Source organism: Lactimicrobium sp., from assembly GCF_036453465.1.
Taxonomy (GTDB): domain Bacteria; phylum Bacillota_I; class Bacilli_A; order Erysipelotrichales; family Erysipelotrichaceae; genus Bulleidia.
Map to the genome: position 1 here is coordinate 1 of NZ_JAZHUW010000014.1, position 50,393 is coordinate 50,393.

A 50,393-nucleotide genomic window follows, 5' to 3' on the forward strand; every position below is an offset into this window, starting at 1 on the left:
CCATATACATAAATATTATATCACAATTAGCGCTAATCTGCATAAAAACAAAAGAAAATCTCATCACAATTTCTCATGATGAGATTCTCATTTTGAGGGGTTACTCGTTACAGCCCCTTTTATGTGCCTGTGGTTTGACGTGCTGGTTTTACACGTGTAGACTATGCAGTATGGATGAAAAAATGAGTGAGGCAGAGACACGGATTGCCGAGTGGATCTGGGCAAATCCGTGGATCGGATCGATGAAGCTGGTGAAGATGTGTGAAGCCAATTATGGCTGGAAACAGTCGACGGTGTATACGATGCTTGCCAGGATGAGAAAAAAGGGCGTTTTGATCAATGATCATGCGGCTTTGACGATGGCCATTGACCGGCAGGCATATTATGAGCAGTATGCAAAGATTCTGCTGGATCAATACTGGCAGGGATCGTTGTATGCGTTTGTGTCCTGCTGTGTGCAGGATGGTATTGATGTTGAGGATGCGGGCAGGCTGATTCATCTGATCCGCATGAAGACAAAGCAGGGAGGTTCGCGATGAAGAATCAGAAAGCGGCGTATCAGGGACTGGCACTGGCACTGGTGATTTCCGGTGTGCTGATGCTGGTGATCTCAGGCATAGAGAGTCTCTGGTCGTTTGTATATGTATTATGCATTGTGTGCGGCTGGTATGTCTTTAAAGAAGGGCGTGACATGGTTCAGGTCGGTATAGGACAGCGCAGTGTGGCATCCTATACCAATGGCCGCAATTTCCGTTCTCTTGTTATGGCTGCGGTGCTGTTTGTGTATGCCAATATGAGAAGTATGATTCTGGCTGGCAACAGTTTCGTGTATGCAGCGAATCAATTGCTGTGGCCGGTTGTGGGTATCATTGCGGCCTGCGGTATTTATGCGGTGATGGATGAAGAGGGCCATCAGAAGAAGGCAAAGATACCGGATACGGTCTATTACAATAAGGAGAAGCGGCGCTATACGCTGCTGGTGGAACAGTCCAGCCTGCATGAGACAGCATCGGTGATGGGTACTGTGCATGGCATGATCCGGGCTGGAGATGAAGTGGATGTGCTGCTGGCAGGGCGCTCACCGGTGCATGTACGTGTGATTGGCCTGAAGATGAATGGTGCTTCTGTGCAGCAGGCAAAAGACTGCCACGTGGAGGTGAAGCTGGATGCGGCAATTGTGGTGGAGCAGTTCAGTGTGCTGAGTTCTCTGCAGGCGGAAAATCGGCCTTTGTTCAAGCTGGAAAATCCTTTGTTAAGAGGGATGTGCTATGAGTATGGCCGCTATATCAAGGATCATCAGTTCATGAGTCTGTTTCTCAATGCGCTTGTGCATTCCAGCTTTGTGGTGCCGGTGATGATGGATCATCTGCCGCAGCTTGTCAATGGCCGGATGCAGTTTGTGGAGAATACCCGGCTTGGCTTTATGGGGGTCAGCCGCAAGGACAGCGGCGGCATGGATTCGTTTGCGATCTTTACGGATGAGGATGCCTTGTCCCGCTGGAAACAGTTGTATCTTGCCGGCAATCGGCCAAAGACGCTGCGGGTGACCTTTCAGGATGCTGTGAGCATCATGTGGAAGGGCCATCAGAGTATGGTCATCAACCCCTTTGGACCGGTATATGTGTATCTGACTGGTGAACTGGTGGATGCCATTACCAGACAGGATTCGTATATCAAGGAGTTTGGGGCTCCGGGTGAGCACGGTCTCAGTTTTGTTAATCAGGAGGATGAACATGAACACAAATGATGTGAATCAACAACTGCTGTCATTTCTTGCAAAGGGCGTAACGGCATTTCATGCCATTGCGGCTGTGAGAGAAAAGCTTGATCATGCCGGTTTTCAGGAACTCAAAGAGAGTGAGACATGGCAGCTGAAAGATGGCGGAAAGTACTATGTGGTGCGCAACCAGTCTGCTTTGATTGCTTTCCGTTATCATCATGATTATCAGGGATACATGATGGGGGCTGCCCATTGTGATTCCCCTTCCTTCAAGATCAAGGTCAATCCGGAGATGAAGGAAAACGGCTATGTGAAGCTGAATGTGGAGATGTATGGCGGTGCTTTGATCTATCCATGGCTTGATCGGCCGCTGTCTGTGGCTGGCAGGATTGTGGTGAAAGATGGTCAGTCGCTTGTGACAAAGCTTGTGAAGGTGGACAGGGATCTGTTGATGATTCCATCCCTTGCCATCCATATGGACAGAAGTGCCAATGATGGCCATACCTGGAATGTGCAGACTGAAATCTGTCCGCTGCTGGGCCAGGAGGGCTGCGGTTCTTTGCTGGATGTCATTGCTAAGGAGGCCGGTGTAAAGACAGAGGATATTCTGGGCCATGATCTGTATTTGTATGTGCGTACACCGGGTACCATCTGGGGTGCAGCGGATGAGTTTGTCAGTGCACCGCATCTGGATGATCTGCAGTGTGTGTTTGGCATTGTCAATGGTTTCCTGCAGGCCAAAGACAGTGCATCTTTACCGGTGTGCTGCATCTTTGATAATGAAGAGACAGGTTCTTTGACCAAGCAGGGTGCGGACAGTACGTTTCTGGCAGATGTGATTGAAAGGATCGGGATTGCCAGCGGTAAGAGTGCAGATGAGCAGATGGCATGTGCGGCCAATGCATTCCTGGTTTCAGGGGACAATGCCCATGCGGTGCATCCGTGCCACAGTGAGATGGCGGATCCTGTGAATAAGCCGAAGATGAATGGCGGTATTGTCATCAAGTACCATGCCAATCAGCAGTATACAAGTGATGCCGTATCATCGGCCTATTTCCAGCTCATCTGTAAAGAGGCCGGGGTACCGGTGCAGTCATTTGTCAACCGCTCGGATAAACGGGGCGGCAGTACACTTGGCAATCTCTCAAACCGCCATTTCTCACAGAATGCGGTGGATATCGGTCTGCCGCAGCTGGCGATGCATTCCTGCTATGAAACCGCAGGTACAAAAGATACAGCATATCTGATTGATGCCATGAAGTGTTACTTCAGCCATAGCTTTCTGTCTGAGGGTGAAGGAAAATTTTCCATTTGAATGTAAACGTATTCAGAATCTGAAAGGAAATAGTACAATAAGGGAAATGACAGGAGGAATTCACAATGAGTGAGTATGTCGAGCGTGTGATTGCAGAAACTGCGAAGCGCAATCCGGATCAGCCGGAGTTTCTGCAGACAGTAACAGAGGTTTTGCATAGTATTGCCCCGGTGGTGGACGCCCATCCGGAGTATGAAAAGGCTGCTCTGCTGGAGAGGCTTGTGGAGCCGGAACGGCAGATAATGTTCCGGGTGACATGGACGGATGATGAGGGCAAGGTGCATGTCAACCGCGGCTATCGGATCCAGTTCAATGGTGCCCTTGGCCCGTATAAGGGAGGCCTGCGTTTCCATCCGAGTGTAAATCTTTCCATTCTGAAGTTCCTTGGCTTCGAGCAGGTGTTCAAGAATTCTCTGACAACACTGCCGATTGGCGGCGGCAAGGGCGGCAGTGACTTTGATCCGCATGGCCGCAGTGATGGTGAGATCATGCGTTTCTGCCAGGCATTCATGACCGAGCTGCAGAGACATATCGGCCTGAATACAGATGTACCGGCTGGTGATATTGGTGTCGGCGGCCGTGAGATCGGCTATTTGTTCGGCCAGTACAGAAGAATCCGGGATGCCTATGATAATGGTGTTCTGACTGGCAAGGGTCTGTCCTATGGCGGCTCTTTGATCCGTCCGGAAGCGACTGGCTATGGTGTGCTGTACTATGCCGAGAGAGTCCTGGAACATCTTGGTGACAGCATCAAGGGCAAGACGGTTGCGGTATCTGGTTATGGCAATGTTGCCTGGGGTGTCTGTGAGAAGGTCAAGGAGCTTGGCGGCAAGGTTGTGACATTGTCGGGTCATAATGGCTATGTATATGATCCGGATGGTGTTGTGACGGATGAGAAGATCAATTATCTGCTGGAGATGAGAGCCAGCCGCAATGCGAATATCCGCATGTATGCTGAGAAGTTCGGCCTGGAATTCCATGAGGGTGAAAAGCCATGGAGTGTGAAGGCTGATATCTGCATTCCGTGTGCGACCCAGAATGAGATCGGCATGAAGGAAGCAGAAGAGATTGTGGCCAATGGCACAAAGTATTACTTTGAGGGTGCCAATATGCCGGCTTCCAATGAAGCCATTGCCTATCTGCAGGGCCATGGTGTTGTGGTTGGACCTGCCAAGGCTGCCAATGCCGGTGGTGTTGCTGTGAGTGCACTGGAGATGAGCCAGAACAGTGAGCGTCTGTCCTGGACGAAGGAAGAGGTGGATGCCCGTCTGAAGGGTATCATGCGTTCCATCGTGGATTCTTCTCTGGCAGCGGCAAAGAAGTACGGCCATGAGGGTGATCTTGTGGTTGGTGCCAATATTGCCGGTTTTGAGAAGGTTGCAGATGCGATGATGGCCCAGGGCTTGTTCTGAGCTGTGATTGCAATGGCCGGTGATCCGGCCATTTTTATATCAGGAGGGAAGTTATGAATCAGGGAAATTTTACCGAAGGGAAGATTCTTGAACCATTGCTGGCCTTTGCACTGCCGGTGCTGCTGGCTTTGTTTCTGCAGTCTTTGTATGGTGCGGTTGACCTGCTTGTCGTCGGTCAGTTTGCGACCAGTGCAGATGTATCGGCGGTTTCAACGGGTTCACAGATCATGTTTGTGGTGACCAATGTCATTGCCTCTCTTGCCATGGGTACGACAATTCTGATTGGACAGCAGATGGGGGCCGGACGCAATGAGCAGGCCGGAAGAACCATGGGAACTTCGATTGTATTCTTTACCGTGCTGGCTTTGATCCTGAGCGTGGTGATGGTGGCTTTTGTAAAGCCGATTGCCAATATCATGAATGCACCGGAAGAAGCGTATCAGATGACATGTGATTATCTGCGGATCTGTTCCTTCGGCATGGTGTTCATTGTCGGCTATAACCTGATTGGTTCTTTGTTCAGGGGGCTTGGCAATTCACGGCTTCCTCTTTTGACGGTTGCCATTGCGGCTGTGATCAATATCTTCGGTGATCTGTTCTGTGTCTGTGTGCTGCATATGGGAGCAGCCGGTGCGGCTGTGGCAACGGTTGTATCGCAGGCCATTTCACTTGTGATCTCATTTTTATTGATCCGGCGGATGAAACTGCCGTTTCACTTCACCAGAAAAGAGCTTTGCTGGGATGGTTCTTTGATCAGACGGGTCTGCGGCCTTGGTTTTCCGATTGCCATTTCTGATTTCCTGGTTGGTCTTTCTTTTCTGGTTATCGTGGCGATTGTCAATGTGCTTGGCGTCACTGCCAGTGCCGGTGTCGGGGTGGCTGAGAAGGTTTGCGGTTTTATCATGCTTGTGCCAAGTGCGTTTTCCCAATCCATGGCAGCCTTTGCGGCCCAGAACTTTGGTGCCAATAAGCTGGACCGGGCCCGGAAGGGACTGCTGTATGGTCTGGCGGTGTCATGGATCATTGGTGCTGTCATGGCTTATCTATCCTTCTTCCATGGTGATATGCTGTGCCGGATCTTTGCCCGGGAGCCGGAAGTGGTTGCGGCCGGCTGGCAGTATCTGAAAGCATATGGCATTGACTGCCTGCTGACACCGATCTTCTTCAATCTGGCCGGTTATTTCAATGGCTGTGGCAAAACAAGGTTTGTCATGGCGGAGAATCTGATCGGCGGCATTGGCATCCGTCTGCCGGTTTCCTTCCTTATGAGCAAGGTCAAGCCGGTGTCATTGTTCCGGATCGGCCTGGCAACACCGACGGCTTCCTTTGTGCAGAATATCCTCTGTGTGGTGTATTTTGTGATGCTGGAAAAACAGCAGAAGCGGGCCGCGGGTGTACAATCATGATGTATGGAATTTCACGTCATTATTAATCCGGCGGCGGCTGCCGGAAGGACAATGAAACTGTGGCAGAAGATCAAACCTTTGTTTGACAAAGTGTCATATACCGTTCATGTTTCCTCTCTTTCACATGATATCCGCACCATCTGCAAAGAGCTGACATCACATCTGAAGGAGAACATCGGCATCATTCTGATTGGCGGCGATGGCTCCATGAATGATGCTGTCAATGGCATTCAGGATTTCAAACATGCTTTGGTCGGCCTGATTCCATGTGGATCGGGCAATGATATGGTCCGGGATATGAACCTGGACAAGGATGTGGCAAAGCTGGTTGAGACGATGCTGGAAGGCAGGGTCAGAAGAAAGATGGATATTGGTGAGACCACCATCTTTCATCCATCCTGTTTCATGGACCATTCCACAAAGGAAGTCAGTGATGGCGGCCCGGATCCGTTTGTACAGAAGTTTCTTGTTTCAAGCGGTTTTGGCTATGATGCGGCGATCTGTCAGCAGGTCTTTCTGTCTTCTGCCAAGGCTAAGCTGAATAAGATTCATCTTGGTTCTTTGATCTATGTGCTGATTGCACTGCGGCTGATTCTGAAACAGAAGAATGCACCGGTGCAGCTGGAACTTGATGGCAGGAAGGAAACGGTAGAGAAAGCAACATTTCTTTCCGTGCATAATCACTGCTATGAGGGCGGTGGCTTCAAGTTCTGCCCATATGCCGATGCCCAGGATGGGCAGCTGGATGTGTGTGAGGCCTTTGGCTTTCATCTGGGTTCATTTATCCGTGTTTTTGTGCATGCATACAATGGCTCTCAGGTGAAGTATACGGATCATGTCGGCCAGCGGCGGGCAAAGGACATCCGCATGCATAGTGATTCTCCATTATGGGTGCATTGTGATGGGGAAGTGTATTGTATGACCTGTGATGTGCAGATGCAGGTTCTCAAGGAGAAGCTGCAGTTTCTGCTTTGAGGGAGAAATTCATGATTTATACGGTTACCTTGAATCCTGCTTTGGATGATGTGATGCAGGTGGAGCACTTTGCAAAGGGACAGCTGAACCGGGCAAAGAGCGCACAGCTGTTTCCTGGCGGCAAGGGCATCAATGTGTCTCTGGTGCTGGATCAGCTGGGGATGAAAAGCACGGCACTGGGCTTTGTGGCAGGGGATACCGGCACCATGCTGGAAAACATGCTGGCAAAGACCGGCGTGCATTGTGAGTTTATCCATGTGATGGGTGGCAGTACGCGCATCAATATCAAGATTCATGATGACGATGATACAGAGATCAATGGACCCGGGCCTCTTGTTGAGGAATATGATCTGCAGGATCTGCTGAAACGGGTTAAAGCCATGCATAAGACAGATGTTCTGGTGCTTTCGGGCAGCTGTGCGCCGGGTCTTGGGAATGATGTATATGCGCGTATTATGCAGAAGGCACCAAAGGGGATGAAAATCATCGTCGATGCAGAAAAGAAGCTGCTGGAGCCGGTGCTGCCTTTTCATCCGTTTTTGATCAAGCCGAATCGGCCGGAGATGGAAGCTTTGACGGGCAGAAAGATGGAACATCTGGATGATGTGCTGGAAGGGGCTGCTTTCCTGCAGGAAAAGGGTGCTGAAAATGTGCTGGTATCTCTTGGTGAAGACGGTGCTGTGCTGATGAGCGCAGATGGCCAGGTGTACCAAAGAAAAGCAGCATCGGGTAAGGTTGTCAATCCGACCGGTGCGGGTGACAGCATGGTGGCTGGCTTTCTGTTTGGATATCTTGTGCAGAAAAGCTTTGAAGGTGCTTTGACGCTTGGGACTGCCTGCGGCGGGGCAGCAGCCTTTTCCAGCGGTCTTTGTACAGCAGAAAAGATCGATGATGTACTGGCGCAGATGGCGCAGGAAGAGGCAGAACTCTAGACGCCATCTTTTTCTTTTGGTAAGGTGATCCTCGAAAGAGGGGGATTGAGAAATGAATATTGTGACAAAGATTCTGGCTGTTCTGACCGCACTTGAGTTCCTTTACATCTGTTATCTGGAATCCGTGGCAACAGATTCTGAAAAGACGGCAAAAGTATTCGGTATGAGCCAGGAAGAGCTGAGAAGAAAGAGTGTCAATACATTGTTTAAAAACCAGGGGATCTACAACGGCCTGATTGCGGTGATGATCTTCCTGTCTGTGTTTACCTTCAACAGTCTGAAGGGTGTGTTCTGTCTAATGTGCTACATCATTGGAGTGGCGGCATATGGCAGTATTACCAGCAATCCTAAGATCATTCTGATGCAGGGCGGCCTGGCCATCCTGACCGTGATTTCGACATTCTTCTGAGAATCATCTCGTAAATGTAAAAGCTATGCATGATGCACTTTGTAAAGCACATCATGCATGTTTTTTATCTGGGAAATTAAAGATAGGCGGCTGTATACAGCAGGCTCTGCAGCATATGCTTTGGATGCAATGCGTAATAATGCTTTAGAATATACCCTATCGAGTATAATCTGTTGCTAACATATATAGAATATACCTTAAAGGGTATAAAACTATTCAGCCAGAATTAATATATACCTGATATGGTATAATTTATTCATGAATGAAATTGCAAAATATGTAAAGAAAGCGCGGCGGGAAGCTGGCCTGACGCAGAAAGAGTTTGCCTTGAGGTCGGGACTTGGTCTTCGCTTTGTGCGTGATCTGGAACAGGGAAAAGAGACAGTCCGCATGGATAAGGTAAATCAGGCACTGGCTATGTTTGGCATGACGGCGGTGCCGGGGAGAATCAGTCATGAGTGATCGTGTATTGCGCAGCGGTAATGTATTTGTGCAGAATCATCTGTGTGGAAAGATACAGGAAACGGATGCAGGGTATGTTTTCTATTACCTTTCAGAGTGGCTTTGTCAGCCTGATGCAGTGGCTGTCAGTCTGACTCTGCCTTTGCAAAAAGAGCCCTATACTGCAAAGAATCTTTTTCCTTTCTTTGATGGATTAATACCGGAGGGATGGCTGCTGGATCTTGTCAGCAGGAACTGGAAGATCAGCCGTCAGGATCGGTTTGGGCTATTACTGGCGGCCTGCCGTGACTGCATCGGTGATGTCAGGATAGAGGAGGACGCATGAAACGCTGTCTTTGCTGTGGAAAGCCGCTGTCAGCACAGGAAGAATCAATCGGCTGGCATAAAAGGTGTATTAACAAGTTTTTTGATACAGATGAGCTGCCTTCGCTGCAGATCAATCATGATGAAATGAAGAAACTGGCAGATTTGTCAGTTGAACATCATCAGACGATTGCCGGTGTTCAGAAGAAATTATCGCTGCATCTTTCCAAGCTGAGTCAAAATCGTCTGACATTGGTAGATTATCCTACCGGTTACATCCTGAAGCCACCTTCTGATGAGTATGCGCTTCTGCCGGAAACAGAGCAGCTTGTGATGACCATGGCGGATCGGATTGGCATCAGGACAGTACCACACGCATTAATCAGACTGCAGAATGAACAGTTTGGTTATATTACAAAACGCATTGACCGGCGGAATACGGCTGATTCTGACAGTTTTCAAATGTATGCGATGGAGGATTTCTGCCAGTTGATGCAAAGACAGACGGCAGATAAATACAGCAGCTCTTATGAACAATGCGGGCAGGTTATCTGGAAGTATTCCAGTCAGCCTGGTCTGGATCTTGCGGATTTTTTTCTGCGTATTCTGTTTTGCTTTGTAACATTGAACTCAGATATGCATCTGAAGAATTTCTCTTTAATAGAGAAGAAACCTGGAAATCGTATCTTCACGCTTTCTCCTGCATATGATCTTCTGCCGGTCAATCTTGTTGTCTCCTCTGACAAAGAGCAGACTGCGCTGACATTGAATGGGAAAAAGAAAAATCTGCATCGCAAAGACTTTCTGATTCTGGCACAGCATTGCGGCATCAATCAGAAAGCGGCTGTTAACATGATTCAGGAAATAATCTTAAAGAAGGATATTTTCATGAAAACAGTGGATGAATGTAGTCTTCCGGATGAAGTCAAAGTATCTTTGAAGGAAATGATGGCAGATAGAATTTCTGCATTGTCCGCAGGAAAACAAAATTGAACCGCATGACGATTTGGTCTGTTTTTACTGTGATTCTTTGTGTGAGGATGTATACTAACAGCGTTATTTGAATGGAAAGATGAGGGAAGCGCATGATCCACGAGGAATGCGGTGTCTTTGGTATCTATGATCAGAATGGTAAGACAGATGTAGCTGGCAATACGTATTATGGTTTGTTTTCTCTGCAGCATCGTGGACAGGAGTCCTGCGGCATTGCGGTGAATGACCGCGGTGTGATTACATGTGAGAAGGATGTCGGCCTGGTGCGTGACGTGTTTACGCGTGAGAAGCTGATGTCGCTTGGCCGGGGCCAGATGGCAATCGGCCATACCCGGTATTCAACCTTTGGCACAGTGAATCAGACTAATGCCCAGCCGCTGGTGGTGCGCCATATCAAGGGCCAGCTTGCTCTTGTGCATAATGGCAACCTGACGAATGCGCCGGAGCTGCGCCGCAAGCTGGAGATGCATGGTGCCATCTTCCATACGACAAATGATACCGAGATCATTGCCTATATGATCATCAAGGAACGGCTGAGTGCACCATCCATCGAAGAGGCCATCAACCGTGCCATGTATAATCTGGAAGGTGCCTATTCACTGGTGATCATGTCGCCGGAGAAGCTGATTGCAGTGCGTGATATGACGGGATTCCGTCCTTTATGCATGGGCCAGATGAAGGATGGCCAGATCATCTTCGCCTCAGAGACATGTGCTTTGGATTCTTTAGGTGCGAAGTTCATCCGCAATCTGGATGCCGGTGAGATTGTGGTTGTGGATAAGACGGGAATTCGCTCCATCCGTGAACATGTCAATCCGGTGAAGCACATGTGTGCGTTTGAATATATTTACTTTGCCCGTCCAGACAGTGTGATGGAAGGATTGAGCATTCATCAGGCCCGCATCAATGCCGGCCATATTCTTGCCAAAGAGCATCCGGTGGATGCGGATGTGGTGATCGGTGTGCCGGATTCTGGTCTGGATGCGGCCATCGGTTATGCCCAGGCATCTGGTATTCCGTATGAGATGGGCTTTACCAAGAACCGTTACATTGCTAGAACGTTCATTCAGCCTACGCAGGATCAGCGTGAGAATGCGGTGCGCATGAAGCTGAATGTGATTGCGTCGGTTGTCAAAGGCAAGCGCGTGATCATGGTGGATGACTCGATTGTGCGTGGTACAACTTCGGCAAGAATCGTGGCATTGTTACGGGATGCCGGTGCTAAGGAGATTCATGTGCGTATCTCTGCCCCGCCGTTTATTTCACCATGTTACTATGGCACCGATATTGATTCGAAGAAGAATCTGATTGCCTGTAAGATGAGCCTGGATGAGATCTGCAAGTATATTGGTGCGGATTCCCTTGGCTATCTGAGTGTGGATGGGGTAAGGCAGATGTGTGCCGATGCCAATTGCGATCTGTGCCTTGGCTGCTTTACGGAGCACTATCCGGCGGCTGTGCCGAAGGAGAGTGAAAAGTCAAAGTTTGAGCAGAAGATCGGCTTTGATGAAGATGAGGTGGATACCCGTGAAAGAGTGCACGGGGATGCCAAGGAATTGTAAGAGTTTGTAAAGAAGAGAATGAAACGGGCGGACCCTTGTTTGGATCTGCCCGTTTTGTACGTCGGGAATGATAAGATAGAAGGACAGCTGACAGGAGGTATTTCATGAAGTTTGCACATCTGGCAGATCTGCATCTTGGCATGGTTGTCAATCATGTGTCGATGGCAGAAGAACAGAAACATATTCTGAAAGAAATTGTAAAGATCCTGGAGGAAGAAAAGCCGGATGCACTGCTGATTGCCGGTGATGTGTATGACAAGGCAGTGCCTTCGGTGGAGGCAGTGAATCTGCTGGATGATTTCCTGACGGATCTTGTAAAATACCATATCCGTACCTATCTCATTGCCGGCAATCATGATCAGGGAGATCGGCTTGCCTATGCGGGACATCTGCTGGCCAGCCAGGGCATTCATATCTGTGGAAACTTTGATGGGAAGATGGATCATGATGTGCTGGCGGATGCATTCGGCAAAGTGCATGTGTGGCTGCTGCCATATATCCGGCCAAGCTATGTCAACCGGTATCTGGATGAAGATGAAAGAGTTGGCAGCTATCAGGAAGCGGTGGCTAAGGCCATTGCCATGTCGGATGTGGACTTTTCCAAGCGGAATGTGATTGTGTCTCATCAGTTTGTAACGGGGGCACAGGTGGATCCCCTTGGCTCTGAGCAGCTGATTGTCGGCGGTCTGGATGAGATTTCATCATCGGTTTATGATGGCTTTGATTATGCGGCACTGGGCCATATCCACCGCCGGCAGAAAATCAATGATCATGTGATCTATGCGGGTACGCCTCTGGCCTATTCTTTTGCGGAGGAAAAGCAGGAAAAGTCGATCAGCTTTATACAGATGGAAAAAAAGGGCACTGTGCATGTTTATACACGTACGTTAACGCCGCTGCATCATCTGCGTACCATTGAGGGATATTACAAAGAAATCCTTTCTGCTGCAGATGAGGATGAAAACAAAGAGGATTATGTCCGCTTTGTACTGCATGACAATCAGGAACAGCCGGATGCCATCCGCTATCTGCGGCAGCTGTATCCCAATGCGATGCGGCTGGAATATGACAATGAAAGAACGCGTGCTGAGATGATTCAGCCTGTCAATCAGATGCAGACAATGTCTCCCTCTGACTTGTTTGCCAGGTTTTACAAGGAGCGCAATGGTGTGGAAATGAGCACGGAACAGATTTCCTGGCTGAAAGATCTGATTGATGAGATCTGGAATGGAGGTGAGCAGGTATGAGACCGCTGCGTTTGGAAATGTGTGCCTTTGGCCCGTATGCTAAGCCGACGGTGCTGGATTTTTCTTTGCTTGGGGATGCCGGCCTGTATTTGATCACCGGTGATACCGGGGCTGGCAAGACAACGATCTTTGATGCCATTACCTATGCGCTGTATGGGCGCACATCAGGTGATAACCGGAGTGTGAAGACACTGCGGTCACAGTATGTGGATGACAGTGTGAAGACATATGTGAAGCTGGATTTTTCCTATGGGGGCAGAACCTATCATGTGATGCGGAAACTGCGCTATCAGAAGGAAAAGGATCTTCTGTCACAGGATGCTGAACTGATCATGCCGGATGGTTCTGTCATTGCCAAAAGTACACAGGTTACACATAAGATTGAAGAAATCCTGAAGATTGATTGTGATCAGTTTGCCCAGATTGCCATGATTGCCCAGGGCAGTTTCCGCCAGTTATTGACTGCGGACACAAAGCAGCGTGTGAAGCTGTTTCAGGATCTGTTTCATACAGGCAATTATCAGAAGTTGATGATTAAGCTGGAAGAGGAGCGCCGCAGTGCAGCTGATCAGGTCAATACGGAAATGACTGCTTTGCAGAGTGCTATTGGCTTTCTGCAGGGCAATGATGCCTGTGATCTGTCCCACTGGCAGTCTGACAATCCGTTTCTTCAGCAGGATGTATTCACATCAGAAGTACAGAAAACAATTGATGCGGATAAAGAGGATCAGGCAGAGATGGAAAAGCAGGTGCAGCAGAGAAGTGATGACAATGCAGTGCTTTCCAGATCCATTGGTCAAAAGGAAGAGATGGCTGGCCGCTATGCAGATCTGCATGCCATCGAGAAAAAGATTCCGGCAGCAGAAGATACTCTGAATGCCAGACAAAAGATTCTGCTGGCAAAGCAGCAGGCCAACGAGGATCAGGCCATTGCCGCACTGCAGGTGCAGCTTGCCCGGGAAAAGGAACAGCTGCCAAAGTATGGGGCAATGCAGCAGGCTAAGAAGGATCTGCAGCAGATGGAAAATATAGTGGATCATCTGCAGAAACAGATTGTGCAGAATCAGAAGAAGCTGACAATGGCAGAACAGACACTTGCCAAAGATCAGCAGCTGCAGCAGGCATACAAAGATGTGCCTGCAAAGCGCATTCAGGCTGAGAGTGATCTGAAGACGAAGCAAAACTATCAGACACAGCTGCAGGCCATTGCTGCATTGCAGCAGCAGATTCAGCAGACACAGCATGAAGAAACAGAGGCAAAAGCACTTGTTGAAAAGACACTGCGTGCCTATGAGGATGCCAATCATGTATACATGGAAAACCGGTCAGTGTTTTTCCGTGAGCAGGCCGGCCTGCTGGCATCTGGTTTACAGGATGGGGAACCCTGCCCGGTCTGTGGTGCTGTCCATCATCCTTCTCTGGCCCATCTTGCTGAGAATGCACCGGATCAGAAAACGGTGGAAAGCTTAGAGAAAAAGAGTCTGAAGGCAAAGAAGGAAAGTGATGCCGCCCATCAGAAATTATCCGGGATCAAAGCAAAGCTGCAGGAACAACAGAAGAATCTGTGCGTTTCTTTACAGCAGGCAGGTGTTATGGATGCAGGCAGTCTGCGTGATGCCATTGAAAAGATTGGTAAAGAGATCGATGGGATGCATCAGAAGATTTCACTGCTGTTAAAGCAGGAAAAAGTGCTGCAGCAGACAGAAGCAGAGATTGATACGCTTTCAAAGAATGTGGATGATATGCGTGCTCAGATGCAGGCTGCGATGATGGAGGAATCCCGGAAACAGGGTGAGATTCAGCAGGCAAAGCAGAAGATTGAGATCCTGCAGAAGGATCTTGCCTATGGCAGTGAAGCCGATGCGAAAAACCAGATGCGTGTGCTTTCTGATGAGATTGAGCGCCGGCAGAAAGCATGGCAGCAGGTGCAGCAGGATGTTCTGGACGCAAAACAGGCACTGCGTGATCTTGAACTGCAGAAAAAAACATATGAAGCTTCGCTGCCTGCTATTGATGAAGAGAGCTTCTTGAAAGAGCTGAAAGCAGATCAAAGCAGACTGGCAGAAAGTCAGAAGAAATTGTCATCAATGCAGAATGCTTTGAGTGTGATCAGCCACCGTCTACAGAATAATGTGCAGGCCTTTCATAAAGTGAGCTCTGGCATGAAGAAGCTGGAGAAACTGCAGAAGCACTATGACCTGGTGCGCTCGCTTGCCGATACGGCAGATTCGCATTTAAGCGGCAAGGAGAAGGTGACTCTGGAGGAGTATGTGCAGATGCATTACTTTGATGAGATTCTGTACTATGCCAACCGGCGGTACCGGCAGATGTCATCGGGTCAGTATGAGCTTGTGCGCCATCAGGATCATCTTGGCCGTCAGTCCCATGCGGCCTTGGCACTGGATGTGATTGATCATTACAATGATACGGTGCGGCCGGTGGATTCTCTTTCCGGCGGTGAGTCTTTCCTGGCTTCAATGTCGCTGGCACTGGGGTTGTCTGATGCCACCCAGGACCATGCCCATGTACAGATGGATGCGATGTTTATCGATGAAGGCTTTGGCTCCCTGGATGAAGAATCGCTTGCCCAGGCTGTGGATACATTAAGTTCCATCTCTGAGGCAGACCGTCTGATTGGTATTATTTCCCATGTGTCTCAGCTGGAAGAGAGGATCAGCCGGAAGATTGTGGTAAAGAAGAATCTGCAGGAAGATGGCGGCAGTACGGCCAGGATTGTGATTGATTAACCTGAGAGGATATCTATGAAAAAATGGAATATTGATAGACGTGACATCATGTACCCATTACTGGCCTTCTGTCTGTATGGTCTGCAGGCAGCGGCATTGTATGGGGTGGCATCTCTGCTTTCTTCTTTGTTTGCCACCTCCGGCACGTTTTACATGATGGTGTTTGCATTGATGATTGTCAGCGGCACGGCTGTGATCTGCCGGCTTGGCTTTGGCTGGCTGCAGGAAAACAGCAATGATGAAGCACTGAGATACTGTCAGATGGCAGCCTGCTTTGTGTTTTTGATCGTATTGCAATGGCAGACAGGTCTGCTTTGGGCAGCTGCCTGTGGTGTGTCTTTTTTGTGTGAAAAGAAACAGAACCGCTGGCTTTCTGTGATTGGCAAGATGTTTGTCTATGGCATGTATGCATGGATGCTTGTGTTTGTATGGCACCGCTTCCTGCTGGATGGCATCAGTGCCTATGCCATGTTATCTGTTCTGTTTGTGGGATGGTACAGCCATCTCTGCTTTAAGCAGAATGCAGTTGAGGAGGCAGGACTGGTACTGCTGTTTCTGCCGTTTATGAATCTGTATCTTGTCAAGCTTGGCCTGACCGGCAGCCTCAATGTAAGAGTGTTTGCACTGCTGGGAGCTATTATAGTTCTGGCTGGTGCATTGCTGTCAGGACGGCTGGATACCGTACGGGATTATCTATTCATTGCCTATGGCATTGTTTTGGACATCATCCTGTTTATGGCCAATCCGGTGCTTGGCTTACTTGGCCTGCTGGATGGCATCATTCTGATCTGCGTGGTGCCCTGGCTTTCTCATGTTTTTGCCCATCGTTTTTCCGGGATCTTTCAGGGGATGCGGATTCTCTGCCTGTTGGTGTTTGCGGCTTCATTATGCGGTTTGTATATGAGAGGCGTAATGATGTATAAGGCTGGCATGATGAGCGTGCTTGTATGGCTGCTGTTATGTTTTTCCAGCAGCGTGGAATCACTGTCAAAGGCAATTCATCATCTGCTGCAAAGCAGGGAAGAATTGGAAAATCAGGATCATATATCTGCATAACAAAAGGGAATGCCAGCCGGCATTTCTGTTTTTGTTTATGTGTCAATCCAGCAGAGAAAGCAGTTCTTCTCTTGTAAATCCTGCTCTGGACATATCTTTGCCATCCAGCATTCTGCCAGCCAGATCTGCCTTGTCTTCCTGCAGTTTAAGGATGCGCTCCTCAATGGTATCTTTCAGAATGAGGCGGTAGACAGAGACAATGTTTTTCTGCCCGATGCGGTGGGCACGGTCGCTTGCCTGGTTCTGAACGGCGGTATTCCACCATGGATCATAGTGGATGACAATATCGGCTGCGGTCAGGTTCAGTCCGGTGCCGCCTGCTTTCAGGGAAATGGCAAAGACCGGAACATCATCTTTCTGGAAGGCATCGACCATCTTTGCTCTTTCTCTGGCACTGGTTGCACCAGTGAGCAGATGGTAGGCAATGTTTTCTTCTTTCAGGCGTCTGGTCAGAATTGCCAGCATGGAAGTGAACTGGGAGAACAGCAGTACTTTGTGGCCTGCCTCCGTGGCATTTTTGATCAGATCCAGGCACAGTTCTTCCTTGGCAGAGCCGCCGGTATAGTTGTCATAGAGAAGGGCGGGATCGCAGCAGATTTCCCTGAGGTGGGTCAGCTCGGACAGGATCTCGATATGCTGATGGCGGAACTGTTCATCCGTTGTATTCTTCAGAGCATAGCGGATCTGCTGGACGCGGGCATCATAGAGCTGTTTCTGCTCGGTATCGGCATTGGCATAATAGACTTCTTCCATCTTGTCAGGCAGATCTTTCAATACATCCTTCTTTAATCTGCGCAGTACAAACGGACGGATCATCTTCTGCAGCATGATCTCGGCATAGGCGTCCTTGTCACGGATGATCGGCAGTTCAAAGGTGGAGCGGAACCGGTGATAGGAGAAGAAGAAACCGGGCATGATGAAGTCGAAGATGGACCAGAGCTCACTGAGACGATTTTCGATCGGTGTGCCGGTCAGGGCGATGCGGAACTTTGCCTGGATATCCTTGACGGCTTTGGAGGCCATGGTGCCGGCATTCTTGATGTATTGTGCTTCATCAATGATTTCCACGGTGAAAGTTTTATCCTGATAGAATTCCATGTCCTTTTTCAGCAGGTTGTAGGATGTGATCAGGATATCTGCTTCATCAGAAGCGGCCTTGGCTTCTTCGCGTTCAATGGCGGAGCCGATGATGGTGACAGCTTTCAGATCCGGGGCGAACTTCTGTACTTCCTGATACCAGTTGTAAACAAGGGAGGCCGGACAGACAACCAGCGTTTTACCAAAGCCTTTGTTGGCATCCAGAAAGGAGAGTACTTGCAGGGTTTTGCCAAGTCCCATTTCATCGGCGAGCAGGGCACCGAAGCCGTTATGATACAGGGCGCTGAGCCAGCGGAATCCTTCCTTCTGGTAGTCGCGCATGATGCTTTCCAGATGTTTGGGCGGTTCATAGTCATCAATATCCGTACTCTTGATATTGGCAATCAGATTACGGAAACGGGCATCCCGGTCAATTTCCAGGCTTGTCTCATCACTTTCTTCCTCCAGGTACATGGCTCTGTATTTGCCAACCTGGGCAGTGCCTTTTTCAATGTCGCTCTTTTTTAACTGCAGGGAATTGGCCAGACTGGCAAATTCATCAAACTGGCCGCCGTCATCCAGGTCAATGAATTCACCGCTTTTCAGCCGGAAGAATTTCTTCTTGCGGTCATAGTGAGACAGGATCTCAGCAATTTCTTCAGGTTTCATGGTGGCCGAGACGATGCTCAGCTGCAGCAGGTCGTCACTGTCATTGACCGAAACGCCAACTGTGATCTTGCCAACCTTGCGTACCGTGAGTTTCTTCAGGGTGTCTGAGACAAAGACCTTTGCCTTTTCCTGCATGGCATGGATGCCTTCCTGCAGCAGTTCATAGAGCTTTTCTTCATCATTGGCAAGCGTCATCTGCTTGTGAATTGGGTCATAGGCATTGAACCACTGAGAGACAAAGGCATCCATCTGCTTTTCATCCGCAATGGACCTTCTGCCCTGAGCCTGGATGCCGGCAAATACGTTGTATCGATTGTCGGGATAGATGGCATACAGCTCTGCGGTAATGACATCTTTGTCCGGGGCATCCAGATAAATTTCAAAATCGGGTTTATCCGGCAGATACTTTGCAGGATCAAAGCCGTTTGCAGCAAAGGCGGTGTGGCTTTCCAGCAGAGGATAGAGATCACGGGCAAAGGCAGGCAGGTCGCTGGAGGAGATGTACTGTGCATTTCTGCCGGCAGCCTGCATGTAGTCCAGCAGGGCAACGAGCTTTTCAGAGGTGCGCTGGGATACGTAGTAGACAGGCTTTGTGCCATCGAAGATGTAGAGCTGCTGGCTGCCTTTGAACATGCGCAGGGAGCTGGTGGATAACAGCCAGCCGCTGTCACTTTGCTTTAATTCAGCGTGCAGATCGGGCAGTCCTTCTTTCTTGTGATATACCGTGTCACCGGCATAGCCATATTCTTCAGCATGCATGACATGCAGGTCCAAGTCCTGGGCGGCTGTCATGAAGGCATCGAGATATCTGCCTCGTAAGCAGAGGGATCTGCCGATTTCATAGTCATTATTGTAATAGCCGGGAAAGGAAGAACTGCTGCGGAAGGTGTCTTCCTTGTTTACCAGAGAACGTAAAAAGACAACGAGCCGGCGGCAGGTTCTGTGAAAGGCGGAAAGGTCATGGACAAATTCGAGTTCTCTGCCATAGCGGTGATAGCCGTGGGTGTTGATCAGGTTGATGAAGGCAGTGATGTTAGGCAGGACATACATCTTGTTCTCACTGCGGCCGATGCGGAATTCACAATGCAGTGCTTCGGGATCACGCTGGTCAGCGGATACATATGGCACCAGCAGGACATTGGTGGCAGAACGCAGATCCACCGGTGCCTGCTCGATTCGTTCCAGCAGATGCACAACGGTTTCATCACTGGCTCTTCCTTTTTCCGGTGTCTGTTCTTCTTCCTTTGCACTTTCTTTCAGATACTGCAGCAATACAGCCGTGGTATGGGGGCATTCAGCGCCAAGGGTGCATGTACAGTCGGTATCAAAGATGAAGCCGAGGGTTTCATTGATGCAGACATAGACGTGATAGCTGCGTCTGCCGATGGCAACATCTGCTTCAATATCAACCAGGCCGGATGATTGATCCCGTGATACGGTCAGATCTTTGACAGCCCCCTGCTCACAGAGCGTTTCTGCCTGGTGAAAGACTGGTTCACTGCATGTTCGTTTGATATTTTCCAATGTGAGCATCTGCCTGGCCCCCTTTTTCCTTCCAGCTATTTTAGCATGGAAGTGCGCACAGAAAAGCCTTCTGTTGCATGATACGCAGCGTATATATTCCAGTGTTCTGGTATGTTCACCTGTTTTTCAGGGCATATTCAGACGAAAAATGGGAAGTCGTGATAAACTATGCAGGTACCATATAGATTAGTAGACCTCAGGGGAGCAGGGATATTACGATGAATAAGAAGAAAGTGATTTGGATCAGTGTATTGTCAGTGGCTGGTGCTCTGGCAGCAGTGTATGGCATTGGCTGCGGATATTACAGCAGCCATCTGATGCCGCATACGGTGATCAATGGCACAGCCGTTGGCAATGATACGGCCGCAAAGGCAATGGATGCCCTTGCCAGCAGTGAGGGCAAGGTTATCACCCTTGTGGAAAAGGATGATAAGAGTGAGACAATTTTGCTTGATGATATTGATTATCAGGCGAATGTTTCTACAGCTGCCATGAAGCAGGTGATTTCCAGTCAGAGTGCCTGGAAGTGGCCGGCGTATGTATTCAAGACAAGCAATGAGACGATGGATCTGGATGTCAGTTATGATGAGACAAAGCTGGAAGAGGCTTTGAGTGCATTGAACTGCATTTCTGGTTCAAATGTGGTGGCACCGGTCAATGCTCATGTGGAGCGGGGAACCAATGGGTATGAGATTGTGGCAGAGACAGAAGGCAATACGCTGGATAAGGATAAGACGCTGACTGCGGTCAAGACTGCATTGTCTGAAGGCCAGAGTGAAGTCGATCTGGATGCGGAAGGCTGCTATGAGGAACCGACCATCAAGTCTGATGATGAAGCTTTGACAAAAGAGCTGAACCTGATGAAGTCAATCGAGAATGAAGTGATTACGATTGATCTTTCCGGGGCAACGGAAACATTGTCTGGCGATGCACTGGTGGATCTGCTGAATATCAATGTGGATGATGCCACGATCACGGTCAATGATGACAAGATGACAGCATATGTGGATTCGCTGGCTGAGAAGTACAATACGATTTATACGCAGCGTACGTTTACGGCTCATGATGGTTCTACGGTAACTGTGGGCGGCGGCGCTACGGATACATATGGCTGGATGATGAACAAGGATTCTACCAAGGAAGCGATTGCGGCAGCCGCTGTTTCGGGTCAGTCTCAGACGGTCAGTGCCTTCTGGGATGTGACGGCATCCGGCGGCCGCAATGGTACCAATGGTGATATTGGCAATACGTATATTGAAGTATCCATCTCTGCGCAGCATCTGTGGTATTACAAGAATGGATCGCTGGTGCTGGAGTCGGATGTGATTACCGGCAAGCCGGAACATGGCCAGGATACGCCGACCGGTGTGTTCCGGATCTGGAAGAAGGAACAGAATGCTACACTGAAGGGAACGGCCTGGGATGGCTCCACATGGAGTTCTCCGGTTGCCTACTGGATGCCGATTACCTGGACGGGTGTCGGCCTGCATGATGCGACATGGCAGTCTGCTTTTGGCGGTACACTGTACTATACAAGAGGATCCCATGGCTGCATCAACCTGTCTTACAGTGTTGCCCAGTCCATCTTCAATGCGGTGGATGTCAATACACCGGTTGTGATTTACTGAAATTGAATTGGAAAAGAAGCCGGAGCGTACAGCCCTGGCTTTTTTGGAAAGAGGATATATGAAAAAAGCAGCGTTCCGCATTCTTCTTGGCATTGCCATCTTCTTTGGGGGTGTGTTTGCAGGACCATATCTTGGTGACATTCTGCCTCATCACAGCAGTTCTTCTTCCACTACGGCACCGGTAGTCGTTTCCTTTGATGATATTGCGGAGTTAGCGACGGAACAGGTTACGGGCAGATATATTTACGAATATACGCAGGAAAAGGAGAAGGTTCTGGGGATTGAGATTCCGTTTACCGGCAAATCGGCCCTGATTGAGTATGACGGTACGGCCAAGGCTGGCATCAAGGATGCCACGCAGATCAAGGTGGCGGATGTGGATGAAGATGCTAAGACGGTAACGGTTGATGCGCCATCTGTAGAACTATTGGATGTGTATACTGCCAACTCGAAAATATGGGATGTGAATGACAGTATCTTCAATTCTTTCAGATTTGAGGATTATCCTGGGATTGAGGATGCCATCAAGGATGAGTTTGAATCCTATGTGGAAGGTACAGACCTTCTGGAGCGGGCAGAGAAGAGTGCGGAAGCCTTCATTGTTGACAGGGTCAGAAGTGTGTATGGATCCGATTACACAGTGAGTGTGAACTGGGCTTGAGAATGAATGTTGCGTGGGAGTCAGAGCAATCTGCCTCCTTTTATTATGAGATGGGCAGGAAGGATGGAATGAGTGTCGTCAGGTTGTCATAGACTCTCTGGAAGTCTGACCGTCTTTCCAGTTTTCTTTCTACCTTTCTGGCATTGACAGGCTGATCGGTAATGATGCCGTCGATATCTGATTTCAGAAATTTTTCAATCTGGCTGGTGGTGTTGACACTCCATACATAGATTTTCTTGCCTTTTGCCTGGATGGCATAGATGGCAGCAGGGGTGGCTGCTTCGCTTGCGACAATGAAGCAGTCACAGTTGAGATCTGGGGTATCACCGATGGCCATGTTGTAGATATAGCCTGTTTCCAGTTCCGGATATGTGGTTTCCATATAGTCAACGAGGTTGTATTTGAGGGATATGAATGTACATTGATCTGCCATATTCTTTTCTTTGACAATTCTGGCCAGATCATCGGCCATCTTCGTATCGGCAGTATAGCCTTTCAGTTCGACAAACAAATGCATGTTCCACTCTTTTGCCTTATCCAGAAACTGCTCGATGGTAGAGACGGTGACACTTGGCTGGCCCTGCCGCAATGGGAAGATGTTGATTTCGGTCTGGATCTCTTCCAGGGTCATATCCCAGACATAGCGTCTGTCATTGGCTGTGCGCCAGAACGTGTTGTCGTGGGTGACAACATAATAGCCGTCTTTGGTGCGCTGTACATCAATCTCTCCTGCCGTGATGCCCTGTTCGTGTGCCAGTTCCAGATCATACAGCGTGTTTTCAGCACCAAGGGCGCCGCCGGCCCGGTGGGCGATGATCAATGCATCGGATTTCGCCGGAAACCAGTCATCAAAATAGCCTGCTGTCACAAAGCCAAAGGCAAGTGAGACAGCCAGGGATGCCAGCAGGAAGCGGCGGATGAATCTGCCTTTTGGCTTTCTGACGGGAACTTCTGTTTCTTTCTGCATGCTCAGCCAGATGCTGGTCAGTTCCAGAATGAGACAGCTGCTGGCAAGCATGCGGATGATGGTATAGACAAGCACGCAGAACATGGTGGCGGCACCAAGCAGGACTCTTTCGCCAACGGTGTGGCTGGTCAGGAACGTATTCAGCAGATAGGCCGGAACTTTGATTGTCAGGATGCCGGCAAGCCAGATCGATAGAAAGATGGCAGCGATGGCACTGGCGGTTTCCAGCAGATATTCTTTCCTGTTTGTTTTGAACATTCTCCATGAGGTGTGTACAGCCTGCCATGGTTTCTGTTTGTGCAGGATGGCGGCGTGCAGGGTATAGATGCTAAGAAAGCTCAGGATGAGAATGGTGCCTTCGACGCTGCCATAGAGCAGATAGAAGATCGGGGTGCGCTTGAATCCTGCTAAGATCCATGCTGGCCAGCGCAAAGAGGAAGTCCATGTGGTTGTGGTGCCAAGGCCTGCCAGCGGGATGATGATGCCGGTCCAGAACATGACAAGGATGCCGGCAGGTGTCAGAAAGCGGGGCAGTGTTTTCAATCCCTGCTTTGTGCATTGACAGAAGGATGGTTTCCGGGTTCCCTGCAGTACTTCCTGGCAGTACAGGATGCGGGCATTGATTTCCAGGCATGTGCAAAGCATGAGGATGAACATGGCACTGATCAGGATGGTCCATCCCTGCCAGCTGGTGAAGATCCATTTCAGATTGCCGGATGTCAGTGATACCAGGCCGCCGGCATCCAGCAGGGCCTGTACGATCCAGCCATAGCAGAAAATGATCAATGCCAGAAGGGCAGACAAACAGATATGAAACAGCAGCAGTCTTGGCAGGACATCTCTGCTGTTGATCAGATGGCTTACAATTTTCACAGGTTCTTTACGCTTGTTCATGTTTCTTCATTGTACATTCGTTTTGCCTTTTGTGAGATCGTGTTATCATCATAGCCATGGAAACATACAGAATGATCACTGGCTGGCTGCTGGTGATAAACATCATTGCGTTTGTTTTGTTTGGCATTGATAAGCATAAAGCCATCGTCCATGCCTGGCGCATACCGGAACGTGTACTGATGGCAAGTGCTGCCATGGGCGGTGCATTGGGAGCACTGCTTGGTATGAAGGTGTTTCATCACAAGACAAAACATACGAAGTTTACGGTTGGTGTACCGGTGCTCCTGGTGCTGTGGATCATTGTGTTGATGAGAATACGAGGTTTACTATGAATATCTTTGAGATTATCGGACCGGTGATGGTGGGACCGTCAAGTTCCCATACAGCCGGTGCTGCCCGGATTGGTCTTGTTTCAAGAAGGCTGTTAGGGGAAAAGGTTGTGGATGCCGTGATTCTGCTGCATGGTTCGTTTGCGGCTACGGGTGTCGGCCATGGTACGGACCGGGCATTGATTGCCGGTCTTCTGGGCATGGCATGTGATGATGAGCGGATTCCGGATGCATTTGAGGAAGCACGCAAAGCCGGCATGAAAGTGACACTTGGTACGGTTGATTTAGGAGAAGAGGCTCATCCCAACAGTGTGCGCTTGTTTTTAAAGGGTGAACATGGCAAGAAGCTGGAGATTGTGGCGGCTTCCATTGGCGGCGGCCAGATTCAGATTCGGGAGATAGATGGTTTGAAGACCGTGTTTTCCGGTGAATATCCGACATTGATTGTAGAAAATGATGACCGGCCTGGCGAGGTGTCGGCAGTGACGGGCATGCTGTATGAGCATCATATTAATATTGCGACGGTGCAGCTGGACCGTGACAGCCGGGGCGGCCATGCCGTGACCGTCATTGAGTGTGATCAGGAAGTGCCTGATACGGCATTGGAACAATTGCGTGCACATCCTGGCATCATCAAGATTACGTATCTGTCCATCAAGGAGGAAACATGTACAGTTCATTAGAGAGAATTCTGGAGGAGTCTGGAAAAAGCGGCCAGCCGTTCTGGAAGGTTGTGCAGGCAGAGGACTGCCATGAAGAAAATATTTCCGAAGAAGCTTCTTTTGCCAGGATGGCTGGTATGTATGCGTCTATGAAAGCATCAGTGGCTGGCTATGATGGCCGGATGTCTTCTGCCTCCGGGCTGGTGGGACATGAGGCTGCCTTACTGCATGGCCGCATGGAAAAGAAAGAGATGCTGGCCGGGGATTTTGTGTCATCTGTGATGGAGAAGGCTTTGAAGGTGGCTGCCTGCAATGCCTGTATGCGGCGTATTGTGGCAGCTCCTACCGCAGGAAGCTGCGGTGTACTGCCGGCGGTATTGATCTCTTATCAGGAGAAGACAGGCTGCTCGGATGAGAAGATGTGTGAGGGTCTGTATGTGGCTGCCGGGATTGGCGGTGTGATTGGACAGCGGTCTTCTTTGTCTGGTGCCCAGGGCGGCTGTCAGGCGGAGATTGGCTCGGCCAGTGCGATGGCAGCGGGTGCCCTTGCCTATCTGGATGGCGGCGGCAATATGGAGATTGTCAATGCCTGTGCCCTGGCACTGAAGGGATTGTTAGGACTGGCATGTGATCCGGTGGCAGGACTGGTAGAAGTGCCGTGTGTGAAGCGGAATGTGATTGGAGCGGTCAATGCGGTGACCAGCTGTGATATGGCAAGAGCAGGAATTGTATCTAAGATTCCGGCGGATGAGGTGATTGATGCCATGCATACTATTGGTGCAAAGATGCCGGTGGAAATCCGGGAAACCGGAATTGGCGGCCTTGCAGGAACAAAGACCGGACAGAAGATTGCCCAGGCATGCAGGAATAACCGCCCGGATGGACTTTGAGTGTTTCAAAGTCTTTTCTTTCTGGGAAAGAAGAGGGGAGTAAATGCTTTTACTGGATCATACATTGTTGAAACTGTCGAAAAAGTCATGGCCGTGGATTGTATTGATCTTTCTCGCACGGTTTGCCATGCTTGTCTGCATGACGCAGTTTCTCAAAGACATCGGTGCTTCACTGGGGGATATGCTGGATCCTTCGTTTGATGGGGCCATGCTTTCTTATTCTCTGGTGCAGGCTTTTCTGGCTGCGGGGATTGCTTTTGTTCTGCGCCTTGTGCAGGGCGAACTGGAATACCGCTGCAGTGCAGATGCCAGGGTGCGGATGCGCACTGCCATCTTTGGCAAGATCATGGATCTGGATGCCGGCAGTATTGAAAAGATCGGGCCGGTTTCCGCCATTACAGCCAGTGTGGATGCGGTGGAACACATGCAGACATATTGCAGCGAATATCTGCCAGCGTTGTTATTTGCCATTGCAGCGCCGGTCTATATGTTCTTTCAGGTTGAGCCGATCTCACTTCTGGCAGCCATTGTGCTGATGCTGGTATCACTGGTGCTGCTGCCGCTGCACAATGTGTTTCGTTTCAGGCTGGAAAAGATGCGGCGGCGCTACTGGCATTCGGTGGATGATATGACCGGGTATTTCCTGGATTCTCTGCGCGGTCTGACAACTTTGAAACTGTTTGACAAAGACAAAGAGCACAAGGAGATTCTGTATCAGAAGGCAGACCGGTTGAATCAGGATATCAATGCTTTCATGAAGATCAATTTCACTTCGTTTCTGGTGACAGAGGCAATGATTTCTGCCGGTATTATCTGGGTGGTGGTGCTTGTGATCCATCAGAGTGCACCGCTGGCTGGGACATTGACGGTGTTACTGCTGGCATACAGTTTCTTTACCGCGGAAAGGGAGCTGATGAGTGCAACCCATGATGCTTTGACGGCTGTTTCAGCAGCGGGCAAGGTTGGCGAGATTCTGGCTGTGGATACAAGCCGGCCCTATGAGCCGGATATGAAGGTAAATCCGCAGGAAACCGGTATCCGCCTGGAACATGTCGTCTATGGCTATGATGCACGGCGGGATGTGCTGCAGGATATTTCTCTGCAGATACAAAAGGGAACTTCAGTGGCGCTGGTTGGCCTTTCCGGTTCAGGCAAGTCAACCATTGGCTCCTTACTGATGAAGTTCATGGATCCAAAGTCGGGCCGGATCATCATGGATGGGCATGATTATCTTTCTATGACACCGCAGGAAGTGCGGAAAAAGATTACGATGGTGCCGCAGGCGGTGACGATCTTTTCGGGTACGGTGAGGGATAATCTGCTGCTTGGCGGCCTGCATGCCAGTGATGAGGAGATGAGGGCTGCTCTGCATGCGGTGCGGCTGGATGATTTTGCGTGTGATCTGGATCGGTTTACGGGTGAAAACGGCAGTATGCTTTCTGGCGGTCAGAAACAGAAGATCGGCATTGCCAGGGCACTGCTTTCCAAAGCAGATTACATCATTCTGGATGAAGCCACTTCTTCGGTGGATCCGGAAAGTGAGAAGGAAATCTGGGAAACAATTGAACGTATTTCCAAAGACAAGACACTGATTATTATTTCCCACCGGCTTTCTTCGATCCGCCATTGTGATGCCATCTATGTGCTGCAGAATGGAAAGATGACGGAGCAGGGCACACATGAAGCTTTGATGAAGCAGGATGGTTATTATGCCTCACTTGTTCATGAACAGTCAGCTCTGGAGAAAGGAGGCATCGCATGAAGAAGCAGTATTCCTATCATGAGATGATTTCCCGTCTGTTAAAGAAGGCATATCCGATTCGTTATTATCTGCTTGTTTCAACCCTGGCCAGTATCATTGGCAATCTGTCCCGTATGGGGCTGATGGGCTTTGGGGCTTTGTTGATACTGTGTGCCTATGGGAAAGTAAATGGCAGTGTGTGGTTCTATGGCACGGCCATGGCAGTATGCGGTGCTTTGATTGCCGTCGGCCGGTATCTGGAAGGTGTGTTTTCGCATAAAGGGGCATATGGCATTCTGGCCAGGATGCGGGTGGATTTCTATGCGCAGGTTGACCGGATTGCGCCGGCTTATCTGATTGATCATCAGATGGGAGATGTGATGAATACGGCTGTTGGTGATATTGAACAGCTGGAATTCTTCTTTGCCCATATGATCGGACCGATGTTTACGGTGATTCTTCTGCCAGTGGTTTCGGTTGTCATTGCCTGGCGGTACAATCGTCTGTTTGCATGGATTCTGATTCCGGCTTATGTGCTTGTATCGATTGTGATTCCGCTTGCCGCATTGAAGGCAGGCAGAAGGATCGGTGAGAAGGCAAGGAAAGCACAGGCAGCTTTGAAGAGTACGATTCTGGAGAGCGTCTATGGCATCCGGGATATTCAGATCTTTGATGCCAGAAGGGCAAGGATGTCGCAGATGCTTGCCTGCAATACAGCTTTGAACAAAGCGGATCATGGCCTGAAGATGCACCGCTCGATATTGACTTCCCTGCCAGATTTTGTGACATATGCCGTCAGGATTCTGATCGTAGCAGCAGGCGGCTATCTGGCCATGCATGGGGCAGCCAATCCGGTGGGAACCATTATTGTTTCATTTATTGCCTCGGCGTCTTTTTCCTCCACCTTCTCATTGACCACAGTGGTAACAAACCTGTTGGAGACGTTTGCCAGTGCCCAGCGCATCTTTGCCATTGAGGATACAGAGCAGATGGTGCAGGAAGCAGCACATCCGATTGCCATTGATCATGTGGATACGATTCGTTTTGAAGATGTGAGCTTTACGTATCCTGGCACGCATGTGAAGGTGCTGGATCATGCCAGCTTTGAGATTCATCATGGTGACCAGGTTGGTTTCATCGGTGATTCAGGGGCTGGCAAGTCGACGATTCTGCGTCTGTTATTGCGCTTCTATGATCCGGAGGAAGGAAAGATTCTGATAGATGGTGTCGATCTGAAGGACATTTCATTTTCTTCTCTGCATGCACAGATCGGCCTGATGGAACAGGATACGTATTTGTTTGATGATACGATTGCAGCGAATATTGCCATTGGCAGATCAAATGCGTCAAGGACAGAGATCGAGGATGCAGCAAAGAAAGCCGGCATTCATGATTTCATCTGTTCTCTGCCCGATGGGTACCAAACGCAGATGGGAGCTATGAATGCCAGGGTGTCCGGTGGTGAAAGACAGCGGATCGGCCTGGCAAGATTGTTTCTGAAGAATCCGGCGGTGATGATCTTTGATGAGCCGACAAGTGCATTGGATGTCCTGCATGAAAAGGAATTCCTGCATACTTTGAAACAGGCTGGAAACGGCCGGACTGTGCTGATGATTTCCCATCGTATGTCCACACTGTCTGACTGCAGCCGGATTCTCAGGCTTGATCATCAGAAACTTTCAAACGTGATATGAAAAACCGTGCCTGTCTGGTTTCAGATGGGCACGATTTATTGGCTTGTTCAGATGTGGCGGATCAGGTCCATGAAGGGAACCACGATGCAGTGGGGGACAATCTTGGCTACAATGCGCTGGGCAGTTGTGACAATGCCGGGTGTGCATACCCAGAGGTTTGCCTTTGATGCGGCCAGGGATAGGCGGACAACACTTTTTGAGACAGAGGCCAGGGGTGTGTGGCGGAAACTGTTTCCGGTTGTTCTGGCTTTGGGGATGAATTCGGTATCCTTGACCCAGTAGGGACAGACACAGGTGACTTTGATGTGTCTTGGCAGCATCTCATGGTGTAATGCCTTGGTGTAGCTCATCAAAAAGGCTTTGGATGCGGCATAGACGTTGAAGCCTGGCATTGGCTGGAAGGCGGCGATGGAGGCAATCTCCAGGATTCTGGCACCTTTGTGCATATAAGGCAGGCACAAGCGTGTTACAGCAGCGGCTGCCCGGCAGTTGAGATCAATCATGCGGTCTGTTTCCGCAACGCTCAGCTCTTCGGTTTTGCCAATGGAGCCAAGGCCTGCCGCGGCAACAAGCACAGTGATATCCGGCTTTTCTGTCTGCAGTTTTTCTGCAAGGACATCAAAGCTGTGGGGATCACAGAGATCCAGGGGAATGGCAATGACGGGCTTGCTGGTGAATTTCTGCAGTTCGAGCAGCCGTTCTTTGCGGCGGGCAATGACCCAGAATTGTTCAATGGCAGTATCATCAGCCAGCTGGCGGACAAATTCTCTGCCCAGACCGCTGGATGCGCCTGTAATCAAAGCTGTTTTCACATTAACACCTCACTTTTTACGGAAACGGGATTCGATGGATGTGACATACCAGCCGGTGCCGATACTGTATATGACAACGGCAAGGACAACTGCCACAATGCCCATTTTACGGGAAGGAAAGAGATAGAGGATCATGCCGTCTGCGGCGATGGCAAGACCGGTGATCATCCAGAGCCGTCCGACGGCCTGGTTGTATGTATGTACGTCTTTGACCGGGAAGGGGGCGTGGAGGCTGCCAAAGCCCCATGCCTTTTTTGATCTGGAAATGGCTTCAAAGATGCCGATCAGAACACCGGCTGCACCGGTGATCAGGATGATCATTGCCGCGTATGTATAGTTGCTCATAAAATTCCTGCTTTCTTTTGTCATAACCTTATCACAAACAAAAGTCCGCTGCGATATAATCGACTCCATGAAAAAAAGTGCAAGAGGGGCATTGTTGACGGCGGGCGGCGGTGTCTACTGGGGATTGAGCGGTTCCATGGGTCAGTATCTGTTTACAAAGCAGGGAATGGATGCCAGATGGTTAGTGCCGATCCGTCTGTTTCTGGCTGGTGTGATTCTTTTCATCTACTGCCGGGCAAGAATGGGAAAGTATGTTTATTCACCATGGAAGACAAAGCGGGATACCAAAGATCTGCTCATCTATGGCCTGCTTGGCATTTCCCTCTGTCAGTTTCTGTATTTCCGTACCATCCAGCTTTCAACAGCCGGTGCGGCAACCATTCTGCAGGATCTTTCGCCGGTCATGATTCTGATTGTGGAATGTATTCACAGGCATGAAAAGCCTGGTATCTTTGATGTTCTCTCCATCATTCTGGCATTGGTTGGCGTGACACTGATTACAACACATGGCAGGATGGAACTGGGCATTCCGGCGGGTGCCTTATTGTGCGGCGTACTCTGTGCGGGATGCGTGACTGTCTATAACTGCTATCCCCGCCATCTGCTGGCACACTTTCCGGTTGTTGTGCTGCAGGCATGGTCTTTCCTGATGGGCGGACTGCTGTTTGCCTTTGTCTTCCGGATCTGGCAGTACAGCTATGTACCGAATCTGATGGGAATCTTTGGCATTGCTTTTGTGGTCGTTGTTGGCAATGTGCTTGCCTTTACGATGTATATGCAGGGCGTAAAGGAAATCGGTCCGGAAAAGGGCATCCTGTATGGCTTTGCCGAACCTGTTACGGCAGCGATTGTGACTGGTATCATGGGAACACCATTTACACTGGGAGATGGACTTGGCTTTGCATGTATCTTTGCCATGCTGGTGATGATCTCATTGTCCAAGAGGAAACAGCAGGCTTGAAAACAGTCTGTTAATCAGATGCGGTATGCACGATAAGGGACCTTGATGATGGCTGCTGCTCTGTTGGATTCATAGACTGCTGATCTTTGGGATGGAGAGGCAGTAATTTCAGCTTTACTTGCAGTGAGCCTTTTAGCGGGGTGTGGTTCGGCATCTTCTGCTTCATCCGCAAGTGCTTCGGCATCATCATCTTCTGGCTATCCGGTAACAGTGGATACCTACAGTGTGTCTGGCGATGGTGCCGCCTGGACACCGATTACAGCCACATATGACAGTGAGCCGCAGCGTGTTGTTGCCAATAACCAGGGCACTGCCCAGTTATTGATCCGGCTTGGCTTAGCGGATAAGCTGGTTGGCGTTGCTGCGGTGTATGGCACGGCACCGGATGATGTTAAAGAAGCTTTTGACAAGATTCCGGTGATTGCTCAGGGCTATGCATCCAAGGAAGCTGTACAGGGCGTCAATCCTGATTTTGTGACAGGCAGAGGGGATCTGTTTATTGATGGTGACTATGGCATTGGTACGGTGGATGAATTGAAGGATGCAGGTATTTCCTCCTACATTACCCATGTCGGCTATACAGGTGCCACCTTTACTTCTTTTCTGGAAGATATTGATAACTATGGAAAAATCTTTAATGTACAGGACAAGGCGGAGGACCTGAAAGAATATTATCAGTCCTATACAGATGATCTGAAGAAGAAATATGGGGATAAGGATATCAAGCTCGCCGAGGTTTCCTACATCAATGATGGTTCGCCGGTATTCGGCTCTGCATCCACAGAATCATTGCAGAATGAAGCTCTCGAGATGGTTGGCATGCATAATATCAATGCCAGTGCCACTGGTTCTGAGGTTTCTATTGAAACCGTTATTGCGGAAAATCCGCAGGTTATCATTCTGTTTGACTATGCCGGGGGACCGGACATGGATGAAATGATCCAGTCATTGTATGACAATCCTCAGCTGGCAGATATTGATGCCATCAGGAATCATCAGGTATATTCCACCGACTTCTCGCAGGTATATGGCGGCAGCGGGGATCTGTATTCGGTGGTTTCTGATCTTGCCCAGAAAGTCTACGGTGAATAAATTTTCTCTTTTGAATAAAGGAAAAACGGCTGTGCAGGCATACTTGTCCGACAGCCGTTTTTGCATGAATACATGATTATGAGTGATTGTGGACAGAGGTAAAGGCAAGTGATAGAACATCCAGCTTTCCTTCTGTGATGTAGAACGTTATGGCGGCATGCATGCAGTCTTCTGAAATTCGTATTGCCTGCCTCTGCCATTGGCAATTGTGGAAGGAAAGTGTGCCAATGTTCTGGCTGTTTATAAGGATATGCAGGCTGCCATTTCCCCTTGCCCATAGATGCAGAGCTGTACCTTTGTGAAAGATGAAGTACTTGTAGACAATCGCTGTGCCTGCTGCGGCATTGGTGATATACCATTGGCCATCTTTGTCAGTGATGCATGGGATGCCTTCTTTGATCTGGTTGGCGAGGTGCGGCATTCTGCCATTGGTCAGATGACAGCAGATGGTGGCTGGGTATTCACCCTGATCTGGCAGATCTTTGCTGCTAAGACCGGATGATATCATTTCTGCCTGATGGAATGTGCCGTCTTTGTTCATTGTCAAAGGTTCGGCGCACATCTGTCTGGAATAGTCGCTGCCATGGGTAAGCCGGTGGTAGAAGACATACCATCTGCCATTCACTTTCTCAATACTGCCATGGTTTGTGCCAGTGGCGTTTATTCTGTCTTTTGCTTTTCTGCCCTGATATCCGATATCACCGTTACTGATCAGTGTTCCTTGATAGTGAAAATTACGGTCGGGATATTGTGAGACAGCATAGCAGAGTTCATGGTTCTGCTGAGAGGAGTAGATAAAGTAATATGTATGATTTGCTTTGCGGATACTGCTGCCTTCAAAGAATGCATGTCCCTTGAAGTCTTTAGTATCGGCGATGCGCTTCGGCATTTCTTTCAGGGTATGCATGTCATCGCAAAGTACGGCGGTATTGGCACCTAGCGGACCTGGTTTTTGCAGGAATGCTTTTGCTGGTTTTTGAAATACGCTGGCATAGATGTTTGCCAGGATGAGCGCATTCCATGGTTTTGCCTGCATGCCTTTGAAAGGGCCGGAGCCAAAGTACAGCCGGATAGTCCCATCATCGTTGATCACAGCGGGATCAAAGCAGACAAAGTCCTGATACGGTGTGCCATCGGGATTGTTTACCGTGCCATAGTATGTATATCTGCCATCAGGTTTGTCTGAGACAGCTACGCTGATGGGATGGCTGTAGCCGCCTCTTCCTTTCCAGCCTGCCAGGCAGTAGTACAAATAAAACCTGCCGTCATTGCCCTGAACCACATCCGGTGCATAGAGATACTTTGCATCTTCACCATATAATGGATCCTGCTTTACACAGTAATTGATGCCATTGCTTGTCCAGTTGGAAAGATCATCAAGGCTGGCTGAATAGAATTCATAGTCTTCCATGCAGAAACTTTCTGAGCCGGGTTTGTCATGGGAGCCAAAGATATAAATTCTGTTTCCAAAGACATGTGGTTCACCATCCGCAATACAGACGTTGATGGGAAGAACAGGGTTATATGCCGGCTTCATCAGCTGTTCTCCTGCATGAATGCATAGATGTCTTTTGCGGCTTTGACCTTGTACTTTCCTGTAAAGACATGGGGCTGTCCCTTGTATATGATGAGCTTTGCGTGATTTGCTTTTTTGATGTTATAATGATCTGTCAGTGATCTGGCCATTTCCAGAGGAACAATCTTGTCCTTTGTGCCCTGCAGGATGAGAACCGGACCTGTATAACCATTGACATCCAGGGGTGCACCAGTTTTCAGTGCATCGGGATTGAGATTGATGGCAGGATACTGCAGGATGATGCCATGGACATCGGTGCTGTGAGTGATGGCGGCTGCAGAAGCGGTGGCACCGCCCATGGAGCTGCCAAGCAGATACAAGTGGCTTGTATCAACGAAATTCCAGGTTTTGACAGTATCAATGACTGCATTGAGATCTTCCACCTGCTGCAGTACTTTCTTCTGATAGGAATCATCTACACCTCTTGGTATATCATGGAACCAATGGGTGTCTTCAGGACCAGTGCTTCTTTTCGTCCAGCCATAGAAGTCAAAGGTATAGCAGGCAATGCCGCTTTCAGCCAGGCTTTTCAAGGTTGTCATATCCGCCTTGTAATCACTTTCGGCACCATGGGCATAGATGACAGTTGGGAAACGACCTTTACCTTCTGGAATCAGTATTTTTCCATAGAGGCTGATGTCATCGTAGTCCACCCGCTGCGTTTTGATGGTGTAACTGGTCTTCTTGTTTGAGACGGATTGGGGAATGCCGACATAGTGAATCAGTGATACAGCGGTAAAAGCAGAGACTGCGGCAGCGGCAGTGCTTGTGATGATCAGAGTGCGTTTGATCCATGTCTTCATGACAGCTCCTCCATTTTTGCAAATGTCCATGCCAGTGCTGCTCTTGCCTCGGGCATACGTGTGAATACCTGAAAGGCATGGCAGACACCATGGCGGATATCCAGTGCGGCGGGATGTTTTTCTTTCTGCAGTTTCTGATATAGAGCTTTGGAATCATCCAGCAATACTTCTGTATCAGAGGCAGAAAGGATCACCGGCGGCAGGTTCGTGTAATTGCCATACAATGGTGAGATCAATGGATCACGCAGATAGCTTATGTCATTGGCATGAGAGCCGTATACAACCTTGCTTTTTCCTTCTTTGACAGAATTCCTCAGCATGTAGTCTGTTCTGGCATTTGCTGTATAGGAAGGAAACTGATCTGCCTGGGTGACAACCGGCGAGAATGCGGTGAGTGCCTTTGGCTGGGGCAGTCCTTTTTCTTTGAGCAGAAGAGATAATGACAGCACCAGGGTGCCGCCGGCACTTTCGCCCATAAAGACGATGCTTTTGGGATCAATGCCTGTTTTTAACAGGGCTGTATAGGCTTTATAACAGTCTTCCAAGGGCGATGGCCAGAGGTTTTCCGGGGCCAGACGGTAATTGGAATTGACACAGTTATAACCATAGTTTGCAGCGATGTATTGACAGATGCCGCGGCGCTCTCTGGCGGAGCCAACCGTAAAGCCGCCGCCATGGATGTAAAAGATGGTTCCTTTTTCGTTTCCTGGTTTTTCTATGAATTCGGCATACAGACCATCCAGTGTGCTGATCCGGACTGTAACATCTTTTGGCGGTCTTGGTGGCTTGCGGTCATTGCGCTTTCTTTCGGTAATGTAATCATGCGGCTGTCCTGGTTTGTCCTGAGGCATGCACCGGAAAACAAGATTTGTTGCATGACCAAACAGGCATGTCATTTTGCACTCTCCCTCCGTACTTCATCCAGATGACATGTGCTGATCAGCTGTTCGATTTGTGGCTGGATATAGTCTTTCATCCAGAGAAGCTCACCAGTGTGGTTGAGATGGATGCCGTCCTTGCGGAAAAGTTTTTTGTGATAGCTGTGACCATCCCATGTCATCTTTTCAGCATCCACAAAGGTCAGATACTCTGTGTTTTCACAGAGCTCTTTCAGCTGCCTGTTAATGTCCTGTGTCATCTTCCGGTACTGGCTGCGTCCTGGCAGCAGCAAGCCGCTCATGATGACCAGCTTTGTGTTTGGAAGCTTTGTGTGAACGTCTTCAAACATCTTCTTCTTGTAATCCATGCATGCATTTACTTTTTCCTGATCTGTTCCTTTCAGGCTGACATAGTCATTGGAGCCTGTCTGGAAAAAGATGATGTCAGGGTGATACGGGTACAGCAGCTTGTCTGCATAGTGAACAAGATCATGGTCTGTGCAGCCGCCAAAGCCGTGATTCTGCACATGGTAGGCTGACAGGTCATCTTCCATCTGTGTCCACAGGCGGAAATTGGAAGCACCATAGAAAATGATGCCGTGCTGATGGTCTTTCACCGGATGGCTTTTCTGAATCTCTGCCACGTCCTGATCCCATGTGTGCAAAAAGGAAAAAGGTCCCCAGCCGATGGTTCTGCCGGTGATGGCAAGACTTGTCAGAGATGCTGCGGCAAGGCAGGCTGCTGCAGCATAGAAAACATCTTTTCCTGTTTTTTTCTTCATTGTCTGATTCTCCTGTTTCTCATGTGTTGATATAGCATGCAGGCAATGATATGTGATGACAGGTTTGTCATCTTTATAGCAGAAATGTAATTGTATTGAGAAACTGCCGAAAAAAAAGAAGTGAGTGATGTTCACTTCTTCCATGTGGTGTTATTCCATGGCATCCAGGTGGGCACTGCGTACCGATGGCAGCTGTCTGATCTGCTGGATGAGGGATTCCATGGAGGTTGAGGTGTGGGAGATGTCCAGTGAGAGCAGGACATTTGCTTTCTGGGCAATCGGGACGGCCTGCGAGATGGTCAGAATGGAGATGGAGTGGGCAGAAAGAAAGGTGAGAATAGCAGAGAGGGCGCCGCTTTCATCTTTGACGATCAATGAGATGACGGCCCGTCTTGTCTGCCTGGTATCGTCATAGGGAAAGACATAGTCTTTGTACTTATAGTAGGTGTTGCGGCTGATACCGGCTTTCTGTACGGCTTCGGTGACGGTGGCGGCTTCTTTGGCTTCCAGCATATTCCTTGCCTCGATGACCTTTTCCAGATAGTCCGGCAGGATCTTTTTGTGTACGATCAGGAAGTTGGAGCTCACAGGATTCTGCCTCCCTGTTTGTCACAATGAAGATGATGAATGGTCCACTTTGGATTGGTGCGTGCCTTGATTGCTTTTTCTGCTTCGGGGGATAACAGTTGTTTTGCAATGAGCAGGCAGGTGGAGCCGGAGCCGGAGATGAACAGATGGCCGTTTGTATCCTTTTCACTGATGTCTTTGATGCTGCCAAAATCGGTGATCAGCTGACTGCGGTAAGGTTCATGCAGATAATCTTTGGCGGCCTGTTTCAGAAGATCGAGATTTCCTGTTTCCAGTGCTTTGGTCAGAAAGATGGCATGGCCGATATTGGCTGCAGCTTCCTTTCTGGGATAGCTGTCAGGCAGGATGGCTCTTGCCTTTTTTGTTTCAACGGCAAAGTCTGGCACCAGTGCGGTGAAGGTGAAGGTATCACTGACTGGCAGGCTTTCTTTCAGCCAGATGCTGCCATGCATAGCTGCACAAAGGCCGCCATATAATGCCGGGGCAGCGTTATCAGGATGGCCTTCCATGTCACAGGCAAGCTGGAAGATTTCATCTTTTGTCAGCTGTTTGTCATGGATTGCATTGACTGCCAGCAGGCCGCCGATGATCATGGCAGCAGAAGAGCCAAGTCCTCTTGAAATCGGGATATCACAGGCGAATTCTGCTTCGATATAATCGCTGTAACCAAGCTTTTCTGCACCATTGTGATAGGCTTTGAGAAACAGATTGTCAGGTGTGCAGTACTTTTCTTCCACGTTGTGCAGGATGTCTTGATCATCTGCTTGTTTTACGGTGAAGGTGTCATAGAGATCCAGGGCAATGCCAAGGCAGTCAAAACCGGGACCGAGGTTGGCGGAGGTTGCCGGTACTTTAATGATGGGCATCAGAGAGTTCCTCCATGATGTGTTTGATGGTGTTCATGCCGTCTTCTTTCTCAATGACAGTGTGGAAGCGGATCGGCATGCTTTCCAGATTGGCAAGGTTTGCCGGGATTGTGCAATGGGTCAATGCATTGAGATCTTTCATGGCCTTGAAATCATCCTCTTCCTCTTTTCCTGTGATGGCTTTGTATACATCATGGGAAAACTTGTAGGCAGAGGCAGTGGAAAGAACCAGGGAAGGCCTGTTGTCTTGTGTTTCCTTTTTGTACTGCTGCAAGCCATGCAGGGCAACGGCGGTGTGGGGATCAATCAGGACATGTTCCTGCTCCCAGGTATTGCGGATTGTCTTTGCACAGTCTTCTTCATTCGTCCATTCACCTGTCATGTACTGCTGAATACTGGCAAGAAGTTCCTTTGGTACAGTGTAGGATCCTTTGCTTTGCAGATCTGTCATCAGTTGCTTTACAAGCTGATCATCTTCACCTGATTTCAGGAAAAGAAGGCGTTCCAGATTGCTGGAGACAAGGATGTCCATGGCTGGCGACATGGTGTTATGGAAGGACCTTCTGCTGTCATAGGTGCCGGTTTTCAGAAAGTCATACAGGACGTTGTTTGTGTTGGAAGTGCAGATGAGTTTGTGAATCGGCAGACCGATGGCTTTGGCCAGCCAGCCTGCCAGGATATCACCGAAGTTTCCGGTAGGAACAGATACGTTGATTTCTTCACCGCAGTTGATTTTGTTATGTTCGACAAGTCTGGCATAGGCGGTGCAGTAGTAGACAATCTGCGGCAGGAGTCTGCCAAGGTTGATGGAATTGGCACTGGAAAGAGAAACACCTTTGCATGCATTGATATCTTTGCTGGATGATGCCTGCTTGACCATGCGCTGGCAGTCATCGAAGTTTCCTTTGACGGCGATGACGTTGACATTGTTTCCCTGAGATGTCTGCATCTGCCGTTTCTGAATGGCAGAAACGCCGATTTCAGGATAAAAGACGGTGATGGCGGTGCCTGGTACATCCTTGAAGCCGGCCAGGGCTGCCTTGCCGGTATCACCGCTGGTAGCAGTCAGGATACAGATGGTATCCTGGCAGTTTTCTTTTCGGATGGCATCTGTCAGTAATGTTGGCAGAATGGTCAAAGCCAGATCTTTGAAGGCACTGGTCGGGCCATGGTACAGCTCCAGCAGGTTTGTGTAGGAAAGAGAACGCACCGGTGCGATGTCTTTGTCATCGAATTTGTCATCATATGCCTTCTGGACAGCTGCTTTGATTTCTTCTTCTGTATAGTCATCCAGAAAGGCGGAAAGGATCATTGCGGCTGTTTCCTGATAGCTTTTGTGCAGAAACTGTTCCGGTTTGAAATGAACATTCAGATCTTTAGGTGTATACAGGCCGCCATCTGCTGCCAGGCCTTTGAGAATGGCCTGATGGGCACTGACAGTGACGTTCTTGTTTCGGGTGCTGACATATTTCATCGTGATATTCTCCTTGCATTGACTTCGGTGCAATGATACACTGTCCTCGTTATAAAAACAAGTGTATCTGAAATAAAGACAAGGGGTTCATGATGAAAGTTGGCATGCTTGGCTGTGGTGTTGTTGGCAGCGGTGTAAAGAAGATTCTGGATGAGGGAAAGACGGAGGCAGGCAGTGATCTGCAGCTGACCAGAATCCTGGTGAAAGAGATTGGTGAAGGCATGGATGCGCGCTTTACGGAATGTGCGGATGATGTGCTGGATGATCCGGATATTGATGTGGTTGTGGAATGCATGGGCGGTATTGAGCCGGCTGGTTCTTTTGTGGAAAAGGCATTGGCAGGCGGAAAGTCAGTTGTGACTTCTAATAAGAGGATGCTCGCGGAAAAGGCAGCCCGGCTGTATGCACTGGCCAGTGAACATCATGTCTGTCTTCTGGACGAAGCAGCCTGCGGCGGCGGGATTCCCTGGATGGCGAATCTGAAACGGATTGCGCGCATTGAACCGGTATCTTCCTTTCAGGGAATCTTCAATGGGACAACAAATTACATTCTTTCGCGCATGGAAAAGGGCGGCGCAGACTTTCAGAATGTGCTGAAAGAGGCACAGAAGCTTGGCTATGCTGAGCGTGATCCAAGTGATGATATTGACGGTGTGGATGCGGCTAATAAAGTTGTGCTTTCCTGCATGCAGGCATTTGGCGTGTATATGCCGGTTTCTTCTGTAGAGACTTTCGGCATCCGTCATATTCAGGCATGTGATTTTGCCTGGGCAAAGTCACATGGCTTAACAATCCGGCTGCTTGGAACGGGTGAGAATCACAATCATGCGGTATCAGCATGGGTGATGCCTGCTTTTGTCAAAGCAGACAGCCTGTATGCATCGATCAGTGCCAATGACAATGTGCTCGTAGCACATTCACAAACACTTGGCACGTCTGCCTTTGCGGCACCGGGTGCCGGCAGTCTGCCAACAGCCCATGCGGTGGTGCAGGATCTTCTGGATCTGTATGAGGGACGATGTGCCAGTACGGCAGTGATGCCGGATGCAGTGATGGATCAAAGCAGTGTGATGGGACGTTATTATGTGCGCACGGAAAATGCATCTGTGTTTGAGGATGTGAAGCAGGAAGATGCCGGGGATGCTTTGATCACCCGGGAAATATCTTTGATGGATCTTTGTGCAAGAGTCAGAAAGTCTGGGGATGAGAAGCTGTTTGCGGGGGTGATTCTATGATCAAGGTTGCCAAGTTCGGGGGATCTTCGGTTGCCAATGCGGTGCAGTTTGCCAAGGTGAAGAAGATTGTTGAGGCAGATGCTGGCCGCAAGTTTATTGTGACAAGTGCGTGTGGCAAGGAATCCAGTGATGATCATAAGGTGACGGATCTGCTCTATCTGATTGAGGCCCATGTCCGCTATCATGTGTCATATGATTCTTTGTTTCAGGCGGTGCAGGACAAGTATGAAAAGATCAGGAAAGATCTTGGCTTGACAACGGATCTGGATCATGAGTTTGCTTTGATCCGGAAGCTGATTGATGCCAATGTATCAACGGATTATCTTGTATCACGCGGTGAGTATCTGACTGGCAGACTGCTGGCAGAGTATCTTGGGGCTGCGTTTGTGGATGCGGCGGATGTGATGAGTTTCCGCTATGATGGCTCGATTGATATGGCAGTGACGGGTGAGAAGCTGGAGAAGGCCGCGGCTGGTGCGGACCGGATTGTGATTCCGGGCTTTTATGGGGCAATGCCCAATGGTGCGATCAAGGTCATGACCCGGGGTGGATCGGATATTACCGGTGCTGTGATTGCCAACCTGGTGGATGCGGATGTGTATGAGAACTGGACGGATGTGTCGGGCTTTCTGGTGGCAGATCCGCGTATCATTGATCATCCGCTGCGCATTCCGCGTATTACCTATAATGAGCTGCGGGAAATGAGCTACATGGGTGCCAATGTTCTGCATGATGATGCTGTGTTCCCGGTCAGACAGAAGAATATTCCGATCAATATCCGCAATACGAATGATCCGTCCAATCCTGGTACGATGATCATGGAGGACTGCAGTGAGATGGATGCTCTGGAGCCGCCGCATGTGATTACCGGCATTACCGGCCGCAAGGGGTTTACGTCCATCAATGTAATCAAGGCCCACAGTTCTACGGAAGTCGGCTTTCTGCGCAAACTGCTGGATGCCTTTGAAAAGTACAATGTGTCGGTGGAATCCGTGCCGGTGACCGTGGATACATTCTCGGTGATTGTGCAGAGCCGTGCCGTGGATCAGAATCTGTATGAGATTGTTGGTGAGATCAAGAATACGCTGCATCCGGATGATCTGCGTATTGAGGATCATCTGTCTCAGATTGCTGTGGTTGGCAGAGAGATGCGCAATCGGCCGGGTATGTCTGGTGCGCTTTTATCGGAGTTTGGCAATCATGCCATCAATATCCGGACGATTTCACAGAGCTGTGATGAGCTGACCATTGTGGTTGGTGTCAATGACAGTGACTTTGAAAAAGCCATTCATGCGATCTATGATAAGTTTATTTCCGAGGAGAAAAACAAATGAAAGTTGGAATTGTTGGCGCTACGGGTGCGGTTGGCAGACAGATGCTGGACTGTCTGGCAGAAAGAAAGATTGACTGCGATGAGATCCGGCTGTTTGCGTCAGAGCGTTCTGTTGGAACTCTGATTCCATATCAGAATGATCAGCTGATGGTGGATGAGGTGAAACCTGGCTGTTTTGACGGCCTGGACTTTGTGCTTGGTGCGGTTTCCAATGATCTGTCGAAGCAGTTCCGCCCGCTGATTGAAAAGGCTGGTGCTGTCTATATCGATAATTCCAGTGCATTCCGCCTGGAGAAGGATGTGCCGCTTGTTGTCCCGGAGATCAATGGCGAGGATGCTTTGAAACATCATGGAACGATTGCCAATCCGAACTGTTCGACGATTATTACGTATATGGCGGTGGCACCGATTGCCCGTCTGTCTAAGCTTGTATCTTTGACGGCTTCAACGTATCAGGCAGTCAGCGGTGCTGGTATGAAGGGCATTGCCGAGCTGTCTACAGAAGTAGAGGATGTCCGCCAGGGCAGGGAAATTACTCCGCATGTGTTCCCGGCCCAGATTGCGTATAACTGCATTGCAGATATTGGATCCATGACGGACAATGGCTATACAACCGAAGAGATGAAGATGCTCAATGAGGGCAGAAAGATCATGCATTTGCCGGATCTGAAAGTGACCTGTACATGTGTGCGGGTGCCGGTGTTCCGCAGCCATGCAATTTCGGTGTGTGCTGTGTTTGAGGATAAGCTGGACTTGAATGAAGTGAAGAAAGCGATTTCGGCATTTGACGGGGATGTGTATGATGATACTGTTCCGACGCCTTTAATGACGAGCAATCAGGATAAGGTGTATGTGGGCCGTCTGCGGCGTGATCTGGTGAATGATAATGGCATTGCTTTGTGGTGCTGCGGGGATCAGATCCGCAAGGGTGCGGCTGCCAATGCGGTGGAAATCATGGAGTATGTTTGCAAACATGCCTGATGTGCTAAAATAAAGGCAGCGAAAGGAAATGACAGGGTTATGTTCCAGAAAACAGTACTTGGTGCACTTGTTGTGGCAGCGGCTGCTGCAGCAGTGCTCGTAGTGAAAGAGCTTCGTGACCGCCGGCAGGATGATGACGAAGACGATCAGGATGAAGACGAAGAAGAAAATGCAGGCGTCAATGATGACGACGATGAAATTCACTTTGTCGAGATCAGGGATGACAGTGAGGAAAACAAGGGTTCTGCCCATCTTGATGGCGTAAAGATGGATGATAATGATGAGGAAGAGGATGAGGATGACGATGTGGAAATCCACAAGTTTGATTCCGCGGATCATCATGAGGAAGATGTAAAGGAAGAGCCTGAGAAAGAAGAGGAATCTGAGGAAAAAAAAGCAGCAGCGCCACAGGTGAATGAGGAGGAAGGTCCTCATGAGATTCCCATCAGTGATGGTGAGGATGCAGAGGAAACATCTGCGGCGGATGATAAAGGTGAAGAAGCAGAATCCCCTTCTGAGGATGAGGATTACAGTGATGAGGTAAAGGAAGTGGCGGATCTGTATCCGTATCTTAAGCCTGCCTTCATCAAGGAGATTCTGGGCCGCAATGATGCATATAATGCACAGTTCCCGGAAGATACACTTGTTTGTGCGGTGCATCATGTGAAGTTTGCAGATCTGCATTCATTGCTGCGCTTTGAGGGAATTCTCAATGATGCAGGGTATACATGCACGCATCAGGAGGATGGCAGCGTGCAGGCCTCCAAGCGTTTCTTTGTGGAGGATGGCGCCATCATTTCTGATATTCTCAATGTAGCCAATCAGGCATCAGCTCTTGGCGGCAGCTATCAGGACTGCGATCTGATTCAGTAAGCAAACATAAAGCCCTGCGGGGCTTTTTTTGTACATTCCAGCCTGCTGAGTATCGTGATTGACAGCCAGCCTGCTGCTGGGCGCTGCCCTGATTGGTTTAAGCTATTCATTGCCGACGTCAGCGGTGGTGATGTTAACAAGGGATATGTCTGGCATGGCACAATACAGTCATGTGTATCCAAAGATCACTCTTGCCGGCACTATTGCCAATGCGCCTGGTGTGTCATTGCTGGGATTCATGGTGGATTTGTTTCACAGCTATGTACTGGTGCTGGTGAATGTTGTATGCATGGCAGTATTCCTGATTGTGATTACATGGGTGTGCTATCAGAAGAAAATGGCAGAAACGGCCTGATCTCTGCCGGCGTTTTGGGTGTTTTTGCCTGTTGTGATCTGCACAATCGTGTATAATGACCCTGCTATGTCAATATTGCAGGTAAAAGATCTGAACTTTTCCTATGAAGAAGGCGTCCCCACGATCCGTGACGTCTCTTTTAGCGTGGAAGAGGGCAGCTATACGGCCATTATCGGCCATAATGGATCGGGTAAGTCAACAGTTGCTAAGCTGATTGCGGGACTGCTGGATAAATCTTCGGGTGAAATCACCATTGACGGTCTGGATCTGACTCTGGAAAATCTCAATGCCATCCGCAGCCGGGTTGGGGTTGTGTTTCAGAATCCGGACAATCAGTTCATTGGCTCCACGGTACGGGATGATATTGCCTTTGGTCTGGAGAATCACTGTGTGCCGCATGATGAGATGGAGGGGATCATTGATACGTATGCGGCAAAGGTAGGCATGACGAAGTATCTGGATCATGAGCCGACCCGTCTTTCCGGCGGTCAGAAGCAGAGGGTTGCCATTGCCGGTGTGTTGGCCATGAAGCCGAAGATTCTGATTTTTGATGAGGCTACCAGCATGCTGGATCCCCAGGGCCGCCAGGAAATCCGGCGGGTGACAAAGCAGCTCCATGAGGACCGCGGACTGACAATTCTTTCAATTACGCATGACATTGATGAGGTTGCGTCCAGTGACCAGGTGATTGTCATGGCCGGGGGCAGATGTGTGATGCAGGGAACTCCTGCTGAGATTTTCCGTCAGGAGAAGAAGCTGAAGGAGATTCAGCTGGATATTCCGTTTTCTTTGAAACTGCAGGAAGCTTTGGTGAAGCGTGGGGTTGTGCTGCCCCGTGATCTGACGATTGACAGCCTGCTGGAGGATTTATGCCGATACAGTTCGAACATGTAACTCACATTTACAGCGAAGGGACGCCGATGGCCTATACGGCGCTCAATGATCTGGAACTTTCTTTGACGGAGGGAAAGATGACGGCCATCATCGGCCAGACCGGATCTGGCAAGAGCACACTTGTTCAGCATCTCAATGCCTTACTGCTGCCGACAAAGGGAACAGTATATGTTCTGGACCGTAAGATTGAGGCTGGGTCACGTCCCAAGGGACTGAAGTCTCTGCGCGGGGATGTCGGCCTTGTTTTCCAGTTTCCGGAGTATCAGCTGTTTGAAGAAACGGTGCTGAAGGATGTTTCGTTTGGACCGAAGAACTTTGGGGCAAGTGAGGAAGAAGCGGTTGAAAAGGCAGAGAAGGCACTGCAGCTGGTTGGCTTTGATAAAGCACTGTATGAGCGCAGTCCGCTGGAATTGTCAGGTGGACAGAAGCGGCGGGTTGCCATTGCCGGTATTCTGGCTATGGATCCAAAGATTCTGGTGCTGGATGAGCCGACGGCAGGTCTGGATCCCCGGGGCACTGTGGAAATGATGTCTTTGTTTTCCAAGCTGAATAAAATGGGCAAGACGGTGCTTGTTGTGTCTCATGACATGGAGCAGGTATTCCATTATTGTGATGAGGTTGTGGTGATGGCAGATGGCAAATGCCGCCTGCATACGAGCGTGAAAGAATTCTTTAAAGACGGTTCGATCTGTGAGAGCCTGAACATTGTACCGCCTGCGATTGTACAGATGAAGGACGGCCTGAAGGCGAAGGGCTTCCAGGTGGATGATGATATTGTGGATATAGAAGCACTGGCAGACTGCATTGCCAGGCAGGTGAAGAAACATGAATAACATTACACTGGGACGTTATATTCCTCTGGATTCACCTGTTCATAAGCTGGATCCGCGGGCTAAGATCATGGCCATGTTAATCATGCTGGTGGCAATTTTCTTCCCGGCGGGATGGCTTGGCTATGCCATCATCTTTGCGGTTGCAACATGTGAGATCCTGATTGGCAAGCTCAGCTTTTCCTATGTCTGGAAGAGCATGAAGCCGATGCTGTTCATGATGGTTTTCCTGCTGATTGTCAACTCGTTTGTCATCAAGGATGGCATCCGTCTGTTTGGCATTGGCAAGTGGGGCCTGTATACCGGTGCGCTTTCTCAGACCGCCTATATTGCTGTGCGTCTGTTATTGATGATCATGATCACAACCTGTCTGACGGCAACGACCAAGCCGCTGGATATGACACTGGGCATTGAGGATCTGCTGCAGCCGTTTACGGTGATTCATGTACCGGCTCATGAGATTGCGATGCTGATATCGATTGCCTTACGTTTTATTCCGGATCTGATTGATGAGACACTGCGTATCATGAAGGCACAGGAAAGCCGCGGTGTGGATATGAAGGAAGGAACGATGAAAGAGAAGATCGTTGCCATCCTGTCTTTGATTGTGCCTTTGTTTGTCAGTGCGTTCCAGAGAGCAGAGGATCTGGCCAATGCCATGGAAGCCAGAGGCTATGCGCCTGGTGAGCCGCGCACCCGTTATAAGATTCTGAAAATGCATTCTTCAGACTGGCTTTTTATTGCCGGTGCCTGCGGTGTGCTTGTTTTGATGATTCTGCTGGCATACGTGATATGAACCGCTACCGCTGTGTTGTGGAGTATATGGGTGGAAAGTATGATGGCTGGCAGTCACAGACATTGGGTACTTCCATTCAGGAACATATTGAAGCTGCCTTGTTAAGAATTACCGGAAAAAAGACAAATATCATTGCCTCGGGCAGAACGGATGCGGGTGTCAATGCCCGCATGCAGGTGTTCATGTTTGACACCGAGCGGGAAATGAAGGAACGCAAGTGGATGGGTGCGATCAATGCCTTTCTGCCGGATGATATCCATATTCTGGATGTCCGTCTTGTGACGTTCCGCTTTCATGCCCGCTACAATGTGAGATGGAAGAAGTATGCCTACCGCATCAATATCGGTCCCTATGATGTCTTTACCAAAGACTATGAGTATCAGTGTCCGATCAAACTGGATGTTGAAGCAATGAAAGAAGCTGCAAAGTATCTTGTCGGCACTCATGACTTTACGTCTTTGAATTCTTCGCCGTTAAGTGAGTATCCGGATCAGACCAGGACAATTCTTTCGATTGATCTGCAAGAATATGACGGTCATATTACGATTACATACTGCGGCAAAGGTTTTCTGCGCTATATGGTACGGATGATGAGTGCCCAGCTGATTGAGGCTGGCCGCCACCGCATCAAGCCGGAAGATATTGAAAAGATTCTGGCTGCTAAATCCCGTACAAAGGCAAGGCGCAATGCGCCGGCCTGCGGGCTTACTTTGGAAGAAGTGAATTACTTTGAGATTGCTGCACTGGATGCCGGCGGTATGATCCGGGAATATCTGCTGCAAGATGATCTGCCGGAAGGATTGACCTTGAAAGATACTGAGGCAGAAATGGAAAACAGGACCTATCCGCTGCATCTTGTGATGACAACAAGGCACTCACAGCAGATGCTGGCAAGAGTGATTGTCATGCCGGAGGAAACGCAGATTGTCTCAGTGTGCTCAGAAGGCAGGGATGAGGCAGTGTCACTGCTTGAACAGTTCCGGCAGTGGCTTGGGCTTTGCGGCCTGGATGAAAGGATGCCATTGATCATCCGCTGACAGGAGGTGGCTCATGCTGTATATTGCATCGGCATTGTATGAGGAAGTTCGTCCGTTGATTGAGAAAATGCAGCTGAAGAAAGAGGCAGGTGTCCGCGGTCTTCAGCTTTTTTCCAATGAGAAGCTGAAATGTGCTGTGTGTGGAACCGGGCAGCTCAATGCGGCATCATCCATTGGCACACTGCTGGAAAAAGAGCAAGCCGGCAATGGGGACATCCTGCTGTGGTATGGCTGTGCAGCTGGTCTGAAGCCAGGCATGTATCAGGCCGAAAGTATTACCGATACCATTACTCATCGGACATATTATCCGGATTTACTGCTGGAGACAGTGCTTCCACTGACAGGCTTTTTTTCCGGATATCAGCTGTATGAACAGCAGGATGCACAAATGGATGAAACCCATGGTATCTATGAGATGGAATGTGCAGGTGCTGTGGCAGCTGCAGGCAAAGTGATGGGACCGCATCAGTTGTTCTTTGTGCGTTTTGTATCAGATGACGGTCATGGAAAGATCACGCTGCAGGTCCTGCATGATTTGTCTTTGCAGTATGCACCGATGCTGGAAGCGCTTATTGAAAAGCTGCTGGCATATCAGGAGTTGATTTCAGAGAATACAGAAACAGATCATGAAGAAATCATCAATGCATTAGCTGAGAAGCTGCATGCAACATCCACGATGCGTGCCAAGATTGCCCAGCTGCTGCGCTATGGGCATGCGGCCGGCATTGATACAGATCGTTTTGTAAAAAAGGTGCTGTCGGCAGAAGTCAGGGATAAGGAACAGGGAAAGCAGGTGCTGCATGAGCTTGAAAGAGACATTGTTACAGCCAAAGTTCACTGAGATCTATGTGGAAGAAGGCATCCGGACACAGGCAGATTCTATCCTGTCTCATTTTCCCAATGCCCATATCATCATGATTCAGGATTATCGGGATGTGTTTGACAGACCCCGGCAGTCCTATAGCCTGCAGCACAAAAGCCAGAAGCTGATCCTGGCCAGGAAAAAAGATGGTTTCCTGTATCCTGGTTCACCGGTCTGTCAGTCCTTTGGCAATCCGTATTTCATGTATTCTTCCTGTGTGATGAATTGTGTCTATGACTGCAGCTATTGTTTCTTAAAGGGCATGTATCCGGGTGGAAACCTGGCGGTATTCGTGAATCTGGAAGATTATTTTGATGCAGTGGAGAAAGAACTGCAGAAACATTCTTTGTATCTTTGTGTTTCGTATGATGCAGACCTCTTGTCTTTGGAAAGTATCCTTGGCTATGGCCGGGCATGGAGTGAGTTTGTCCGGAAACATGATAATCTGACGATTGAAATCCGGACCAAGGGAACGTTTGATACATCATGGCAGAAGATGACAGTTTCAGACAGGACGATTCTGGCTTTTACGCTGTCTCCGGAAACGGTAATTGCCAAAGAAGAAAAGGGAACACCTTCTCTTTCTGCCCGGCTTGCTATGTTACAGAAGGCAATGGACCTGGGCTTTCCGGTGCGGATCTGCTTTGATCCGGTGCTGATGTGTCCGGATCAGAAGCAGGCATATCAGGATCTTGTGGAAAAGATTGCAACGGCAATTGATCTGCAGAAAGTGCGGGATTTTTCGCTTGGCAGTTTCCGGCTGTCAAAGGTATATATGGCCAGAATGCGCCGGCAGTATCCTGACAGTGCCGTTCTGCAGTATCCGTACGTATGTGAAAAGGGCTTTTATCATCTGCCTGCCCGGATTGAGACAGAGATGACAGATAGCATTGTAGAAGCTCTGGCAGAACATGGCATTGGTAAAGAGAAGATCTTTTTCTGGAGGGAATCATGAAGCAGGCACTTGTGACAGGCGCAAGCCATGGCATTGGCAGAGCCATTGCCATGCAGTTATGTAAAGATGGCTGGGAAGTATGGGGCATTGGCCGCACCTTCCAACAGCAGACATATCCGTCTTCCTTTCATCCCATCATCCTCGATCTGCTGGATGATCAGAATGTTCTATCCTGTCTTGATGAGCTGGATCTTGATCTGTCTCTGCTTGTGAACAATGCCGGCTGTGCATATTACGGGCTGCATGAGTTTATGAAAGACAGTCAGATTCAGCAGATGGTGCGCCTGGATCTGGAAGAGCCGATGCGCTTATGCCGGTACTATGGCAGAAGGCTGCGGGAAAATCATGGCACGATCATCAATGTTGCCAGTGTGACCGCACTTGGTGCCAGTCCGCATGCGGCTGCGTATGGTGCTGCCAAAGCAGGCCTGCTGGCTTTTTCCAGATCGCTGTTTGAAGAAGAAAGAAAGCATGGCATGAAGGTAATCTGCCTGATGCCGGATTTGACAGAAACGGATCTGTACCGCCATGCGGATTTCCAGCCTGGCAAAGAGAATGACTGTCATCTGGAATCTGAGGATATCGCCCTTGCTGTACATGATCTTCTTGCAATGCGGGCAGAGATCTGTCCCTGTGAAATGGTCATACGTCCACAGCGGAATGTAATTTGTAAAAAAAGAAGTTGACAGATAGGAGGGAAAAAGGGTAAGATCATGAAGCTTCTTCAGAAGGGATTCAGGAATCAGGAAATGATCATGGATCAGCAGTCATAAACTTCGAAAAAAAGTTG

The 50,393-nt window shown here is 49.3% G+C and carries 47 protein-coding genes; 36 read left to right on the plus strand and 11 right to left on the minus strand.

Annotated features, from left to right (window positions below):
- Nucleotides 1-182: 182 nt before the first annotated feature.
- The 15 genes from SOI44_RS04985 to SOI44_RS05055 all read left to right on the plus strand — a co-directional run bounded on the left by SOI44_RS04985 (nt 183) and on the right by SOI44_RS05055 (nt 16,539).
- A complete protein-coding gene (locus tag SOI44_RS04985) occupies nt 183-539 on the plus strand; it encodes a BlaI/MecI/CopY family transcriptional regulator (RefSeq protein WP_331348124.1) in 357 nt (118 codons plus the stop codon).
- On the plus strand, nt 536-1,747 hold the full coding sequence (locus tag SOI44_RS04990; RefSeq protein ID WP_331348125.1) for an SseB family protein: 1,212 nt from the start codon (nt 536-538) through the stop codon (nt 1,745-1,747). Before SOI44_RS04985 ends, SOI44_RS04990 begins: the two co-directional genes overlap by 4 nt.
- Entirely contained in the window at nt 1,734-3,035 is a 1,302-nt protein-coding gene (locus SOI44_RS04995) for a M18 family aminopeptidase (protein WP_331348126.1), read from the plus strand. Before SOI44_RS04990 ends, SOI44_RS04995 begins: the two co-directional genes overlap by 14 nt.
- Nucleotides 3,036-3,100: 65 nt before the next feature.
- Nucleotides 3,101-4,447 carry an NADP-specific glutamate dehydrogenase gene (gene gdhA / locus SOI44_RS05000; protein ID WP_331348127.1) on the plus strand — a complete coding sequence of 449 codons (1,347 nt, stop codon included), beginning with the start codon at nt 3,101-3,103 and terminating at the stop codon, nt 4,445-4,447.
- A gap of 53 nt (nt 4,448-4,500) precedes the next feature.
- Nucleotides 4,501-5,853, plus strand: a complete 1,353-nt coding sequence (locus tag SOI44_RS05005) for an MATE family efflux transporter (RefSeq protein ID WP_331348128.1) — start codon at nt 4,501-4,503, stop codon at nt 5,851-5,853.
- 3 nt (nt 5,854-5,856) lie between these two features.
- The gene (locus SOI44_RS05010) at nt 5,857-6,828 is read left to right on the plus strand and encodes a diacylglycerol/lipid kinase family protein (RefSeq protein WP_331348129.1); all 972 of its coding nucleotides are present in this window, start codon (nt 5,857-5,859) and stop codon (nt 6,826-6,828) included.
- Nucleotides 6,829-6,839: 11 nt separating this feature from the next.
- Complete coding sequence (gene pfkB / locus SOI44_RS05015; RefSeq protein ID WP_331348130.1) at nt 6,840-7,760, plus strand: 1-phosphofructokinase; 921 nt, start codon at nt 6,840-6,842, stop codon at nt 7,758-7,760.
- A 52-nt stretch (nt 7,761-7,812) separates the two neighbouring features.
- Entirely contained in the window at nt 7,813-8,169 is a 357-nt protein-coding gene (locus SOI44_RS05020) for a DUF1304 domain-containing protein (RefSeq protein WP_331348131.1), read from the plus strand.
- A gap of 258 nt (nt 8,170-8,427) precedes the next feature.
- The gene (locus SOI44_RS05025; protein ID WP_331348132.1) at nt 8,428-8,631 is read left to right on the plus strand and encodes a type II toxin-antitoxin system Y4mF family antitoxin; all 204 of its coding nucleotides are present in this window, start codon (nt 8,428-8,430) and stop codon (nt 8,629-8,631) included.
- Nucleotides 8,624-8,956 carry a HipA N-terminal domain-containing protein gene (locus SOI44_RS05030; protein WP_331348133.1) on the plus strand — a complete coding sequence of 111 codons (333 nt, stop codon included), beginning with the start codon at nt 8,624-8,626 and terminating at the stop codon, nt 8,954-8,956. Before SOI44_RS05025 ends, SOI44_RS05030 begins: the two co-directional genes overlap by 8 nt.
- Nucleotides 8,953-9,927 carry a type II toxin-antitoxin system HipA family toxin gene (locus SOI44_RS05035; RefSeq protein ID WP_331348134.1) on the plus strand — a complete coding sequence of 325 codons (975 nt, stop codon included), beginning with the start codon at nt 8,953-8,955 and terminating at the stop codon, nt 9,925-9,927. Before SOI44_RS05030 ends, SOI44_RS05035 begins: the two co-directional genes overlap by 4 nt.
- 92 nt (nt 9,928-10,019) lie before the next feature.
- The gene (gene purF, locus SOI44_RS05040; RefSeq protein WP_331348135.1) at nt 10,020-11,489 is read left to right on the plus strand and encodes an amidophosphoribosyltransferase; all 1,470 of its coding nucleotides are present in this window, start codon (nt 10,020-10,022) and stop codon (nt 11,487-11,489) included.
- 104 nt (nt 11,490-11,593) lie between these two features.
- Complete coding sequence (locus SOI44_RS05045; protein WP_331348136.1) at nt 11,594-12,736, plus strand: exonuclease SbcCD subunit D; 1,143 nt, start codon at nt 11,594-11,596, stop codon at nt 12,734-12,736.
- The gene (locus SOI44_RS05050; RefSeq protein ID WP_331348137.1) at nt 12,733-15,483 is read left to right on the plus strand and encodes an SMC family ATPase; all 2,751 of its coding nucleotides are present in this window, start codon (nt 12,733-12,735) and stop codon (nt 15,481-15,483) included. Before SOI44_RS05045 ends, SOI44_RS05050 begins: the two co-directional genes overlap by 4 nt.
- 15 nt (nt 15,484-15,498) lie before the next feature.
- Nucleotides 15,499-16,539 (plus strand): hypothetical protein, encoded by a 1,041-nt coding sequence (locus SOI44_RS05055; protein WP_331348138.1) that lies wholly within the window; start codon nt 15,499-15,501, stop codon nt 16,537-16,539.
- Nucleotides 16,540-16,581: 42 nt separating this feature from the next.
- Here SOI44_RS05055 and SOI44_RS05060 read toward each other — a convergent pair whose 3' ends face one another.
- Nucleotides 16,582-19,818, minus strand: coding sequence for a DEAD/DEAH box helicase (locus tag SOI44_RS05060; RefSeq protein WP_331348139.1), 3,237 nt, complete (start codon nt 19,816-19,818; stop codon nt 16,582-16,584).
- A 209-nt stretch (nt 19,819-20,027) separates the two neighbouring features.
- Between SOI44_RS05060 and SOI44_RS05065 the strand changes: the two genes are divergently transcribed.
- Nucleotides 20,028-21,437, plus strand: coding sequence for a L,D-transpeptidase family protein (locus tag SOI44_RS05065; protein WP_331348140.1), 1,410 nt, complete (start codon nt 20,028-20,030; stop codon nt 21,435-21,437).
- Between the two features lie 58 nt (nt 21,438-21,495).
- Nucleotides 21,496-22,098 (plus strand): DUF4230 domain-containing protein, encoded by a 603-nt coding sequence (locus SOI44_RS05070; RefSeq protein ID WP_331348141.1) that lies wholly within the window; start codon nt 21,496-21,498, stop codon nt 22,096-22,098.
- A gap of 43 nt (nt 22,099-22,141) precedes the next feature.
- Here the strand turns inward: SOI44_RS05070 and SOI44_RS05075 are convergent, their stop codons facing one another.
- The gene (locus SOI44_RS05075) at nt 22,142-23,959 is read right to left on the minus strand and encodes a glycerophosphodiester phosphodiesterase family protein (protein ID WP_331348142.1); all 1,818 of its coding nucleotides are present in this window, start codon (nt 23,957-23,959) and stop codon (nt 22,142-22,144) included.
- Nucleotides 23,960-24,015: 56 nt separating this feature from the next.
- Between SOI44_RS05075 and SOI44_RS05080 the strand changes: the two genes are divergently transcribed.
- The 5 genes from SOI44_RS05080 to SOI44_RS05100 are packed head-to-tail and all read left to right on the plus strand — an operon-like array spanning nt 24,016 to nt 29,275.
- Nucleotides 24,016-24,291 carry a DUF1294 domain-containing protein gene (locus SOI44_RS05080; protein WP_331348143.1) on the plus strand — a complete coding sequence of 92 codons (276 nt, stop codon included), beginning with the start codon at nt 24,016-24,018 and terminating at the stop codon, nt 24,289-24,291.
- Nucleotides 24,288-24,971, plus strand: a complete 684-nt coding sequence (gene sdaAB / locus SOI44_RS05085) for an L-serine ammonia-lyase, iron-sulfur-dependent subunit beta (RefSeq protein ID WP_331348144.1) — start codon at nt 24,288-24,290, stop codon at nt 24,969-24,971. Before SOI44_RS05080 ends, sdaAB begins: the two co-directional genes overlap by 4 nt.
- Nucleotides 24,956-25,840 carry an L-serine ammonia-lyase, iron-sulfur-dependent, subunit alpha gene (sdaAA, locus tag SOI44_RS05090; protein WP_331348145.1) on the plus strand — a complete coding sequence of 295 codons (885 nt, stop codon included), beginning with the start codon at nt 24,956-24,958 and terminating at the stop codon, nt 25,838-25,840. The genes sdaAB and sdaAA overlap by 16 nt, the downstream gene beginning before the upstream one ends.
- Before the next feature lie 43 nt (nt 25,841-25,883).
- Nucleotides 25,884-27,602 (plus strand): ABC transporter ATP-binding protein/permease, encoded by a 1,719-nt coding sequence (locus tag SOI44_RS05095; RefSeq protein WP_331348146.1) that lies wholly within the window; start codon nt 25,884-25,886, stop codon nt 27,600-27,602.
- Nucleotides 27,599-29,275 carry an ABC transporter ATP-binding protein gene (locus tag SOI44_RS05100; protein WP_331348147.1) on the plus strand — a complete coding sequence of 559 codons (1,677 nt, stop codon included), beginning with the start codon at nt 27,599-27,601 and terminating at the stop codon, nt 29,273-29,275. The genes SOI44_RS05095 and SOI44_RS05100 overlap by 4 nt, the downstream gene beginning before the upstream one ends.
- Nucleotides 29,276-29,322: 47 nt before the next feature.
- Here SOI44_RS05100 and SOI44_RS05105 read toward each other — a convergent pair whose 3' ends face one another.
- Both SOI44_RS05105 and SOI44_RS05110 read right to left on the minus strand, forming a co-directional pair.
- Entirely contained in the window at nt 29,323-30,087 is a 765-nt protein-coding gene (locus SOI44_RS05105; protein ID WP_331348148.1) for an SDR family NAD(P)-dependent oxidoreductase, read from the minus strand.
- 9 nt (nt 30,088-30,096) lie between these two features.
- Nucleotides 30,097-30,432: a hypothetical protein gene (locus SOI44_RS05110; protein ID WP_331348149.1), complete on the minus strand. Its 336-nt coding sequence runs from the start codon at nt 30,430-30,432 to the stop codon at nt 30,097-30,099.
- 67 nt (nt 30,433-30,499) lie between these two features.
- Here SOI44_RS05110 and SOI44_RS05115 point away from each other — a divergent pair, with 67 nt between their 5' ends.
- Both SOI44_RS05115 and SOI44_RS05120 read left to right on the plus strand, forming a co-directional pair.
- On the plus strand, nt 30,500-31,393 hold the full coding sequence (locus SOI44_RS05115; protein WP_331348150.1) for a DMT family transporter: 894 nt from the start codon (nt 30,500-30,502) through the stop codon (nt 31,391-31,393).
- Between the two features lie 123 nt (nt 31,394-31,516).
- Nucleotides 31,517-32,485: an ABC transporter substrate-binding protein gene (locus SOI44_RS05120; protein WP_331348151.1), complete on the plus strand. Its 969-nt coding sequence runs from the start codon at nt 31,517-31,519 to the stop codon at nt 32,483-32,485.
- A 76-nt stretch (nt 32,486-32,561) separates the two neighbouring features.
- Here the strand turns inward: SOI44_RS05120 and SOI44_RS05125 are convergent, their stop codons facing one another.
- The 7 genes from SOI44_RS05125 to thrC all read right to left on the minus strand — a co-directional run bounded on the left by SOI44_RS05125 (nt 32,562) and on the right by thrC (nt 39,452).
- Complete coding sequence (locus SOI44_RS05125; protein WP_331348152.1) at nt 32,562-34,022, minus strand: family 43 glycosylhydrolase; 1,461 nt, start codon at nt 34,020-34,022, stop codon at nt 32,562-32,564.
- Nucleotides 34,022-34,864: an alpha/beta hydrolase gene (locus SOI44_RS05130; RefSeq protein ID WP_331348153.1), complete on the minus strand. Its 843-nt coding sequence runs from the start codon at nt 34,862-34,864 to the stop codon at nt 34,022-34,024. Before SOI44_RS05130 ends, SOI44_RS05125 begins: the two co-directional genes overlap by 1 nt.
- Nucleotides 34,861-35,760 (minus strand): alpha/beta hydrolase, encoded by a 900-nt coding sequence (locus SOI44_RS05135; RefSeq protein ID WP_331348154.1) that lies wholly within the window; start codon nt 35,758-35,760, stop codon nt 34,861-34,863. Before SOI44_RS05135 ends, SOI44_RS05130 begins: the two co-directional genes overlap by 4 nt.
- On the minus strand, nt 35,757-36,524 hold the full coding sequence (locus tag SOI44_RS05140; RefSeq protein ID WP_331348155.1) for a GDSL-type esterase/lipase family protein: 768 nt from the start codon (nt 36,522-36,524) through the stop codon (nt 35,757-35,759). The genes SOI44_RS05135 and SOI44_RS05140 overlap by 4 nt, the downstream gene beginning before the upstream one ends.
- Nucleotides 36,525-36,674: 150 nt before the next feature.
- Entirely contained in the window at nt 36,675-37,112 is a 438-nt protein-coding gene (locus SOI44_RS05145) for an ACT domain-containing protein (protein WP_331348156.1), read from the minus strand.
- Nucleotides 37,109-37,978 carry a homoserine kinase gene (gene thrB, locus SOI44_RS05150; protein ID WP_331348157.1) on the minus strand — a complete coding sequence of 290 codons (870 nt, stop codon included), beginning with the start codon at nt 37,976-37,978 and terminating at the stop codon, nt 37,109-37,111. Before thrB ends, SOI44_RS05145 begins: the two co-directional genes overlap by 4 nt.
- Nucleotides 37,965-39,452: a threonine synthase gene (thrC, locus tag SOI44_RS05155; RefSeq protein WP_331348158.1), complete on the minus strand. Its 1,488-nt coding sequence runs from the start codon at nt 39,450-39,452 to the stop codon at nt 37,965-37,967. The genes thrB and thrC overlap by 14 nt, the downstream gene beginning before the upstream one ends.
- An 89-nt stretch (nt 39,453-39,541) precedes the next feature.
- On the opposite strand from thrC, the gene SOI44_RS05160 reads away from it, so the two are divergent.
- The 12 genes from SOI44_RS05160 (at nt 39,542) to SOI44_RS05215 (ending at nt 50,289) form a co-directional block, all read left to right on the plus strand.
- Nucleotides 39,542-40,687 (plus strand): homoserine dehydrogenase, encoded by a 1,146-nt coding sequence (locus tag SOI44_RS05160; RefSeq protein WP_331348159.1) that lies wholly within the window; start codon nt 39,542-39,544, stop codon nt 40,685-40,687.
- Nucleotides 40,684-42,021 (plus strand): aspartate kinase, encoded by a 1,338-nt coding sequence (locus SOI44_RS05165; RefSeq protein ID WP_331348160.1) that lies wholly within the window; start codon nt 40,684-40,686, stop codon nt 42,019-42,021. The genes SOI44_RS05160 and SOI44_RS05165 overlap by 4 nt, the downstream gene beginning before the upstream one ends.
- A complete protein-coding gene (locus tag SOI44_RS05170) occupies nt 42,018-43,001 on the plus strand; it encodes an aspartate-semialdehyde dehydrogenase (protein ID WP_331348161.1) in 984 nt (327 codons plus the stop codon). The genes SOI44_RS05165 and SOI44_RS05170 overlap by 4 nt, the downstream gene beginning before the upstream one ends.
- A 39-nt stretch (nt 43,002-43,040) precedes the next feature.
- A complete protein-coding gene (locus tag SOI44_RS05175) occupies nt 43,041-43,874 on the plus strand; it encodes a hypothetical protein (RefSeq protein WP_331348162.1) in 834 nt (277 codons plus the stop codon).
- A 154-nt stretch (nt 43,875-44,028) separates the two neighbouring features.
- Nucleotides 44,029-44,229 carry a hypothetical protein gene (locus tag SOI44_RS05180; protein WP_331348163.1) on the plus strand — a complete coding sequence of 67 codons (201 nt, stop codon included), beginning with the start codon at nt 44,029-44,031 and terminating at the stop codon, nt 44,227-44,229.
- Nucleotides 44,230-44,295: 66 nt separating this feature from the next.
- On the plus strand, nt 44,296-45,123 hold the full coding sequence (locus SOI44_RS05185) for an energy-coupling factor transporter ATPase (RefSeq protein WP_331348164.1): 828 nt from the start codon (nt 44,296-44,298) through the stop codon (nt 45,121-45,123).
- Nucleotides 45,099-45,956, plus strand: coding sequence for an energy-coupling factor transporter ATPase (locus tag SOI44_RS05190; protein ID WP_331348165.1), 858 nt, complete (start codon nt 45,099-45,101; stop codon nt 45,954-45,956). Before SOI44_RS05185 ends, SOI44_RS05190 begins: the two co-directional genes overlap by 25 nt.
- A complete protein-coding gene (locus tag SOI44_RS05195) occupies nt 45,949-46,749 on the plus strand; it encodes an energy-coupling factor transporter transmembrane component T family protein (RefSeq protein WP_331348166.1) in 801 nt (266 codons plus the stop codon). Before SOI44_RS05190 ends, SOI44_RS05195 begins: the two co-directional genes overlap by 8 nt.
- Nucleotides 46,746-47,786 (plus strand): tRNA pseudouridine(38-40) synthase TruA, encoded by a 1,041-nt coding sequence (gene truA, locus SOI44_RS05200; protein WP_331348167.1) that lies wholly within the window; start codon nt 46,746-46,748, stop codon nt 47,784-47,786. Before SOI44_RS05195 ends, truA begins: the two co-directional genes overlap by 4 nt.
- Nucleotides 47,787-47,799: 13 nt before the next feature.
- Complete coding sequence (locus tag SOI44_RS05205) at nt 47,800-48,627, plus strand: hypothetical protein (RefSeq protein ID WP_331348168.1); 828 nt, start codon at nt 47,800-47,802, stop codon at nt 48,625-48,627.
- Nucleotides 48,587-49,603, plus strand: a complete 1,017-nt coding sequence (locus SOI44_RS05210; RefSeq protein WP_331348169.1) for an SPL family radical SAM protein — start codon at nt 48,587-48,589, stop codon at nt 49,601-49,603. The genes SOI44_RS05205 and SOI44_RS05210 overlap by 41 nt, the downstream gene beginning before the upstream one ends.
- The gene (locus tag SOI44_RS05215) at nt 49,600-50,289 is read left to right on the plus strand and encodes an SDR family oxidoreductase (protein ID WP_331348170.1); all 690 of its coding nucleotides are present in this window, start codon (nt 49,600-49,602) and stop codon (nt 50,287-50,289) included. The genes SOI44_RS05210 and SOI44_RS05215 overlap by 4 nt, the downstream gene beginning before the upstream one ends.
- Nucleotides 50,290-50,393: the final 104 nt, after the last annotated feature.

Bases quoted from the DNA above. Each gene is read 5' to 3' on its own strand.
- SOI44_RS04985 (WP_331348124.1), top strand. From the start codon at position 183: ATGAGTGAGGCAGAGACACGGATTGCCGAGTGGATCTGGGCAAATCCG.
- SOI44_RS04990 (WP_331348125.1), top strand. From the start codon at position 536: ATGAAGAATCAGAAAGCGGCGTATCAGGGACTGGCACTGGCACTGGTG.
- SOI44_RS04995 (WP_331348126.1), top strand. From the start codon at position 1,734: ATGAACACAAATGATGTGAATCAACAACTGCTGTCATTTCTTGCAAAG.
- gdhA (WP_331348127.1), top strand. From the start codon at position 3,101: ATGAGTGAGTATGTCGAGCGTGTGATTGCAGAAACTGCGAAGCGCAAT.
- SOI44_RS05005 (WP_331348128.1), top strand. From the start codon at position 4,501: ATGAATCAGGGAAATTTTACCGAAGGGAAGATTCTTGAACCATTGCTG.
- SOI44_RS05010 (WP_331348129.1), top strand. From the start codon at position 5,857: ATGGAATTTCACGTCATTATTAATCCGGCGGCGGCTGCCGGAAGGACA.
- pfkB (WP_331348130.1), top strand. From the start codon at position 6,840: ATGATTTATACGGTTACCTTGAATCCTGCTTTGGATGATGTGATGCAG.
- SOI44_RS05020 (WP_331348131.1), top strand. From the start codon at position 7,813: ATGAATATTGTGACAAAGATTCTGGCTGTTCTGACCGCACTTGAGTTC.
- SOI44_RS05025 (WP_331348132.1), top strand. From the start codon at position 8,428: ATGAATGAAATTGCAAAATATGTAAAGAAAGCGCGGCGGGAAGCTGGC.
- SOI44_RS05030 (WP_331348133.1), top strand. From the start codon at position 8,624: ATGAGTGATCGTGTATTGCGCAGCGGTAATGTATTTGTGCAGAATCAT.
- SOI44_RS05035 (WP_331348134.1), top strand. From the start codon at position 8,953: ATGAAACGCTGTCTTTGCTGTGGAAAGCCGCTGTCAGCACAGGAAGAA.
- purF (WP_331348135.1), top strand. From the start codon at position 10,020: ATGATCCACGAGGAATGCGGTGTCTTTGGTATCTATGATCAGAATGGT.
- SOI44_RS05045 (WP_331348136.1), top strand. From the start codon at position 11,594: ATGAAGTTTGCACATCTGGCAGATCTGCATCTTGGCATGGTTGTCAAT.
- SOI44_RS05050 (WP_331348137.1), top strand. From the start codon at position 12,733: ATGAGACCGCTGCGTTTGGAAATGTGTGCCTTTGGCCCGTATGCTAAG.
- SOI44_RS05055 (WP_331348138.1), top strand. From the start codon at position 15,499: ATGAAAAAATGGAATATTGATAGACGTGACATCATGTACCCATTACTG.
- SOI44_RS05060 (WP_331348139.1), bottom strand. From the start codon at position 19,818: ATGCTCACATTGGAAAATATCAAACGAACATGCAGTGAACCAGTCTTT.
- SOI44_RS05065 (WP_331348140.1), top strand. From the start codon at position 20,028: ATGAATAAGAAGAAAGTGATTTGGATCAGTGTATTGTCAGTGGCTGGT.
- SOI44_RS05070 (WP_331348141.1), top strand. From the start codon at position 21,496: ATGAAAAAAGCAGCGTTCCGCATTCTTCTTGGCATTGCCATCTTCTTT.
- SOI44_RS05075 (WP_331348142.1), bottom strand. From the start codon at position 23,959: ATGAACAAGCGTAAAGAACCTGTGAAAATTGTAAGCCATCTGATCAAC.
- SOI44_RS05080 (WP_331348143.1), top strand. From the start codon at position 24,016: ATGGAAACATACAGAATGATCACTGGCTGGCTGCTGGTGATAAACATC.
- sdaAB (WP_331348144.1), top strand. From the start codon at position 24,288: ATGAATATCTTTGAGATTATCGGACCGGTGATGGTGGGACCGTCAAGT.
- sdaAA (WP_331348145.1), top strand. From the start codon at position 24,956: ATGTACAGTTCATTAGAGAGAATTCTGGAGGAGTCTGGAAAAAGCGGC.
- SOI44_RS05095 (WP_331348146.1), top strand. From the start codon at position 25,884: ATGCTTTTACTGGATCATACATTGTTGAAACTGTCGAAAAAGTCATGG.
- SOI44_RS05100 (WP_331348147.1), top strand. From the start codon at position 27,599: ATGAAGAAGCAGTATTCCTATCATGAGATGATTTCCCGTCTGTTAAAG.
- SOI44_RS05110 (WP_331348149.1), bottom strand. From the start codon at position 30,432: ATGAGCAACTATACATACGCGGCAATGATCATCCTGATCACCGGTGCA.
- SOI44_RS05115 (WP_331348150.1), top strand. From the start codon at position 30,500: ATGAAAAAAAGTGCAAGAGGGGCATTGTTGACGGCGGGCGGCGGTGTC.
- SOI44_RS05125 (WP_331348152.1), bottom strand. From the start codon at position 34,022: ATGAAGCCGGCATATAACCCTGTTCTTCCCATCAACGTCTGTATTGCG.
- SOI44_RS05130 (WP_331348153.1), bottom strand. From the start codon at position 34,864: ATGAAGACATGGATCAAACGCACTCTGATCATCACAAGCACTGCCGCT.
- SOI44_RS05135 (WP_331348154.1), bottom strand. From the start codon at position 35,760: ATGACATGCCTGTTTGGTCATGCAACAAATCTTGTTTTCCGGTGCATG.
- SOI44_RS05140 (WP_331348155.1), bottom strand. From the start codon at position 36,524: ATGAAGAAAAAAACAGGAAAAGATGTTTTCTATGCTGCAGCAGCCTGC.
- thrB (WP_331348157.1), bottom strand. From the start codon at position 37,978: ATGCCCATCATTAAAGTACCGGCAACCTCCGCCAACCTCGGTCCCGGT.
- thrC (WP_331348158.1), bottom strand. From the start codon at position 39,452: ATGAAATATGTCAGCACCCGAAACAAGAACGTCACTGTCAGTGCCCAT.
- SOI44_RS05160 (WP_331348159.1), top strand. From the start codon at position 39,542: ATGATGAAAGTTGGCATGCTTGGCTGTGGTGTTGTTGGCAGCGGTGTA.
- SOI44_RS05165 (WP_331348160.1), top strand. From the start codon at position 40,684: ATGATCAAGGTTGCCAAGTTCGGGGGATCTTCGGTTGCCAATGCGGTG.
- SOI44_RS05170 (WP_331348161.1), top strand. From the start codon at position 42,018: ATGAAAGTTGGAATTGTTGGCGCTACGGGTGCGGTTGGCAGACAGATG.
- SOI44_RS05175 (WP_331348162.1), top strand. From the start codon at position 43,041: ATGTTCCAGAAAACAGTACTTGGTGCACTTGTTGTGGCAGCGGCTGCT.
- SOI44_RS05180 (WP_331348163.1), top strand. From the start codon at position 44,029: ATGGCACAATACAGTCATGTGTATCCAAAGATCACTCTTGCCGGCACT.
- SOI44_RS05185 (WP_331348164.1), top strand. From the start codon at position 44,296: ATGTCAATATTGCAGGTAAAAGATCTGAACTTTTCCTATGAAGAAGGC.
- SOI44_RS05190 (WP_331348165.1), top strand. From the start codon at position 45,099: ATGCCGATACAGTTCGAACATGTAACTCACATTTACAGCGAAGGGACG.
- SOI44_RS05195 (WP_331348166.1), top strand. From the start codon at position 45,949: ATGAATAACATTACACTGGGACGTTATATTCCTCTGGATTCACCTGTT.
- truA (WP_331348167.1), top strand. From the start codon at position 46,746: ATGAACCGCTACCGCTGTGTTGTGGAGTATATGGGTGGAAAGTATGAT.
- SOI44_RS05205 (WP_331348168.1), top strand. From the start codon at position 47,800: ATGCTGTATATTGCATCGGCATTGTATGAGGAAGTTCGTCCGTTGATT.
- SOI44_RS05210 (WP_331348169.1), top strand. From the start codon at position 48,587: ATGAGCTTGAAAGAGACATTGTTACAGCCAAAGTTCACTGAGATCTAT.
- SOI44_RS05215 (WP_331348170.1), top strand. From the start codon at position 49,600: ATGAAGCAGGCACTTGTGACAGGCGCAAGCCATGGCATTGGCAGAGCC.